Origin of the sequence: Carboxylicivirga sediminis (assembly GCF_018156225.1) — a bacterium.
GTDB lineage: Bacteria > Bacteroidota > Bacteroidia > Bacteroidales > Marinilabiliaceae > Carboxylicivirga > Carboxylicivirga sediminis.
In genome coordinates this window covers 1-57,671 of the sequence record NZ_JAGTAR010000007.1, presented here as the reverse complement: position 1 = coordinate 57,671, position 57,671 = coordinate 1, and the positions used below count along the sequence as shown (strand labels likewise).

Genomic DNA, 57,671 nt, shown 5'->3' with positions numbered 1-57,671 from the left:
TTTTTAAGATTTAGAATGTCAGATTTAAGCCCATAGAGAAATTGCGCATAAATGGGTATGCTCCATTGGCACTTTGATCCGGATCCATTCCCTTAGGCAGATGATCAAATGTGTAAATATTATCGCCTGCCACAAAAACCCTTAGGTTATTAATCCCGATTTTATTCACTATACCTTTAGGAATAGTATAACCAAGCGTAATATTTTGAATTCTTAAGTAGCTACCATCAGATAAATATTTCGTTTGTGTATAACGATTACGGCCATAATTACTATTGGTATTACCTTCTGGATTTCCATATATTCTTGGATAAAAAGCATCCTGATTATCAGGTGTCCAATAATCGAGCTGATGTGCATAAATATGATCAAACTGGCTTGGATAAGGCCAAATCAGATCTGAATTCAAGTTCAAATCACGTTTACCAACGCCGCTTAATACAAATGAGAAATCAAAACCTTTATATTCGGCAAATCCATTGACACCAAACTGGTATTTACGAGTGTTGTTGCCAATTACTTTACGATCGCCAGGTCCGGTATGAGGTATTAAATTGCCTTCCTCATCGAATTCAGGATAGATGGTTCCATTTCCAGTATTAATAACACCATCACCATTTAAATCTTTGTATTTTACATCACCTGGCAATGGTGTTGGGGCATTCTCAATATATACTACACCCTCTTTCAACTCACGGTTATCACCATAAAGATGTGCATCCAATGTACCTTCAATAAAATCGTCTGCTGTATAATAGCCATCTGTCACATAGCCCCAAATTTCACCTATTTTCTGTCCCACATAATACTGGTTAATCAAGCCTCCTTCATTTAGAAACTTCGTAATTTTACCATCAGAATTAGAAAGGTTGACATTGATACCATACCGCAGTTGGCCAATGCGATCATTCCATTTCAATTCTACTTCCCATCCTCGCACCTCTAAATCCGCGATGTTTTGTTTAGGAGCATCGGTACCCAACACAGCTGGCAATTGTACACCGGCATTGAGCATTCCTAAAGTTTTACGTGAATATAAATCCACATTGGCTCCCAGACGATTATCGAAGAAGCTTACATCTAAACCAACATTGGTCGTCTGTACTTTTTCCCAGGTAAAACCGCCGCTCACCAATTGAGCAGGATTAAAGGAGGTATAACGCATGTTTAAGCTACGGTCAATCCAATATGGATTATACTGCTCATAGCCGGCAATGTATGGGTAATAATCGCGTGCGCCATTGGTCCGAACCAATTGGTTACCAATCTCCCCCCAGGAGGCACGCAGCTTAAACATTGACAGGGCATTGAATGAGGACATAAAACCTTCTTTGGCTATATTCCATCCTCCAGATACAGAAGGTAGTAAGACAAAACGATCATCTTCGGCAAAACTCGATGAACCATCGTAACGACCGTTAACTTCGATGAAGTACTTATCGTTGTAGTTGTAATTAATTCGTCCGAAATATCCTAAAACAGCCCAATCGTAATAGTTATCGCCTCCATCAAACTCCCCGAGCCCAAGGTTAAGCGAAGGCTGATCAACTGTTATTAATGTATTTCTATTTACATTAAAGGCATTATAAGTCTTCTTCTCACGGTTATAACCTGCTAAAAAGTTTAGGGAGTGACTATTGAAGTTCACTTTATACTTTGCGTAAATATTTAATCCATGGTACACATTGTCGGAAGTACTGCGAAAGAGCTTAGTATTATCGTAGCGCTGCTGAGGGGTACTGTTTTCAACAAACTTAAACGAACTGGCAAATCCAGCTTGTTCCTCTACCCTGCTATATTTATAATACCCTTTTTCAAAGGTATATTCGCCTGTTAATGTTAGGTTCTTTATCACATCCAACTCCAGTTTCTGAAAAATTCGAATATTATCATTATTAGTAATACCTGGTTCTGAATAACGAACCACATTTCCCGGCGTATCAAAAGGCAGCACATTACTTGTTGAAAGCCCCAAAACTCCAGTAGGATCAAGTAAATCTATGTGACCAATTGGATCAAACATTCTTAATTGGATCGCATTGCTATACTGAGCTTGTGGCTGCGATCGCAGACTACTCCTAAAGATAATATTTGTTGATGATCTCAAACGCGCTGTTAAATCAGCATTCAGCAAGGCATTAACATTAAAGTTCTCGTACGAATCTTTATCTGTTACCATAACTCCGTCCTCATAGCTATATCCGGCATTAACACGATAACTAATTTTTTCAGCACCACCACTCATAGTGAAGTTATGGATAGTGGAATAACCAAAATCATTCAAAAAATCACCAATCACATCAGTGTCTGCCAATGGGTAATACTGACCAGATTCGTCAACAACAATGGCATAATCCTTTCCGCTAACCGGGTCTTTTACATAGGTGAGTTGTTCAGGATTATTTTCATATGTATCCAAATATGATGACCAGGTATCTACATCCTGTCCGGCAAAATACTCATATACCCCAAAATCCTGAAGCGCATCCACAAACTGTCGTGTTGTAGCCTTCTCAGGAAGTTCCATTGGCGAGCTTAAGCTGGTTGTAGTAGCGTATTGAAACTTCATTGGTTGATTCTTTTCCGCACTTTTTGTGGTAATCAATATAACACCGAATGCAGCTCTAGCACCATAGATGGATGATGCTGCAGCGTCTTTGAGTACTGACACTGACTCAATATCACGCGGATTAATATCATTCAAGTCATCAATTGGCACGTTATTAACCAATACTAATGGCGAGCCACCATTGATAGACGTCATTCCCCTGATATTAAGACTGGTTGATGTACTACCTGGCTGTCCAGAGCTTGATACAACTTGTAAACCTGCTGATACACCCTGTAATGCCTGGGCTGAATTTGTTATTGGACGATCTTTGACAATCTGATCCATTTTCACAAAAGAAGTTGCACCAGTAATATTCTCCTTTTTGGCAGAACCAAATCCTACTACAACAACCTCGTCTAATCCTCTTATATTTTCAAGTAACACAATATCAATTGTGCTGCGGGCTGCCACCTGCACAGTTTGCTTCTCAAAGCCGATATAAGAAAAAGTAATCTGAGCTTCTTCTGAACTAACTGTTATTGCGTACTTTCCATCAATACCGGTAATAACCCCATTGGTAGGATTTCCCTCTTCAAACACATTTACACCTGGTAGTGGTTCGCCTGTGTTATCAGTAACAATACCTACAATTGTTAACATCTTTTGCTGCTGGTTACTCTGAATTTGAGGTAAAGCGGCATGCAAGATAATTTTGTTATCTACAATTTTGTACACAATATTCGTTCCTTCCAGCAGTCCATCGAGTAACTCCACAATACTCTGATTCTTACCTTGTAACGCAACAACTTGGTTTACATCAATGGTGGCATCATTGTATACAAAGGAATAGTCACTTACTTCTTCTATTTGACGTAGCACATCCTTAATAGAAGACCTCATGGTTTTAATATTGATTTCGTTCTCTTGTGAATAAACACTTGCGGATATTGGCATGAGGCCAATTAAAAGTATACAGGTTATTAATTTCATAATCCGAAACCATCTCAACAAGGTATAATTCTCCCTGCTGACGTTAAACATCAGTTTTTTTTTCATAGATTTGAATTGTTATTGTTAATAATACCTCGTGTTGTAGCACGAGTGTTAAACATTGGGAAGTGTTGTAGCACTTCCCTTTTCTTTACTTCATTACTGTTTGGTTATTCGTACATTTCGTTCATTGATAGTATATTGTATTGGTGCAACCACTTTAATTAGTTCCATTACTTCGGTAAGACTTTCGTGCGTTATGGTTAGGGTAAATCGCTCAGAAGTAAATAATTCTTCATCCAGTTCTATGTGAACACCATACCACCTCTCCAGCTTTCTTACTACCTCAATAAAGGTATTGTCATCAAATATGAGCTTATTGTTGGTCCAGGCAGTATAGAAACTAACGTTTGTCTCTTCCATTTTCACTGCCTGCAATTCTTTATTATAAATACATTGTTGTCCTGGCTTCATTAACCATTCTTTGCCACTGGCATGCACTTTTACACCAACACTTCCCTCCTCAAGCGTTGTTTCAATGATCCTTTCATCCTTATAGGAATACACATTAAAACGGGTTCCATAAACGACTAAATCAATACCATATGTCTGTACAATAAAAGGTCGCTCTTTATCCTTGGCCACATCAAAAAAAGCTTCACCATCCAGCGTCACAATTCTTTTATTGTCGTCTACATCATATTTATAAGTTAGTTCAGTGCCTGAGTTTAGCCAAACCCTGGTGCCATCCTGCAATACCACCTGGCTTTTCTGTCCCGGGGGTGCAATTACACTAAGCTTTTGATTATTGAACTCAGTTTGTGACTGATTCATCAGTAAACGAGCCATTGATCCCACCATTAATAACAAGGTGATAATAGCTGCTACACTCAGCCAGTTGTACTGGCGGCTTGTTAGCATCCTTATTTTACCTGACTTTTGTTTAGACTGAATGCGGTTCTTTAATTGCTTCCAGTTAGCATCTGTATCATATATCCAACCTTTAACACTAATGTCGGCAAACTGATAGCTTTCGTTAAACTCATTAAAGAGCTGCTTATTTTCATCCGACTCTTTCAACCACTCCGATAATTTTTGTAATTCATCATCCGTGGCAGTTTTGTCAAAAAACCGAACCATAAGGTTTCTGTAGTCTATATCTTCCTTCATTTTTTGCCTTTCTTACAGGTAGTACAATGAAGAAGAGTTTTACCCCTACATGAAAATTAAAAAAATGTAAATAAAGATTAAATAAAGGTCAACAATACTGTAGTAAGGTATTCCTTCAACTCTTTACGGAATACTTTTAAGGCACGCCCTATCTGCGTTTCAACTGTTTTCACCGAGATATTAAGTTCCTCAGCAATTTCTTTGTGTTTTTTCCCTTCATGCCGACTCATCAGAAAGATTTTACGACATTGTGCGGGCAGAGAATCAATGACCTCCTGTGTTTTAATGTCTATTTCTTTGGCCAGTAAAGAATCATGAGAGTCCACAAAATCACCCTGCAGATAGGCTGATTTAATCACATTTAAGTACTTATCCTCAACCTGAGAGTGTTTAATAATATTTAAACTCTTGTTCTTGGCCAGCTGAAAAAGGTAAGCAGTTATTGATTTATGAGCATTAAGTTCGGCCCTGTTTTTCCAGATGCTATAAAAAACTTCCTGAACCACCTCTTGTGTTGCTTCATAGTCATTGAGGTATTTATTGGTGAATGCACACAACTTCCTGAAATATCTGTGATAGAGTAATTCAAATGCCTGATCATCACCTTTTTTTAATCGCCTGATAGTATCTTCTTCGTGTATGCCCACTCGCCATTTACCTTTTAGAGAGTGCGCAATTTAACGATTTTTAAGAAAACATCTTAACACGATCCGAAATTCAGGGGTGATATGCTAACCACTACAAACATACGCCTTCGCAATGAACACGCTGGTAAATAGGGGTTTCACTAAATTGCTGATGCCACTCTTCTTTCGAATAAGTATATAAAGAAAGTGATTGGCCGGATTGTATTTCCACCTTATAGCGTGCATCCATGTATTGCTGTTCCAGACTAAAATCCACCTTCTCATTGGTGAATACATATACTTGTATTTCTTCATGCAAACCTGTTCCCTGAGGAAACAATATAATGACCTCAGCATAGGGATCCAAAGCCTGAATATGCGCCTTTATTAATTCGGAAATATCACCTGATGTCTTATTCATGGTGGCAAAAATAATATTTAAGTCCATCAATAAGACAATTAACGGAGCTAATACGCGTACCCCAAAGCCGCATTATTCTTACGTTTGCGCATAAGTAACACTATTCCATTACATAAACACGCTTCACTCTCCGGCTAATACTGGTTAAAATTTCGTAGGGAATCGTGTCTAGTTTTTCAGCCACTTCGCTGATGCTGATGCCTGCTCCAAAAATTTCTACTTCGTCACCTTCCTGAACATGTATTTGTGTTACATCAGCCATACACATATCCATACAGATATTGCCGATAACGGGTGCTCTATGCCCATTAATCAATACCTGTCCCACACCGTTACTCAAACGGCGATTATATCCATCAGCATAACCAATGGGAATGACTGCAATGCGCCTAGCTGATTCTGCCTGTCCTTTGCGGCTGTAGCCAACTGTTTCACCGGCCGTTACCTCTTTTATCTGCGACACATACGATTTTAAGGTATTCACCTGCTTCAGTGCTTCATCATGGATAGCTGACACTCCATACATACCAATACCCAGACGCACCATATCAAACTGCGCATCGGCGAACCGTTCAATACCGGCTGAATTAAGCAGGTGACGTATAAATCCACGTCCTAAGCCATTTTGCATGGTTTCGCATGCCTGCTTAAAACGGTCTATCTGCTTTTGAGTAAACCCATCATGAAGGGCTTCATCACTGCCTGCCAGATGCGAAAATACACTGCTCACCATCAGCTGATGGGTGCTTCTTAGTTGTTCTATCAGCTGAGGTATTTCAGAAGGCACAAAACCCAGGCGGTTCATACCGGTATCTATCTTAATATGGACAGGCACATTGGTTAATCCTTGCCGCTGCACGGCAGTTAAATAGGCATCCAATACCTGAAAACTATAAATCTCCGGTTCCAGCTCATATTCGAGCATCATAGGGAAACTGCTCAGTTCCGGATTCATCACAATGATGGGCAATGTTATGCCTGCTTTGCGCAGTTCAATGCCTTCGTCGGCGAAGGCCACTCCCAGGTAATCAACTTTTTGATGCTGCAACAGGTTGGCTATTTCAAAGGCGCCTGTTCCGTATGAGAAAGCTTTGACCATGGCCAACAACCGGGTTTCTTTCTTCAGTTTCGACCTGAAATACTGAACATTATAAGCCAATGCATTGAGATTAATCTCCAATACTGTTTTGTGCCGACGCTGCTCCAATAAAGCCGAGATCTGTTCAAAAGCAAACTGACGCGATCCTTTCAGTAATATGGCCTCATTTTTATAACTATTCACATCCACTTTCGCCAAAAAATCGGCTGTTGTGCGGTAGGCATTAACACCATCCATGGCGGTATAGAGATGCTCGCCAATGCCAATCAGCTTCTCAACACCTTTTTCGTTAGCCAACTTTTGAATCTGTGCATAAAGTTCCTGATGGTGCATGCCACTCTGATAAATATCTGATAGGATCAGTGTTTTGGATAAACCACGCTTGGCACCCATCTGGTTCAGAAAATCGAGCCCCAACTCCAAAGCAGTCAGGTCGGCATTATATCCATCATCAATCAGCAGGCAATTGTTAATGCCTTCCTTCTGCTCCAGTCGCATGGCAATGGCCTGCAGTTTGGGCACTTCGTTAATAACATTCTGCAGCGGAAGCTCCAACTCTAATGCCACCAGTACAACCAACAGCAGGTTATCAATGGCTATCACATCCTGGTAAGGAAAATGCAGAGTAAAAGGCTGTCCATTCCAGCTAAGCTGAAGTACCGCACCTTCGGAACCTGAATCCTGCAACAGTAGTTGCAATGCATTACCATCACCTTTACCACAGCTAAGCAATTTCTTTTCAGGATAACGACTTAATAATGCTTCACCAATCAGCGCATCATCACCGTGAAAAAAAATGGTGTGAGCCGATTCAAAAAGCTTTAATTTCTCTTCCAGCTTCTCATCAATAGAAGCAAAATTCTCCTGATGAGCGCGACCAATATTGGTGAAAATGCCAAAATCGGGGGCAATGCAATCGGCCAAAGCTTTCATCTCTCCTGGTTGAGAGATACCCGCTTCAATAATAGCCATTTCTATATCCTGCTCCATCATCCAGATGGATAGAGGCACACCTAGCTGGCTATTAAAACTACGAGGAGAACGCCCTACTCTGTAATGACTTTCGAGTAAACGTGCCAGCCACTCTTTCACAATGGTTTTGCCGTTGCTACCAGTAATACCAATAAAAGGTATAGTCAATGATTGCCTGACAGCCGCTGCAATGGCCTGCAGGCCAGCAACCGTATTATTACAGATAATAAAGCCGGCATCGGGGTATACGGAATAGTTTACCTGCGCCTGTTCTTCAACCAGAAAAGCTCTCATCCCTTTTTCGTATAATTCCGGGATGTAAACATGGCCATCATTATTGACACTTTTAATAGCCACAAACAATGTTTGGTCAGCAACGAATGTCTTACGACTGTCATAGGCAATTTTCTGAATCATTAAATCAGTATTGCCAATAACTTTTGCCGAAGACCATTTAGCCAGTTGACTGAGTGAATGAAACATATCAGGTATTTGCTTTCATGAAACAACAACGACACAAGGGCTCGTACTCGTTTTTCTCACCAAGTACCACCAGTTTTTCCTCCTTAGACAAACGATGCGAAAATTGCGCCAAATCGCCACATCGCATACAGATGGCATGCACTTTAGTAACATATTCAGCCGTTGCTAACAACGAGGGAATTGGCCCAAAAGGTTTGCCTTTGAAATCCATATCCAATCCCGCCACAATGACGCGAATGCCCTGATTGGCCAGCTGATGACAAACATTGGTGAGTCCGCTATCGAAAAACTGTGCTTCGTCAATCCCTACCACATTCACATTACTGCTCAGCAGCATAATATTGCCTGAGGACTCAACCGGTGTGGAACGAATTGCATTGGCATCGTGCGACACCACCTCTTCTTCACTATAACGCACATCCACCAATGGTTTAAATATTTCCACCTTCTGACGTGCTATTTTTGCGCGTTTCAGCCGACGTAATAACTCTTCGGTTTTACCCGAAAACATCGACCCTACAATGACTTCGATCCATCCTTTCTGTGAATCCCTATTGGCCTTATTTTCAAGAAACATTTAGCGTATCCTAATTTTTTAATTGCAATCGTTAACTTTGTCAGGTATGTAAAAACTGCTGTACTGCTATGGAAAAAGAAGCACTCATTGATATAATCCTGAATGACATTAAAGAAGTTCACGCATTGGTTAACACCTTTAAAGGTAAAAATGAGATCAATGCAGCTTTTATCAACTTAACCCGCACTAAAATAGCAAACATTAGTGAGGAGTTAAGCCTGTTGGAGCAACTTAATACTGAAAAAAAACAACTACTCAATACTGAATCATCGCTAACATCTGAAGCCCTTATGACTTCAAATGGCAATGATAGTGTGGCTTATGCCGAATCATCAAGCCGTTTTGCCGAGGGCGAATCATATAGTGCAATCGAGGCTGTTGACATTGATAATGATGATGCCGGCACAGCAACTAAAACTGACGAAGAAACAATAGCTGCTGCAGGTCAAACAAGCGCTGCTGACACACAAACAAAGGCAAGTGAACCTCAAGCATTGAAGGCTGACAAGCAAACAATCGCTCCCGCAAGTGAAGCAAAGGCATCTGACACTGAAACAATGGCAGCTGTTAATACAACAATGTCAGATGAACACGTAACATTGGAGAATGACAGTCAAACAAATCATCCTGAAAGTGAATCAAATACCACTGACAAGCCTACAGAGATGAATGTAAATACTCCAACAACCTCAAGCAATGCTATGAAAGGGGCTAAACCAGCCTCCAAAGCATCGGTATTGGGTGAAGTGATTCGAAAAGAAGGCGCATCAGTCAATGAGGCCATTGCCAGCCGCAAAGAATCAGTAGAAGATATCAAGCAAATTGGCAAACCCGTTGATGATGTCAGAAAAGCTTTTGGTTTAAATGATCGCTTCTACTATCAGCGCGAGCTATTCAGCAACAATGCCGACTTGTTTAACCAAACACTGGAACAAATAAACCATCTGGACTCATACGATTCGGCTATCAGTTTTTTACGTTCGAACTATAACTGGCCAGCAGATAATGAAGCCAGTGAATCCTTTTACAAAAGTATAAAAAGACGTTTTATTTAATGGTAATCTGTTAATGCCTTTACCTGCTAATTTGAATTGAGATTTCGGGGCAATTGTACAGATGAACAAATGAGCAACTCAACAATCTGATAAATGAGCAAACTATATATAGTTCCAACACCTATTGGCAATCTGGAAGACATAACCTTAAGAGCCATTCGCATATTGAAAGAAGCGGATTTTATATTGGCTGAGGACACACGCACCACAGGCTTTCTGTTAAAGCACCTGGATATTTCTACACGCATGTTTTCGCATCATAAATTTAACGAGCACTCGTCTGTTGATAAGGTGGCAGAACGACTAAAAGCTGGTGAAACAGGCGCTTTGGTTTCTGATGCCGGTACACCGGCCATATCAGATCCGGGATACCTGATGGTCAAAAAATGTGTTGAAGAAGGCATTGAGGTAGAATGTTTGCCTGGTCCAACAGCCTTTGTACCGGCATTGGTCAATTCAGGCTTACCAAATGACCGCTTTTGTTTTGAAGGATTTCTACCACAAAAAAAGGGCAGAAAAACAAGACTGGAACTATTGGCAGAAGAAACACGCACTTTGGTGTTTTATGAATCGCCATTCAGGTTGGTAAAAACCCTTGGCCAATTTATTGAACATTTCGGCGCAGATCGAAAAGCCTCGGTATCCAGGGAGCTAAGTAAGCTTCACGAAGAAAACAAGCAAGGAACGCTCGATGAACTTATGCAATATTTTTCATCAAAGACCGTTAAAGGAGAGATAGTTGTGATTGTTGAGGGGAAAAGTGAAGAGAAAAAGAAGAAGGAACATAAACAAGTAAAAACCAATTCACATTAAGTCATCATAAAAACACTTAAACACTTTGCAAATGAGATATTTACTTACCCTTTCGCTGCTACTGGCACTGTTTGGCTGTCAGCAAAAAAATGGCTCATCTGATTCTGATAAAGAAATGGATTCACTAAGAATGCTTTCAATGGAAAAAGATCGCCAGATGAACAACTTAGTAGCTGCCTTAATTGAAATAGATGATAACCTGCAGGCTATAAAAGAAAAAGAAAACCTGATAACACTGAATGTAGCCAGTAACGAAACAGGCGGTGAAGCGCTTGAAGAGCGAATCAACCGCGATATACAGGTAATATATGACCTGATGCTTCAAAATAAAGAACAGATAAGCAAGCTGGAAAAACAGCTGCAGCAATCAGGTGCTAACAATACCAATCTGAATAAGCTGGTGAAGCGACTTAATTCACAACTTAAAGATAAGACGGTTGAAATCATCAGGCTGCAACAAAAACTCGAAAGTCAGAGTTTACAGATTGATGATTTAAATTTCACCATCGAAGGCTTACAAATTGTTCTTGACTCTCTGGAAGGGGTAAAATACGCCACGCAACAAGCGCTTGACGAAACAACAGAAAAGCTGTACCGCGCCTATTATGTGTTTGGTACAAAAAAAGAATTGAAAGAGCAGGAAATATTATCGAATGATGGCTTCTTGAGCAAGGCAAAACTTCTGGCAGAAGGTTACTCGCAAGACTATTTCACAACCATCGACTATCGTGAGCTGGACTCATTGAATGTGTATATGGCAAAGGCTAAAATTCTTTCGAACCATCCTGAATCGTCATATACACTTGAAGCGAGTGAAGAAGGCGCAATGGTGCTTAAGATATCAGACAAGGAGAGTTTTTGGAGCATGAGTCGTCATTTAGTAATCCAGGTAAGTAAGTAATTTGATAACAAACGGGCTTCTCCACTCAACTAGAGCCTGTTAATTCGACTAATCAGATATGAAACAATACAAACATCTCTTTTTTGATCTGGACCATACACTTTGGGATTTCGAAGCTAATTCTGAAGCCACTTTAAAGGAGATGTTTGTATCCTATAAGCTATCGCGCTTTTTTAAAGATTACGAAGATTTTCATCAGCGCTACGAGGTACATAACCTCTATCTTTGGGCGCAGTACCGCAGAAACAAGGTGGATAAGAAAACGTTGAATACACAACGTTTCTACCTCCCCTTTGCCGAAGTGGGCTTTGATGATTTAACCGTAGCCAGGCAATTTGCCAGCGATTATCTTTCCATCAGCGCCACTAAAACACTTTTGTTTCCCAACACCCTGGAAGTACTGGAACAGCTACAAAAGGACTATCAACTGCACATCATCACCAATGGCTTTAAGGAGGTGCAGACACAAAAACTGAATAACAGCGGGTTACGCCAGTTCTTTACCAATATCTACATATCTGAGCTGATTGGTGTTCAAAAGCCCAACCGTTATTTCTTTGATTACACAGTTAAAAGCTGCCACGCCAAACGCAAAGAGTGTTTAGTTATTGGTGACAGTCTGGAAGCTGATATTATGGGTGCCAAAAAAGCAGGTATTGACCAGGTATTTTTTAACACCAAACAGGTTGCCTGTAAAGAAGACATCACCTATGAGATTAGTGATTTGAAAGAATTACTGGAGTTTTTGTAAAGACATACCGGGCCTTCAGCCCTCATATTCTCATTATACATCATAAAACAGGCCTTTGGCCTGTTCTGATACATTCCGCTCTTTCAGAGCTATTATATTAACTGTAACATTTTGCCTGAAAGGCAATAGTGTATCAAGACTGGTCGACAGACCTGTTCTAAACAGCCATAACTCTATGAGTGCTGAAGTCACGATATATTTAATCCCACACATATCGCTCATCAAACTCAACATTATATCTTTTGAGAAACTCGCGCAACTCATCTTTAAAATAGGTCCTCTGATGATGTTGCTTCTGCTTGAGGATATACTGTTTTACCGTTTCAACCTTAGAAGCACTTACTGAGAAAATAGCATAGCCATCCTGCCAAAAGAAATCCTGAATGCCCTTGCCCTTCATCCATTTAGAGGATGATGATTTAACCTTTGACACCAAAGAGGCAATGCTGAGTATTCGAGGTAGTGTAGCTAAAACATGGACATGTTCAGGATTGGCATATATCGCCTCAACATAAGAGCTTAATTGAGAAAATGTAGCAACCATATAGGCCTGAAGTTCTTTTCTTACTCCTTCATTTATCAATTCTTGACGCTGTTTTGTTGAAAAAACGATGTGAACATACACCTTGGATAATGATTGTGACATAATAAATTGGTTTGGTTGGATCCAATTTACATAAATATTTCTCAAATGACACATCGGGCCTTCAGCCCTCCAATTCACATTATGCAAAGTCAAACAGGCCTTTGGCCTATTCTGATACATTCCGCTCTTACAGAGCTGATTAATTAACGGTAATATCTTGCCAAAAGGCAAACAGCTAACAAAAGAGATTCAAGACGGCCTAAGGTAATATTGATACCTTAAGCCCTTTCAGGGCAACATCTTAATATTATCAAATTGCCTGAAAGGCAATAGCGTATCAAGACAGGTCGACAGACCTGTACTAACCAGCCATAACTCTATGAGTGGTGAAGGCACGACATGTTTTGCTTTACCGGCGCAATATCCAATTCCTCCAAAAGCTGCTCCCTGGCAAACACTTCTCTGACTGAACCATCGGCTTTCAATTGTCCATTTTGCATTATCAAAGCTCTGTCGGCCCATTCATGAGCAAACTGTGAATCGTGCGTACTTACAATAACTGTTTTTCCACTTTCGCTTAACTGGCTTAAAACAGCCAGTAAACGTTGCGATTGACGATAATCCAACCAGGCAAAGGGCTCGTCAAGCATCACAATCTCCGGCTCCATGGCCAACACACCAGCCAGCGCCACCTGTTTCTTTTGTCCATAACTTAAGGTATGAACAGCCTTCTTTCTCAGCTCACTTATGCCGGTTAACTCCAAATACTCGGTGATGCGCTGCTGCACTTCCTCTTCTTTCAATCCTATATTTCGTAAGCCAAAAGCCACATCCTCATCAACATGTGTTGCCACCACCTGCACATCCGGATCCTGAAACACATAGCCAATGCTGCGACACAGCTGCTGACGATGCTTTCGGCAATAGCGGAAGCGTTGACCCTTAATTAAATAATCGCCCTCATCCGGCTTGATAACACCAGCCAGCAACAGGCATAAGCTTGATTTACCGGAACCGTTACTACCCATTAAAACCACCTTCTCACCTTGCTTGATGGACAACGAAATTGCCTTTAAAGCTGTGATTCCTGATGGATACGTATATGCAATATTACAAAGTTGAATGACAGACATATCAAAACTGAATAAAAGATAACCCTACAAAACACATTACTACTCCCACAATCAGACAAATTCCAGCGTGCGAACTCTTTTCCCATTGCTCCGGACAATAGGTTCGCCCGTGATAAGCCCGCACCTGCATGGCCTGGTAGTTCTGAAGTGACAAACGCAAGCTTTTAATAAACACCGCCGACAGCATGCCGGCAAAGGACTGGAGGCCATTTCTGATTCCGGAATACCCTAAACGCTGACGCTGTGCCAACAACACTTCAGTGGCGCATTTCTTTACACCAAACAGATAGCGATACGACAAGATTAACAGCTCTATAAACACCTCAGGTATGCCGATACGACGGGCCAGGGTTATACCTTCAGCAAACGACAGGGAACAGATGGCTATTTGTATAGCAAACAGACCATTCAGAGCTTTCAAAGCAGTCATAGTGGCATGCATTAAGCTCTGAGAAGTGATATTCCACCAAACCTCCAATAACTCAAACTGCACAAATGCCTTAGGTGCCCTTTCTCCCGTTTCAGATATCAAACCTATTGTTCCGCCCAGGATGAAGGCAGCACCAAATAAAAGAAATCGCCATTTTTTGCTCCGGTTCCTTCTCCGCAAATGAATTAACAGCAAACCTGCCAATAACAGAAGTATCTGTGTGAGCCAGTGATGTATGCCAACAGCTAGCGCCAGCCAGGATACCACTAGCAACACTTTTTCGGTAGTTCCTTTTAACCAGGCATAAGCAATGGCGCTTCTATTTGTCATTGGCCGTTGCTTTCTTACCTCTTATATACCCAATGAAATAACACAATATGCCAGCTCCCAATGCTGCCTGTAGTGCAAAAAGCAAGCTCTCCGTTTCACCTCCTGGTGGCGCCCAGACAGATTCAAACCAGGGCGTATAACCTTCAGATTTATCAATAAGTTCAGACGCCATGGTGTCAGCACCACCAAACTCAGAATTACCTCCCATCCATAAAGCCAGTGTTGGAATAAGCAATATGCCTATCAGCAGCAAGTAATTTTGTCTTTTCAGGCTGTTAGCGTTTTTCATGAGCCAGTCCCTTCTTTTTAAATGATTTAACACTATTCATCGAAAAAATGGATGATGCTTTAATAAAGTCGTTCTGCACCAATATATTGATTACCATGACTGTTAAAAGCCCTTCCACAATAGCCACAGGCACCTGCGTTAAGCCAAAGATGCCAATAAACTTCAGAAACGCTCCCCATACACCGCTGGATGCATCGGGATGAGCCAAAGCCAACTGTACGGATGTTACCATGTAGGTGGCCAGGTTTCCGATGACCGTGGCGAAAAACAAAGCCACTCTCAACGAGCACCTGCTCTTTTTTAGAATTTTAAAAACCAGGACGGTAATGATTGGTCCCACACAAGCCATGGCAAAAGCATTAGCGCCAAGTGTAGTAATGCCACCATGTGCCAGTAAAAACACCTGGAAGAGCAATACGATGCATCCGACTACCGACATAGCCATAGGTCCAACCAGAGCGGCACCAAAACCCATTCCCGTAGCGTGTGAGCTACTTCCGGTTACTGATGGCAGTTTAAGCGAAGACAACACAAATGCGAAAGCCACCACCATCGCCAGTATCATTCTTCGCTCCGGTGACTGCGCCAGTTGTTGCCTGACGCTTTTGATGCCCAATAACAAAAAAGGTATAAACACCACACTCCAGGCAAGTGACCACTGAGCAGGTAAATAACCTTCCATAATATGCATGCCAAAGGCTTGCAATGGCATCAAAACCATCAGCAATACTAACCAATTAGCTTTAGTTATCATTAATTGTCTATTTCTCTTGTTCATCATTAAGTAACATCTCTCCTTCATTATTAATCAGAATCAGGCGCAATTGATAGCCCTCAACAACATTACTGGCAGCTGATTCACAGCGTTGGCTCAATAAGCTAAAAAAGGGTTCCTCCAATTTGAACGGGAATATTTGCTCCAGTTCACGGGCAAGGGTGATGCCCCTCACCTGCTCTATTTGCTCTTCAGAGTACCCGGCTTCTGTGGCTAAATCAGCCAAAAAATCTTTATCCATCACCACATTCCGACTATGCGTATCTAAATGCCCGGCTGCCAATTTAACGGCTTTGCCAATCATGATACCCAAATGCGCCACTTTAATATTCCGCTGTGATGCCGCGTTCAAAGCCTCTCCAATGTAATTGCCATATTGCACAAAACAATAAGGAGGTAGATGCTTAAAATGCTCTTTCAGGTAACGCTCGCTTCGGCCACCAGAGTTAAATACGACCTGATCTGCATTGTTTTGCTCAACCACATCAAGCTGCCGGTGAATGGTTGCCACATAGACTTCAGACGAGAATGGCTTGATACGCCCCGTACTGCCAATAATGGATAAACCGCCTTCGATACCCAGCCGTGGATTAAAGGTTTTAAGAGCCAATTGTTGGCCCTGCGGAATAAACACCTCTACGTCAAATCCAGCATTTGGCAAACCATGTTCATCAAGCAAGCGTTCCAGCTCAGACTTTATCATCGCGCGTGGCACCTTATTTACAGCTGGCTCATTAAGCGGCAGGCCCAAACCGGGCAGCTTAACAATACCAACACCTTCGCCCTTAACGAATCGAATACCCGCCGATTGATTCAGATAAACACGACAGCCGATGACCAAACCATCCATTAAATCCGGGTCATCGCCGCTGTTTTTTATAACTGTGGCATAAGCAGAATATGATTCCTTGGCCTTGGTATGTAGTGGCATACTTACCTGCTCACCATCGGGCAAACGAATAGCAATTTTATTGTTACACTCACCTGTGAGCAGCAATGTTGCAGCAGCTTTGGCACAAATGGTCGCACAAGTACCGCTTGTATATCCATGTGCTAAGTCTGGCTTTGTCAGGCTATAGTTCGCCTCCATGTACTGACGTAACTCGGCCCGGCATTTAAACACTTTGGTGAATTCAGGCAATGTAGGTTGTTCGAGCACAAGCAGTGGCAACTGATACTTTTGCGCTAAAGCCACTTTCTGTTCAAACAAACCATTATGTCCACTATCTTTTGTAAGTAACACTTGTATCTTTTGCTGCTCAATCAGGTCTTCAGCATCTGTGAAGTTATCAAATGCCAATGAACCCATGATTTTATCCTGGCTCACTCCACAAGCCAAAGCCTTATCCCACGACAAGGGACGATCCAATATGCGATACCACACCTGAGCATCATCCAGACTACCGTGCAGCTTCGCTACACTTTTAACACCCATCAGTGACAAAATCCTATTGTAGCCCGTCGCTTTACAAGCCTGAATCATTGCATCCAACGACTCATGATAATGCACATTATCAGCTTGCTTTTTGTCGGTAAATGAGCGCTCAATACGGATGTGTGCCAAATCCAGCTTCGCACAGCAAGCATGTATATTCCAATGCAAGTCCCTGGCATACGGATGCGCTGCATCAACGATCAGAGTGATCTCCTTTTCTTTACAGAAATCAGTCATCTTATCCACCAGCAAGGCCTGCTCCAGCTTAATGCAACCATCATACACTTCGAAAGAGGTTGCTGTTTTAGTCGAATAATAATAGGTAAAACCCATATCATTTAACCAGTTAGCCGCCGCCTTACCTTCGGTAGTGCCACCAAATAATAATATGAAAGGCGTATTATTCATCCTTGCCCTGACGAAATAAATGGGTGAATTTACGATCGTACAACTTGGAACGGTTATCGCGATTATCGATGGCTTCGCCAACTACAATCATAACGGTTAGCGTTAGGTTATTCTCCTTAACAATCTTAGCCAAATCCTTCAACTGACCGCGCCATATCTTTTCTTCTTTCCAGGTTAGTTTATAACAAACCGCAACAGGTGTCTCGGGTGGATAACCTTCCAGCAACTGGCGCTGCATCTCGTCAATCAGACTAACACTCAAGAACAGACAGATCGTACTTTGGAACTTGGCCAGCTCCGAAAGCTTTTCGCGCGGCGGCATTGGCGTACGGCCTTCTCCACGAGTGAGTATTATTGTTTGAATACGCTCCGGAATCGTAAACTGCGATTGAAGTCGGGCAGCGGCAGCCTGAAACGATGAAATACCCGGTACAATCTCGTATGGCATATTGTGTTGATCGAAGAAATTCATTTGCTCCTGAATCGCCCCATAAATACATGGATCACCTGTATGCAAACGTACCACCAAACCTCCTTTATCGTAGGTCTCTTTCATGGTGTCGAACTGCTCTTCTAAATCCATTTGTGCCGAATTGCACACCACACAACCTTCCTTGGCATAATGCGTCAATTGCTCAGGCACCAAACTGCCCGCATAAAGAATCAGATCAGCAGCCTGTAACAAGCGTTTTCCCTTCACCGAAACTAATTCAGGGTCACCAGGACCAGCACCCACAATCACCACTTGTCCGCGTCGTTCCTGTGCCAAATCCATAGCAATCGCCAATGTAAAATGCTTCCCTGCTTCATCGCAACCTTTAGTTTTTTCGAGCAACAGATTAAGATTACCAGAACCCAATAAAGCAGCAGCTTCTGACACATTACTTGCACCGGTTGCGTTAAGTGCCGCTTCTGATATCTCCAGTTTATCAGCCACACGGTTTAAATCGCTTGCCGAATGAGTTACCAGACTAATATTTCTCAGCTGTGCTACATCAATAAACGCCTGCTCTTCCTTTTTAATATCTATGGTATGCAGCTTCTTTACCGATGCACAACTTAATCCTTCTTCCTCTAGCAGAACACACACGGCCTTATTGAAATATTCAGAGCACAAACCCTTTTGCGAACCAGCTCCCAGCACCAAACATTTTGGCCGGAAGAACAAACTGGGGATTTCCGTTTCGCTTATAAATGGCGATACAGCAATAATCAAATCAAACTGCGCTTGCCTTACTTCACTAAAATGATAAAACAAGGTTACATGTTCGGGCAAAGTATTTTCGAGATGCAGCGTTCCCGCATCTTTTGTTTCAAGTACCAATGCCGTTGGAGCCCCATTCACAAAGCGAGCAATAAACTCATTTTCGCTTATTCCCTGATACTCATTAACCCAGCCAAAGTTATTACCGATAATATCCAAAGGCCATAAGTCAAGGGAATCACTCGCTGTAGTCACAATAGCCTGACCGCCTGTAATACGTGCCACTCGTTTAGCCAGCTCATTGGCACCGCCTTTATGACCAGATACCACAGGCTGAATGAACCGTCCGTGTATATCAATATTAAGTACAGCAGGATCAGTTTGTTTGCTTCCCAAAACTGGTGCAATTGATCGAACCGTAATTCCTAATGCTCCTATGAAAATCAGGCTATCCAACTGATTAAAATGTGCTACTATGAAACCAGATAAGGACTCAATCGCCTGCGTACCATCATAGCCACTTGTTGAATAAATGACTGCATCAAGCTCTTGTTGAAGCGTATTGGCCAAAGGCAAGGCATGGCGATTATTTATAATGATTGCTGTTTTGTTCATATTAAAAAACTTGTGCTAGCTATTATTTTTTATTGCCTGATAAAGGGTAACAGGATTATGGTCATCCTGCTGTATAGGCATCTTATCGCTTATGGTCATCGATACAGCTTCGATGGCTTCCTTAAACGCAGTAGCAGTTTCATCACTCACTGCATTAAAAACCATGATGCCTCCCGGTTGTAAGTAAGTTTCCAGACGGGCAACCATTTCTTTCAAACGTCCGCCATGTCCGCCAATAAAAATCCTGTCGGGTACTTTCCATTTCGATAGATCGAAAGTGTAAAAATCATCGATGCAATATTTAATGCCCGGAATACGGAATTTCTGTTGATTCTTCTGTATTAAGGCTCTCGATTCCTTACGCTTCTCGATGGAAAAAACCTCCATTTGCGGCGCCATCTGTTTGGCTTCGATGGAAACCGAACCTGTACAAAAACCGATATCCCACAATACTTTGGCCGTATCCAATTTAAGCATGGATAAAGTCATCAGACGAATGCTGCGCTTGGTTATCATCTTAGGTCTTCCCTCAAGATGGTGAAAACCCTCTTCGGGAATGCCAAAAGTACGCTCAAAATGAACTGTTTTTTCAAGAATTAAACAATTGGGCATGATGCTTTCAACAGATGCCAGTTCATCAACCGACAACTCACGAACCACTTGCAGCTCACCTCCCATACGCTCACCAAGATACACCTTGTAATTGAGCAAACCAGCCTCTTTCATTCTCTGACCAATTGCAGCAGGTGTTTTATTTTTATCCGTCAATACACCGATAAAATCAGAGCCTTGCACCAATTCTTTATCGAGGTTAGGCCATGGTCGACCGGTTAATGTTGCCACCTTCATCAAGCCATAGGGCAGATGACAATGATGCGCCAGCATCTGCAGGCTGTTAAATGTAGGATACACCTTCAGTGATGCATCCGGGAAATCGCGTTTCAGTGTGTTGGCAATTCCGAAAAAGAGCGGATCGCCCGAAGCAAATACCACTATCTCTTCATTCAGCGCACGATATTGCTCAAACGTAAGCTGCAATGGCACCACTACTTCCATCCATTGATGATTAGCCGGCAATAAGTGCTTCACAAGATCATAATGACGTGCAGCACCGGAGAAGTAATGAGCAGATGCAATGATGCCATTCACTTCATCACTAAAGACAGGCCTTGCTTCGTCGCTGATGCCAACTACACGAAAACTACACATCACGACCAGGTTTAAGTGTAACAGCTTCATCGCGACTCAGTACCGCATTAACGATTGTAGCTGCCAGATTAGAGCCGCCTTTGCGCCCTTCAATACTAATGTATGGCAGATTATTAAATGTCATCAAGCGATGCTTGGATTCCTCCACATTAACAAAACCTACAGGCGCACCAATGATACCAGCCGGCTGAAAGTCTTTTCTGCGCATTAGCTCTGTCAATTCAATCAATGCCGTTGGCGCATTGCCAAACACATATAAAGCATCGGGATGTTCCTCAACCGCCAGGCGAATACCTGCCTGGGTGCGCGTAATGTTTTTTTCCTGCGCCAAAGCTGTCGTACGCTCATCGTGCAGATAGCATTTAACAGTAATGCCATAACGCTCACACGCTTTTTTGCGGATGCCACTCTGCACCATGGTAACATCGGTAATAATGGTTCCGCCCTTTAGCAGGTACTCATTCATACGTGCCACCGCATCATTTTTAACGCGTAAGAGCTGTTTAATCTCAAAATCAGCCGTTGTGTGAATGCAGTGCATCATCACCCATTTCTCCTCGTGAGAAATATCCAAATCGGCCAATTGCCCGGCAATGGTTCGAAAGCTCTCCTGCATAATTAACGGACCCGGAGCGCCTTCCTGCTCATATTTGGAGTAATAACCGCGCGGCGTGATAAACTTGTTATTGGACACATAGCTTTGTGAATTTCCAATCACAACGATGGAAAACATATCCACAATCTCTGGATCAAACTCACACAAAGTAGTTAATGTAATATGCTCCTCTTCACGTTCAACCTGTCGCAACACAGCTACCGGAGTAGAGGGTGAACGCTCTTCGAGAAACAGCTCTTGTAAGCGATACAGCTGCCAATAGCGTTTCTTACTGCGTGGATTATACAAAACTGTGACAAAATCGCCCATTGCAGCGGCTTTCATCCGTTTTTCAATCAGTTTCCACGGCGTTAATAAGTCCGAAAGCGATAAAATCACAAAATCGTGACTCAAGGGAGCTCCCAGTTTGGCTGCAGCGGCCTGAAACGCAGAAATACCAGGCACTACTTCTACAGGAATTGTCGTTTGGCGCTTATCGGCCATCTCCAAAATAAGCGAAGCCATGCCATAAATACCGGCATCACCCGAACTGATAACAGCGACTCTCTGACCCGCTTCAGCTTTTTCAAAGGCGATTTTTGCACGTTCCACCTCCTGACGCATACCAGTATCAATGCAATCAGTCCCTTCGGCCAGGTAACATTGAATAAACTGGAAATAATATTTGTAGCCTATCACCACATCTGCCTCTTTAATGGCATCAATGGCCGGTTTTAAAAACAACTCTGGATTCCCTGGCCCTAAACCTATTACTTTTATATTGCTCATGAGTAATTACTTATTTTTGCTCAGCTATTAGTTAGCTTAATTAGCTCCTCGTTACGGATAATGATGATTGAAAAATAGGGTATCCTTCGCTCGGTTAAGACAGATACATCTCTGGTTGTAAACTGCTTATCTGTGCCCATGTATTCGCCATAGAAGAAGTCAAGCTGATGCTTCTGCAAAAATCCAGCAATCCAGTCTTTTAACTTTGACACCTTCATAATCACCACCGTTTCATTAGCACTGACATACTCACCAAGTTGAATTTCACTCTTCACTTCGGGAACAACCAGTACTTTATCTGTTTGCTTACAAATTGGCTCTAGCCCTAATGATCCTCCTAAAATAAATGCCGGCACACCCGGAATCATTTCGTAATTCACACCGGCCTTTTTAAAATCATCAATCAAGTAGGCAAATGTGCTGTAAAAAGCAATATCTCCTTCACTGACAACGGCCACCATCTCTCCTGCCTCGGCATGTTGAATGCACTTAGCGGCCAACTGACTATACGTTTCATTCACCTCTGAACGATCGTATTTCATCGCCACTGAAACCGGACGAAACTTTGTCTCATCAATCTCCAACGAGCCAAGTACACGCATTGCCATCGAACTCTTCATCCCTTTTTCATTGGTTGTTTCAGGATAATAAATGACATCCGCCTGCTGTAATGATTTAAGTGCCTTAATGGTGATTAACTCGGGATCGCCGGGACCAAGTGCCACACCGTATATTGTTTGTTTCATGTCTATTAATTAGTGATGATGCCCACAACAATCGTGTCCGTGATGATGGTGATGACCGTGAGCATGCCCATGATGGTGATGTGGCTCATAATTCTCCAACGTTTCCTTATCTACGGACGAAATCATATCCATTTCACCACGTTCAGCACTCTCCAAACGCTTAATTAATATTTGCGCAAGATGATCCGATTCACTTAACAATGGTGCCATAAATACCTTACGATCAGGATGCTGTTTTGAAAATTCGTCCAGTAAATCCTGTGCTTTATCCATGTAAACGCCAGGAAAAAACACATAAGGAACGACTATTATATTTTTATATGGTAACTTTTCGCAAATAGACAATGCCTCAGCCACTGATGGATAAGTCATCCGGCTACAGTAACCATTTATGCTAAAAGCGTACTTATTCGTCTCCTGAACCATACGTGTTAATCGTGCCAAATCGCCATTAGCTGCAATTTTTGAAGCACCAACGCCCAAGCCAAACAGTAATGTATCATTCGCCTCCACTTCAGCTCCGTTCAGCGCTTTACTAATCAAATCATTTGACAGGTGCAGCATCTCATCGCAATCGCCAATGTAGTGCGCCATCTTAATAGATAAGTTGTACTTAGCCTGCAACTGATAGAGCATGCAAGGAATATCCTTTTGAATATGCACCCCGGTAAACAAAAACACAGGAACAGCAACAATCTCTGTTACACCGCGCTGAACCAAACGTTTTACTCCCTCCTCAAAACCAGGTTCCGATAACTCGAGAAAACCAGCTTCTACTTCATAATCGGGTAATAAAGCCTCTATTTGTTTTGTGTATTTTAAAAAGGCCTCTTCGCCTCTTTTCACACGGGTACCATGACCACAGATTAAAACTCCTTTTTTAGACATGTATTAATTCTTGAGGTTTAACAGATTGAATAACCGGTTTGAGTTGTTCGGAAAAGTTGACTACTTCGCCAATCACCATTAAAGCAGGAGGCTGAAATCCGTTGTCCTCCATAACGTCGCCAATGGTTTTAAGCGTAGCTGTCAGCATTTCTTGTTGCGGGTAAGTTCCCCAGCGAATCAGGGCCACCGGAGTCTCCTGCTTTTTACCGCCAATAATCAATTCATTGGCGATGCGTTGCGCATTACTCACGCCCATATACACTACCAATGTATCTGATGCTTTTGCCAAGGCTTGCCAATCAACAGAATTGTTTCCTTTTGCTGGGTGCCCGGTTACGAATGTTACTGACGATGCCACATGACGCGCTGTTACAGGAATTCCCATGTATGCAGGTACGGCTACACCCGAAGTAATACCGGGAACCACCTCATAATCAATTCCATATTCGATAAGGGTCATTATTTCCTCCACTCCTCGTCCAAATACAAAAGGATCACCACCTTTTAAACGCACAATATTCTGACCTTTCGAAGCATAATGGGCGATTAACTCATTTAGTTCTTCCTGTGGAAAAGTGTGCTTATCCTTCTTCTTCCCCACGTAAACCATTTCGCAAGAATCAGGGCAATAGTCAAGTAATTCTTTATTAACCAGGTAGTCGTATAAAACGATATCTGCCTGTTTGAGCAACTTCACAGCTTTTACGCTGATTAAATCGGCATCGCCGGGACCGGCACCAACCAACCATACTTTACCGTAGTTGGGATTCATTTATATTGAGTTAAGGTTTACATTGTAATTTTCTATCTGACTGATTAACTCATCAATCAAAGCATTCATTTCATCCTGACAGGCCAGGTTACCGGTTTCAAGATATTGCTTCCGTTTTGCACCAATCTGCTCTATCGCTTCAGGCGAAACTGCTGTCAATTTGGCCATTAAGTACTTACGCAAACGAGCAGATAATGCAGGAGAAGTTCCTTCGGTTGTAATTCCCACATTCAGATGCCCAACCTGACAACTGGCAGGGATTATAAAATTGCCCTTATCGGCCCCATCCACACTATTTGCCAGTACACCATTCTTTTGTGCCTCTGAGATGATTTGCTGATTGATTGTTTTGTTATTGGTAGCGGCAAATACCAGGAAAAAGCCAACTACGTCGTTGTTGTTATAACAACGGTTGATATGCTTCATCCTGTTATCACCAAGCAACTCCTGCAAAGCCGGTGTTAATTCTTTGGAAATGACAGTTACGGCAGCACCGGCAGACAGCAATTTATTCACTTTTCGTTGTGCAACTTTACCGCCACCAACAACTAAACAAGCTTTATCTTTTATATTGATATGAATCGGATAGAACTGCATATTAAGCCTGTTTGGTATTTAAAACACCTGTTCTGTCCTCTTGATTCATCAAGCCCTTAAAATGTTTATTCATAGCGCACTTTAACGCCCCGGAATGAAAGTGAAATGCATAAAAAGCACACAACATCCTGCAACCATCCGTTTCAGTCAAATTGGTTAATAACCCATCTGAAACGGCCTGTCGCCATTACTATCTGCACCTGTTAAGCGCCGTAACTATTGAAATGCTTTTTATTCATGTATCAAACTTTTAAACCCGAAAGCTTTGATTAATAATTATTTATTACATGGCAGGTTTTCTGACTTACTCCCTCCTGATTGCGCCTTCCCACCCGCTAAAAGCGGACAGTGACCTTATGCAATGGAGTTAACAGAGCTTACAGCTGCGGGTACAGCTCCGGATTCACACCGGATTCCCTCTTTCCGCCAAAGTCCGAATAGGTTGACTTTGACTCACCATTTATGGTCGCAAATGTAATACAATTTTGCTATCGCCAAACCGATGAGGACATTTTTCTTTAATGAATGCTATAAGAGCTCAATTGCGTATATTTGCACCATTATTAAAGATTCTAACGCATAACCAGCGCCTCTGCACTGGTTTGAAAGACCAAAAAGATGCTAAGCGAAAAAGATACCATTTGCGCCATATCAACTGCCCAGGGGATGGGTGCCATTGCTGTTATCCGACTATCTGGTGACCAATCAATTGCTATTTGCGAAAGAATATTCAGACCAGCTAAAACCGGTAAGAAATTAGCTGAACAAAAGGCTAACACCATTCATTTTGGCAGTATTACTGATGGCGACAAAGACATAGACGAAGTATTGGTAAGCATCTTTAAAACACCACATTCGTTTACAGGCGAGGATATTATTGAAATAGCTTGCCATGGTGCGCCCTATATTCAGCAGCAGATATTACAACTTATCACGAGAAATGGTGCCCGACTGGCTACAGCTGGTGAGTTTACCCAACGTGCGTTTATCAATGGCAAAATGGACCTGTCGCAAGCTGAAGCTGTGGCAGATTTAATCGCCTCACGAAGCGAAGCAGCCCGACGTGTTGCACTGCAACAAATGCGTGGCGGTTTTTCAAGTGAATTGATTAATCTTCGCATGCAACTACTCAACTTCATTTCGCTTATTGAACTGGAACTGGATTTTAGCGAAGAGGATGTGGAGTTTGCCAATCGCAATGAACTTACTAAACTGGTTGCTGAAATTGAATCGGTACTGAAAAAGCTGGTTAACTCATTCTCTTTGGGAAATGCCATTAAAAATGGAATACCAGTTGCTATTGTCGGACATACCAACGCCGGCAAATCAACACTTCTGAATACCTTATTGCAGGAAGAGCGTGCCATTGTATCGGACATCCACGGCACCACTCGCGATGTAATTGAGGATACCATAAACATTGAAGGCATCAGCTTCCGTTTTATTGATACCGCAGGCATACGTGCTACTCAAGATGAGATCGAAAATCTTGGTATTGAACGCACTTATGCTAAAATCAGTAAGGCAACCATTATCTTACTCATGCTTGATGTTAACGATCCGGATAATAAGATACATGATGCCATTACTGATGTAAAAAAACGCATGGACGAGCATCAGCAGCTGATTGTGGTGATTAATAAGACCGATTTGGCCAATGAAGGTGTTCAGGAGCGCTTCCAGAAGAGCAGCTTCAAAGAGTTATCCGGCACCGATGCCATAGTGCCCATCTCAGCTAAGCAACAATTGAATATCGATGCTTTAACAGCCGCTCTGCTCAAAACCGTTAATCTCTCAGCTATAGACAATGACGAGGTGATTGTTACTAACGTACGCCATTACGAGGCGCTGCAAAAATCACACGAAGCCATCCAACGGGTGGTTGATGGCCTGCAATCAGGTATTACAGGTGATTTTCTTGCTCAGGACATTCGCGAAGTGCTTCACTTTCTGGGCGAGATAACCGGGCAAATCAACACAGATGAAGTGTTAGGTAATATCTTTAAGAATTTCTGTATCGGAAAGTAGATAGCCAATTTTTTATTAACATTTTATTTACACAATCCTTTACTATAAGGAACTTAAGAGGTTTTTACAAATTTCCCTTAACACTCTATTATACCAATTTTTCACTTATATTTGTCCCTAGAATGTCCCCCAAATCGTCACGGGGGACACGGGGGACAAAATTGATGGAAAAAGAGACAAATAAAGTGTAAATAGAAACCAAACCATTACTATGGCAAAAATCTCAATCCGCGAAAAGAAACTGGCTGATGGCAGAAAAAGTTTATATCTGGATATCGTAACAGATGGCAAGCGTTCAAAAGAATACCTTAAACTTTACCTGGAACCAAAAAGCAAAGCCCAAAACAAAGCAACATTGGCATTGGCTGAAGATATTAAAGCAAAACGTTTATTGGGCATCCGGGAAAACAAGTTCGACCTTCCAAAAACAATTGATTTAGATGCATCGTATCTTGATTTTTTCAAAAAACTCGTCGAGCAAAGAATAAAGGCTGATACCAATGGTAATGCTGGTAATTGGGATAGTGTGTACAAACACCTGATTAAGTACAAAGGAGACAATATTTCATTTAAAGATATTGACACTAATTTCTGCGAAGGCTTTAAACATTACCTGATCAAGCAAGCCCGGACAAAATCAGACAAGCCTCTCTCCCAAAATAGCCAAAGCTCATACCTGAATAAGTTCAAAGCTTCAATAAAAGAAGCACACCGATTGAAACTCATCCATGAAAATTACGCAGAATACGTAAAAGCCATCAAACCGGATGAAGTTGAAAAGCAACACTTGACAATTGAAGAACTAAAAATCCTAAAGGATACTGAATGTACTATCCCTGTTTTAAAACAAGCTTTTCTATTTTCTTGCTTGACTGGCATACGATGGAGCGACCTTGAAAAACTTACCTGGGGTGAAATACACCAGGATGAGCACGGTTATAAAATCATTTTCAAGCAAAAGAAAGTAAAGCGACAGGAATACCTTCCTGTTAAAGCAAGTGCATTAGGCTATCTGGGTAAACGTGGAGCAGGCAGAGAAAAAGTCTTTGTTGGTCTTAAATATTCTGGTTGGCACAATGCAGCGTTATTAAGCTGGGTAGTCAGCGCAGGCATACCTAAAAAAATAACCTTCCACTGTGCCAGACATACACATGCTATTCTCCTGTTGAATGCTGGCGTGGATATATTTACTGTTTCAGAACTACTTGGTCATAGTGAAATTAAAACGACTATGGTGTATGCCAAAATTGTTGACCAAAAGAAAAGAGAAGCTGTAAACTTATTGCCTGACATTAGCATTTAAACAATATGAGCGACACAATTAACTACTCAGAATTTATAAAGGTCATATTACTTAAAATCATAAAGATTAATAATACACAAAAAGACCAAATAGCCTTGACTGATCAGTCAGCAATTCTACGGACAATTCGAGAGAAGGGAATTGGAAATCTTACTGCATCATCATTTACAGAAGTCCTAAAAGACAACTTGTACTCTAAGTTATATCCATACCTGTACAATACATTCGAGCACTTAGGTACAACAAGCGGTGAATTCTTTTATATTTCTGTATTCCTGACTGGACTTGTTAAACACATAAAACCTCAAAATTTAAAGAAACATATAAGAACAATAACAGAAGCGCTAAATAATCCTTATGTCCAAAATAGTGAAAGCATTAGACCCGAAATGCAAAGCCTTTATGAATCGCTTAAATTACTTGACCTTTCAAACTCTATAGCACATATAATATGCGTAATGAGGTATTGTATTAGAACTGATGAAGAAAAAGACAAAGCAGTTATTATTAGTGAAGTATTGAATACGCTTTGTATCCATGATAAACATCCTTTTATGACTCTTGAAGAAGCAAACAGGGAAGCAGACAGGATTCATCGTAAGAAAACAAGTGAAGGTGAAAAAATAGAGCGGTTTAAGGATGGACGTACTATTATTTATGAAAGAATTAAATATTATTACGCAGCGGAAAAGAAATCTTTTAAAGAAATTATGAAATTTCATGCTAATTCTGAGTATTTCCAAGAATTCATAAAAGAATAGTAAAATATCTCAAAAGTAGTGTTTACATAGGAAGGAGTTGGTTTGAAAAAACAACTCCTTTTTTTACACCTTCCATTACAATATTTTACCCTTCCACTTACTCTATGTTTGCACTGTTGAAAGTCAACAACTGTGCGCACAGTCATTTTCATTAATTCTTAAACAGTAAAAAAATGACTGATTTAGAGAGAAAAGAACTTAGGGACATTATAAAAGAAGAAATACTCCCTTTTACTAAAAAAGCATTAACAATAAAGGAAGCATCTGTCTTCACAGATTTAACAGAGCGAACTATCTACAAAAAAACCTCTCTTGGGGAGATACCGCACTACAAACAAGCTGGCAAGCTTTTCTTTGACCGTTTAGAGCTTGAAGACTGGCTTCTGGCAAACCGCGGCTTTTCAAAAGCTGATATCAGCCGGGCAGCCGCTACCTATAATATGAACGCTTCATTAAATAGGTAAGGTATGGCAAGTCAAACTAAATTGAATATCGCAAATGGATGGGTGAGCATTTATCGCTCACTTGCCAATTCCCCACTATGGTTAGCTGAAACATTTACCAGAGGACAAGCATGGGTTGATATGTTATTGCTTACCAACCATGCTGACGGTTACTTACGTGTAAGAGGAAATCGAGTTGATATTAAAAGAGGTCAACTTGGTTGGTCAAAAACAGAACTAGCCAGGCGGTGGAACTGGTCTACAGGTAAGGTTAGACGTTTTTTTAACGAACTCGAAAAAGATAAACAGATAGTTCAACAAAAGAACCATCTAACTTCCATTATTACAGTCGTTAATTATTCACTTTATCAAAACGTGAACCAACAGGCAACCGGCAACCGTTTGTCGAACGACCGCCAAACGTCACCTAACAATAAGAAGAAAAAAGAAAATAAGGTTAATAATGAAAATGGAGAGTTTACCCCTCCCACACTTGAAACCATTATTTCTTTCTTCATAGAAAATGAAAGTTTACAAGAAGAAGCTGAAAAATTCATGAACCATTATACAGGGAATGGCTGGATGATAGGAAATAGCAAAATGCAGAATTGGAAATCTGCAGCAAAAAACTGGATGATACGTTCTTCTTCTTTCAACCAAATTAAAGCAACAAACTATGAAACAAATAAAATTAGAGGTCAAAAATCAGTTAATACAACTCAAGAACCAAAGCTTACCCGCACAGAGCAAGCAAAACGAAACCTCCTTGCCAGCGTGGCGGCAATGGATGATAGACTTTTATAAGCAGAAATTCCCAACGATTACAGAATTTTTTATGGCTGCCAACTATAGTCACATAATTGAGCATAAAGGTCACTTACCACAAGAAGAGTTAATATATTCTTCCGCCATTAGATTATGCGAAATTGACAAAATATATGGGAAAGGTGTCGCAAAAAACTTTGTAATTGCCTATCTAATTAACTTTTGCGATTTACTAAACATTAAAGAAGATGCAAAATTAAATAATATACAACTAAGTACTTGCGCTTTAAATATTCTAATGCGATGTAATGGAATAACAATTTCCGAACTTGCTGATATGATTAGAAAATTTAGCTCTGGTAAATATGGCCAATTCTATGGTCAAATGGATATTATGACGATTGGTGAATGGGCAAGACTCTATATGAAAGAAAGAGGTGACATTATTTATAAGAATGAAAAAATATCTCGCTTCATTAGAAAGCGAGATAATCAATGTATTACGAATTAAAAGCAAAGCCAGGCGTTTGCCTGGCTTTGCCATCAACTCAGTATTTTAAAGATGACAAGAACATGCATTTTATGCGCATCTGAGTTCGAAGCGAAACGTTCGGATGCACAATATTGCTCTGAAAAATGTCGGGCAAAAGCTAATTATCAAATGAGAAAAAGGAAGGATAATTTCACCGTTTCACCAGATACTGGACTGGATAATTCAACGAATAATCTCACAGATAAGAGTGTTGAAAATGCGCAAATTCTCATAGAAGGAACCATTTCTGTCGATGATATTCTTGAAATTATCAAGAAATGCGAACATCAACTTGAACAACTACACTCTGCAACAAGCACTATAAATGCGCAAAACCAGCACAAAATTGAGGAAATAAACGAACTAAAAGCGCAAATTCTCGATATTGATGTAAAAAGGATGGGTAAGCTAAGGTTTATGTTACAGCAAACCGACACTAACCTATACAATCAGTTTTTAAACGGTGAATATTTATCCGCTAAAAAACAGAACGACAAATTTGCCAAAACCAAATTGCTCTCTGAGGATGTCCTCTCCTTTCCTTCTAATGCAAATATTCGTGCTCTGATTGCAGAATACCGGAGCAAATTAAACAATCAGATTATTGTTTATGACGGTCAAGTGAATACTATAAAGCAAGCGATAGAAAATATGGAACTATCGATTAAGCGCAATAATGACAAATTAAAGGAAATACAACAGCAAATTGCATTTTATCAAACCCGAATCCTGCGCTTGGAACGGGTTTTAGTTTCATAGAGTCTTGACAAATCCCGGTAGTAATACTGGGATTTTTTGCATCAAAAGTTTAAGTCTAATGACTTTTCAAATATACTCCAATGCAACGAATCCCATAAATACAAGATATGCACATTAGGGTTACAATTATCATGTTAAACTTAGTTTAAGCATATGATTTACCTTTTAGTTACTGTTTAATGAGATATTTTTCTAAATTTGACATTACTTGACAATGCGACATTCTACCTTTGTCAAAAAATGACAAATTATATGGAAATTATTGCAATCATTATTTCAGCTCTATGCCTGGTTTTATTGGCCATATTAGTGTTTAGAAAGAAGGAAAACAACGTTAATCCTGTTATTGAGGCGGTACAACAATTATTGCAAAGAGAATTAAAAGATAACCGTTCGGAATTATCGGTTTCTTTAAAAGAAAACAGAGAGGAATTATCGAATGGTTTGGATAAGCTTACACAAAAGCTTGAAGAAAAACTTACTGTAATAAGCGATGGTCTAAATAAGAACGGTAAAGAAAATCGTGAAGAACTTACACGTTCGTTAAAAGACTTTAGTGATACATTCTCCAAAAATGTGAAGGATTTCAACGACCTCCAAAAGCAGAAATTCGATGCAATGGCAACCAAGCAAGATGAATTGGTTAAGACAACTGAATTGAAGTTGGAGAAAGTGCGCGAGACTGTTGATGAGAAACTACACAAAACTCTTGAAGAACGCCTTGGTCAGTCCTTTAAAATTGTAAGTGAGCGTTTAGAAGCCGTACAGAAAGGACTTGGCGAGATGCAGAACCTGGCTAACGGTGTTGGTGATTTGAAAAAGGTTTTAAGCAATGTTAAAACTCGTGGTGTTTTAGGTGAAATACAACTTGGAAATATCTTGGAGCAAATTATGGCTCCAGAGCAATATGAGGCAAATGTAAAAACAAAGCAGGGCTCAAATGACCATGTGGAATTTGCAATCAAACTTCCGGGTAAAGATGATTTTGGTAAAGAAGTATTCCTACCTATTGATGCCAAATTCCCACAAGAGGATTACATTCGTTTACAGACTGCTTATGATGAAGGTGACATTGATGGCATTGACAAAGCCAACAAAGCTTTAATCCAATCTATTAAGAAGTTTGCCAAAGATATAAGCGACAAATACCTTGACCCACCTCATACAACTGATTTTGGCATCATGTTTTTACCAATTGAAGGTTTATATGCAGAGATAGTTCGCCAGCCTGATTTAGTGGCATTATTACAACGTGAATTTAAAATCATTATAACTGGTCCTACCACATTGGCAGCAATGTTGAACAGCCTTCAAATGGGATTCAAAACCCTGGCTATTCAGAAAAGAAGTAGCGAAGTATGGCAAATTCTTGGTGCGGTTAAAAAGCAATTTGGTGAGTTTGGAACTGTATTGAAAAAAGCACAGGAAAAAATCAGACAGGCAGACGGTGAAATTGAAAAATTAGTGACTACCCGAACTAATGTAATGTTATCAAAATTAAAAACGGTTGAAGAACTGCCATCAGCAGAAGCAACCGCAGTATTGGGTGAAGCAATTGAATTAGAAACAGAAGATTAAAGACTTTAAATATTTATATGGCTAAAAAGAACGGAAACGGCAAAGAGAAAAGCATCGAAGAGTCGTTATGGGATTCGGCAAACAAGCTCAGAGGTAGTGTTGAGCCAGCCGAGTACAAACATGTAGTATTAGGATTGATATTCCTAAAATTTGCAAGCGATAAGTTTGAGGAACACCGTAAAAAGCTGATAGACGAAGGAAAAGAAAAATATATAGACATGCCCGATTTTTATGGCATGTCTAACGTGTTTTATCTGGACGAGGTTTCCCGATGGTCATATATCATTAAAAACTCAAAGCAAAACGATATTGCTTTAAAGATTGATACAGCTCTACACAATATCGAGAAGAACAACAAAGCCCTAAAAGGTGCTTTGCCTGACAATTACTTCTCTCGATTAGGCTTGGATATTACAAAGCTTAGTTCCCTGCTTGATACCATTAACGATATTGACACCTTAAAGGACAAACAGCAGGATATTGTAGGACGTGTGTATGAATACTTCCTTTCAAAATTTGCTTTGGCAGAAGGAAAAGGAAAAGGAGAATTCTACACTCCAAAGAGTATTGTAAACCTGATTGCAGAAATGATTGAGCCATACAGAGGAATAATCTACGACCCTGCTTGTGGTTCAGGTGGTATGTTTGTTCAATCCATTAAGTTTATTGAGAGCCATCATGGAAACAAAAAGGAGATTTCCATTTATGGGCAGGAATACACCAACACCACCTACAAACTAGCCAAAATGAACCTGGCTATTCGTGGTATTTCCGGTAATTTGGGAGAACGTGCTGCCGATACTTTCCACAACGACCAACACCCCGACCTGAAAGCCGATTATATCATGGCTAATCCTCCTTTCAACCAAAAAGATTGGAGAGCGGAAAATGAATTAAACGATGACCCTCGTTGGCGTGGTTACGATGTTCCGCCTAAAAGCAATGCCAATTATGGTTGGATTTTAAATATGGCTTCTAAACTTTCAGAAGATGGAACTGCCGGATTTGTTTTGGCAAATGGAGCATTAAGCGGTGGCGGTGATGAGCATAAAATTAGGCGAAAACTAATTGAGAACAATTTAGTGGAAGCAATTTTAATACTTCCCCAGGATATGTTCTATACAACTAACATTAGTGTAACTGTTTGGATTCTTAATAAGAACAAAAAAGAACAAACCAAGCAAGTAGGTGATGAAACAAGGCACTACCGTAATCGAGAAAAGGAAGTCTTGTTTTTAGATTTACGACAAATGGGTGAACCCTTTGAAAAGAAGTTCACTCAATTCAATGCTGACCATATTGCAGAAATAGCAAACACATACCACAAGTGGCAACAGACTGATAAAGGATATGAAAATACTCCTGAATATTGCTATTCTGCCTCATTTGAAGAAATTCAAAAGAAAGACTTCTCTCTTGTTCCAAGTAAATATATAGAGTTTGTAAACAGAGATGAGAACATCGACTTTAATGATAAAATGAAAGCTTTGCAGTCTGAGTTTACTGACTTATTGAAAGCTGAAGAACAATCAAAAAAGGATTTATTAAATGTTTTTAAAGAGTTAGGGTATGCAATCGAACTATAAACCTATTGGAGATTACATACGACTTGTCGATGAGCGTAACAAAGATTTAGCAATTGATACCCTTTTAGGGCTAACCATCAATAAACAGTTTATCCCATCGGTTGCCAACACGGTTGGAACAGATATGCGTAACTATAAAATAATACGCAAAAATCAGTTTGCATGTAGCACAATGCAAGTAAGGCGAGACAAGAAAATGCCAGTAGCTTTATTGCAAGATTATGAAGAAGCTATTATTTCACAAGCCTATCCGCTATTTGAGGTTAAAAATGAAAAAGAGCTTTTACCAGACTATTTGATGATGTGGTTTTCTCGTGCAGAGTTTGACCGTGAAGCTTGTTTTCATGCTGTAGGTGGAGTTCGCGGTAGTTTAGAATGGGAAGATTTCTGCAATATGAAATTCCCATTACCCTCTCCTGACAAGCAAAACGAAATTGTAAAAGAATACAACACAATAAAGAACCGAATTGCATTAAACAATCAGCTTATTCAAAAATTAGAAGAAACTGCACAAGCTATTTACAAGCAATGGTTTGTTGATTTTGAGTTTCCAAATGAGAAAGGAAAGCCTTATAAGAGTTCAGGCGGTAAAATGGTTTGGAATGAGGAGTTGGAGAAGGAGATTCCGGAGGGGTGTGGAATTAGTGCTTTAGATGAAGTTATTGAATGTTTCATTTCAAAACGAGGAAAAAGTAAATCACTTATGGATTTGCAGCAATTTAGTAAGGAATATAAGTATCCAGTTATTTCAGCAATGAACATTAGTAATGGAAAGATAGTAAAGTATGATACAATTCCATACGTAAACAATATAGATTTTGATGAATGGATGAACCCAAAACTTGAAGTTGATGATGTATTATTGACATCTGAAGCACCATTAGGGGAAACATATTATTTAGCAATTAATTCGGAATATGCATTAAGTCAAAGGCTCTTTGCATTGAGAACAAAAAAAGAAAAAATCTCAGGTTGGTTTTTGTATTTGTGGCTTAATACACCTCTAGCCAAAAGAGATTTGGAAGGACGCTCATCAGGAACAACTGTTTCAGGAATAAAGCTGTCTGAACTAAAAAAAATATGCATTCTAATTCCGCCAAGAGGATGGGAATCAATATTTAATAAGACTACAATGGGAATTTCAAAACTAATTGAATATAAGAACCAAGAAAATCAAAATCTATCACAACTGAAAAATTTGCTTCTTTCCAAAATAGCAACCATAGAAAACTAAAGCCTATTCGATATGATTGAAAGAATTACTTCCATAAAGAACCTAGCTGTATTTAAAAATTTTGATTGGAACACCGCAGTTGTCGATGCAGAAAGTAATGTTTTTGACTTCAAAAAGGTAAATATCATTTATGGACGTAATTACTCTGGAAAAACAACTCTGTCAAGGGTTGTACGAGCATTGGAAACAGGTGGTATTTCTGACAAATATGAAAATCCTGAACTAAATATTAAAGTAAAAGATAATGCTGATGTTACTCATAGTGACTTTAGTAGCCATGATAAAACTATTCGTGTATTTAATGAAGACTTTATAAAGGATAATCTGAAATTTATTGTTAATCCTGATGAGAGTATCCAACCATTTGCAATACTTGGCGGTGATAATAATATAATAGAACAAGAAATAAACGATTTAAAAGATAAGCTTGGTTCGAACGAGGAAGGTGGTGAGACTAAGCTATATCAAGAACTAAAAAGTTTAAATGACCTTTGCCAAGGAGCAAAAACAAATCATAAAACTGCCACCGACACTCTTAATAATCAAATAAAAACAAAGGCATTAGATAGGCAATCGGGAATAAAATACAAATCTGAAAAGTTTGGAGACCAAAACTATTCGGTTAGAAAGCTTGAAAAGGAAATACAACTAGTTCTTAAAGATGATTTTAAACCTTTAACAGATACAGAAAAGAAAGAAACTGAAGAAATACTTACGGAGAAAAAGAAAGACCCCATTAAAGGATTGCCCCAACTTCAGTTAAACTTTAAGGCTTATTCTGATTTAACTAAAGAAATAGTAACTCGAAAAATTGGCAAGTCTGATAAAATTGAGGAACTGGTTAAAAATGCGGTTTTAAATCGTTGGGTAAGTGAGGGTAAAAAACTACATCAAGCAGAACGTAAAATATGTGCCTTTTGTAATAATGAGATTACAGCCGAAAGATGGAGTGAATTAGATAGACACTTCGATGAAGAATCAAATATTTTGGAAAAGGATATTAATAACCTATTGTCTAAACTAACAAGCGAAAAACAGCAAATTAGTAGTGCATCTGGATTAAAGAAAGATGACTTTTATATTGAGTTTCATAAGGATTTGGAACAGCTGTCAGAAGAATATAAAACGACAAAGGAAGATTACATAAGTTCTATTGATTTGCTTGAAGAACAGTTAAATAACAGGAAGAGTGATTTACTGAATGAAAAAATATTCGATGAAGTTAAGAATCATATAGAGGATTTAGAAAAACTAAGAACAAGCTTTGACGAACTGAGGAAAAAATCAGATGACTATTCAGACCAATTAGCAACTAAACAGGAAGATGCGAAGAAAAATCTTCGACTAAAAGAAGTATATGACTTTGTGTTAAATATAAATTACAACGACCAAATATCTAATATAGCAACGCTCAAAACAAAAGAAGAAACTGAGGAAAACAAGAAAAAGTCAAAGCAATCTGAAATAGACGATATTTTAGCACAAATCACTGAAAAACAAAAGGAACTTAAAGATGAAAGCAAAGGTGCTGATAAGGTGAATGAATATTTGAATGACTTTTTCGGACATGACTTCCTAACACTCAAAGCAGTTGAATATAACGATAGTGAATCAGGCGATAAAAAGTATCGTTTTGAAATTCACAGGGAGGATAAAAAAGCTCATCATCTTAGTGAAGGAGAGTGTAGCCTTATTGCTTTCTGCTATTTTATGGCAAAGCTTCAAGATGTTGATACAAAAACTAAGAAACCTATAATTTGGATTGACGACCCTATTTCTAGTCTTGATAGCAATCATATATTTTTCATATACACACTAATTAACACACAAATATTTGGTGAAGAAGATTTTGAGCAATTATTTATATCAACTCATAATTTGGAGTTTCTTAAGTTCTTAAAAAGACTACCGGGAGCTGAAACTAAAAAAGAAACAAAAACTAAATATCGCTATTTGCTTGTAGAACGTATTGACAATGAGTCAACGCTTAAATTAATGCCTGAATTCTTACGTGAATATGTTACAGAATTTAATTACTTGTTTAGCCAAATATATAAATGCTCACAAATAGATAACGTAACCGATAGCAATTATACCGTTTTTTACAACTTCGGAAATAATGCTCGAAAATTTTTAGAAATCTTCTTGTATTACAAATACCCTGATTCATCTGGACAATCTGATAAAATGAAAACGTTCTTTGGTGATGAGAATATTCCAGCTGTTCTAACCGACAGGATAAACAATGAATACTCACACCTGAGTGGTGTTTTTGAGCGTGGAGGTACTGTAGTCGAAGTTCCTGAGATGAAGAAAGCTGCTGAAAAAATAATTAATAGCCTTAAATCAGATAGAAAACAATATGAAGCTTTATTGAGAAGCATTGGAAAAACAGAAGAGGCAGATGATTTTGCACAGCAATCAACTAATGGTGATAGTGCCGTAGTAAATACAATTACAAATCACGAAAAAGAGTTGGTTAAAGTGTTTAATGGTAATCGTGTTATTCTTGAGCTTAAAAATGTTGTAGGTGTTCGTAATCATAAGATATTTCAGAATGAATACTTGACTCCTGCTATTGGGAATGGGCTTGTCAAAGAGACTCGAAAACGAGGAAAAAAGAAGCAATATTGTTTGACTGATGCAGGAACTGAGTTAAAAAACCGATTAAATCATGAAGAGGGATTATAGTTTAGAGGAAAGAATAAAGGTTTTAAAACATTTTAAACCTGATTTTAGAGATTGCTCCTGGCATAACGATATAGTTTTAGAATTAGATGATTTTATTCAAGGGAAAGGGTTTGTTAATGCTCAAAACTTTCATTTTGAGTATGATTTTAATCCCGATAAAATAATAGGCTCTACCCATTGCGATTACTATGGAGGGAGTTGGATAAAAATGTTTGAAAACTTAAAAAGATTTTATCGCTTACCTCAATTTTATTCAAATTCTGCAAACGAATATATCAATAAGCAAGACAATATTCTTTTGATTAAATGTGGCGACAGCTATTTTATCGCTGAGGGTAATCACCGCCTTTGCATTGCAAAACTTCTCGAAACAAATATTGATAAAATAGAAGTAAATGAATTCTTACAATATGGAAGTAAGGAGTTTAAGAAACAGATGCAAAGTATAAATACAGACATAGATATTTCATTTAAAGATAATTAGTAAAATGAAGTTCACAGAAGAAAAATTAGAATACGCTTATATAGAGTTGCTGAAACAAGAAGGTCGTTTTCGTAATTTAGAAAGTGTTTTATTTGACTCTGAGAAATGTATAAGACAAAACGAATTAATAAAATTATGAGCAACGGTTTTAAATTAATAGCGATAAGACCTTTAGTTGGGTGTGCGGAAAAATTTTCTAAAGTTTTACGACTTGGACATATATATAAGTTTTACGACTATACTTTTATTCGTGATAATGAAAATGATATACATTCATCAGTTATTAATGTTGTTCCAAATAATATAGAAGGAGAAGACTTATATAATATTGATGGAACATCAATAAATATATCCGCTCTTGTTGGCAAAAATGGAGTTGGGAAGAGTTCATTAATTGAGTTACTCTTTATTGCTACGTATCTTATTGGAGTAAAAACCAATAAACTAGACAATTTAGATGATTGTATATCAAAAAGGCAAGCTCTTAAATTACAGTATGATGATTGGAAACAAGAAATAACTGAAAAAGGATTAGAGCTTGATGTAAAGAAAGAGCAAAAGCAATTAAATGAAATAGAAAGATTTACACGACTAATTGCGGATATTGAAGATTTTGAGAAAAACTTTAAGATTGAACTTTTTTATTCTATTGATGATTCAATATTTTGTTTAGTAATTGACAATAATCGATTGGATAATATACCAATCGTTTCAAAAGATATTTCTCAAGATAGGTATTATAAAATACTTCATCTATTCGCAAATATTGAAGGAAAAGAGGATGTACTTAAATTAAATGACTTCTTTTATAATATCGCATTAAACTATTCTGCTTATGGTTTAAACTCTGAAACAATAGGAGTTTGGATAGAAGAATTGTTTCACAAGAATGATGGCTATCAAACACCAATGGTCATAAATCCAATGAGAACATCAGGTGGATTTGATATTAACATAGAGACACACCTTTGCCAAACTAGAATTCTATTGAATTTACTTGACCAGTCAATGAAAGTAAAAAGACTTTTAAAAGCAAAAGAGGTTAAAGCAATTATTTTTACATGTGATGAGAATAAGGTTAAAGATGTTGACCGTTCTTATGATAATAAGTTAGTTAGTTTATATAATGCTGATTTAAAAGAAAAAGTTTTTAATAAGATTTACAAAAGCATTACAGGCGAAAAGTTCTCAAATGAAAAAATCATACATATTGATTTATTAAAACTATATATTTTCAAAAAGGTTCTGAAAATAACTCGTACCTATGATGATTATAGAGATTATGAGATTTCCCCCAAAGAGGCTTATAGTACCCAAGAAAGTCGAAGATTTATAAAATTGCTATGGAAATTAAAAGATGATAGTAGCCATATAACAACAAAGCTTCGACAGGCGATTAACATAGTTAGATATGATATCTTAAGAGAAGATAAAACTAAAGGTATTAAATGGGAGAATAATAATCTTAAATTAACTTTAAATGAGTTGACCAAACGGCTTAATTCGAATGAGGATAGGGAAAGAATGATGCCTGTAGCATTTTATAATCCTAATATTATTTTTGAAGATTCTGATTTTAAATTTCTAAGTTCTGGCGAACAGCAACTAATTAATGCACTACAAACAGTTTATTATCATTTAATTAATCTGAACTCTGTAACAGAAAAGGACATTGCAGACAGAACCTCCATACAGGATAAGACTGTAACATATAAAAATGTAAATATCGTCTTTGATGAAGTTGAACTTTATTTTCACCCAGAGTTTCAACAAAATTTCGTTAGTGAATTAATCTCTGGTTTAAAACAGTTAGACATACCCAGAATTAGCAATCTCAATATCTTGTTTTCAACACATTCTCCCTTTGTGCTATCTGATATATTAGTAACTCAATGCTTATTTCTTGAAATTGGTAATGATGGTAAAGCTGATTCAAAAAGTTATAAATATTTAGGTGACTTAAAAACATTTGGAGCAAATATCCATGATATGCTTCGCCATGCCTTTTTTATGTCTAGTGGACATATTGGAGAATTTGCAAGAGAAAAAATTGACAAAATTGTTAACCTGTTATATGAGGCAATGTCAGGTAATGAAGAAAAAAAGAAATCGGCTAAAGAAGCAAAAAACGCCATTGAAAATACAATAGAACTGATAGGTGATGAAATGGTTAGGGGGAAGTTATTGAAAATGCTTTATCATATTACGGCAAAGAATCATAAAGAAGCTTTAAGAAAGTACTACGCAAATAAACTTAGAGAATTAGATGATTAGTTTATCAAATATCAACCATAAAAATACGGCACAGGATTTTTATGATTTAGTTAAAAATGAAGTGTTGGATAGACTTGCTTGTGAGGAAGCAAATTTAAATATACAAAAAACGACCAATGGATATGATTTAACAAAATATCTAGAGAAACACCTTAAGGAGTTTCTTATTGGAGATGTTGAGAAGTGTGTAAAATCACATGAAAACAACCTTAGACCAATTCTAAAGAATCACTTTGTTAATACAAAGCCTAAGACTCCTTCCCCATTTAAGGTTGCATTTCAATACGTGTTCTTTTATGAAAGTTATGACAAATGGAGTGCCTATAAAATCATTAAAAAATTAGATATTCATTGCTGCCCATATTGTAATCGCACTTATATTACAACATTAGGAAATGATAAAAATAAATTTGCTCGTGCTGATTTTGACCATTTTTTACCAAAATCTAGATATCCATATCTAAGATTTAATTTTTACAATCTAATTCCTTCATGTTTAATATGTAATCAAAGGGCAAAAGGTCAAAAACCAACAAATTTGGAGGAATATATTTACCCTTATAAAGAGGGATTTGATAATCATGCTAAGTTTTCATATTTGCCTAAAAGTTATAATTCTTTAAAAGATGGATTTGATAGTGATATAATCATTAAACCCGATTCTCCCCAATCGCAAATCGGTAAAAAAATCCAAAAGAATATAGACTTATTCCGGTTGAATCAACAATATTCAATGCATCACACAGAACTTAACTTTATCCTTGAGAAAAAAAGTAAACATTCTGATGGGTACATAAAAGAATTAATGGATGCATTTCCAAATCTGTTTAAAGATGAAATAGAAGCTTATGAATATATTTTCGGAAAACCTTATGAAGAAAAAGAGTACATAAATTCCCCTCTGGCAAAGTTTTTTAAGGATATACATGAAGATATAAGCTAAATTACTTTAGCACTTAAAGATTTAATAATAATGAATCTATGACAAAATGAAATTTACAGAAGAAAAATTAGAACACGCTTATATAGAGCTACTTGAACAAGAAGGTTATCCACACCGCTTGGGTAATACCCTTACTCGTTCCGATGATGATGTAATAATTGAATATGATTTAATTCAATACCTTTTATCACGGTATGAGAATCAGCAGCTCACAAAAACAGAAGCACAGTCTATTCTTCTTCAATTAAAAACTCTTCCGGCAAGCGACCTTTATGAAAGCAATAAAACCATTATGCGATGGTTGGCTGATGGCTTTATTCTTAAACGAGAAGACCGCAGTAAAAAGGATATTCATATTGAATTGATTGATTATAATGGTTTGGAAGCTCAGTTGTACAGCCAGGACTTGGATAGTATTGTTGCTGAACCTAAAGAGCAATATTCCCCCGATTTTAACAAGTATAAATTCGTCAATCAGCTTGAAATTACTGGTACAGATAATCAAATGCGTATTCCTGATGGAATTTTATATATCAATGGTTTACCGATTGTTGTATTTGAGTTTAAATCGGCTATTCGGGAAGAAGCAACGATACATGATGCTTTCAATCAATTAACAGTTCGTTATCGCAGAGATATTCCGGAACTTTTTAAATACAATGGTTTTTGCGTTATTTCAGACGGTGTAAACAATAAGGCTGGTTCCCTTTTCGCTCCTTATGAGTTTTTCTATGCATGGCGAAGAATTGCAGGACTCGCAAAAGATGTTGATGGAATAGACAGCATGTACACAATGGTACAAGGTATGCTGAATAAAAATCGTTTACGTGACATTATTCGCAATTTCATATTTCTTCCTGACACATCTAAAAAAGATGCCAAGATAGTTTGCCGATACCCGCAGTATTATGCAGCCAATCGACTTTACGAAAATATTAAAGTTGCACAACAACCTAAAGGTGATGGTAAAGGTGGAACTTACTTTGGTGCTACCGGGTGCGGTAAGAGTTACACTATGCTTTTCCTCACTCGCCTATTAATGAAAAGCAAGCACTTTGAAAGTCCTACCATTGTATTGATTACAGACCGTACTGATTTAGATGACCAACTTTCAGACACATTTGGTGAAGCAAAAAAGTTCATTGGCGATAACAATATTATAAGTGTAGAAAGTCGTTCTCATTTAAGGGAATTGCTACAAGGCAGACAAAGCGGTGGCGTATTTCTTACCACCATTCACAAGTTTACCGAAGATACGCAACTTCTAACTGAGCGTACTAATGTTATTTGTATCTCCGATGAAGCACACCGAAGTCAGGTTAACCTTGACCAAAAAGTTCGTGTTACAGAAAAAGGGGTGACTAAAACCTATGGCTTTGCAAAATACCTGCATGATTCCTTACCAAATGCTACCTATGTTGGTTTTACAGGCACACCAATAGATGCAACTCTGGATGTTTTTGGTAAAGTGGTAGATGCCTATACCATGACAGAATCTGTTAAAGACGAAATTACAGTTCGTATTGTTTATGAAGGTAGAGCTGCAAAAATTGCATTACATAACAGCGAGCTAGAGAAGATTGAGCAATACTACGAAGAAGCTGCCGAATTAGGTGCTAATGATTATCAGATAGAGGAAAGTAAAAAAGCTGTTGCCAATATGAATGTGATTATTGGCGACCCGGACCGCTTAAAGGCATTAGCGGAGGATTTCGTTACTCATTACGAAAACCGGATTTCAGAAGGTGCTTCAATTAAAGGCAAAGCAATGTTTGTATGCAGCACTCGTGAAATTGCCTATGAGTTTTATAAAAATGTAATTGCTCTACGCCCTGAATGGAATGAAGTAAGAGTAGCCGAAGAAGGTGCTGTTCTTTCTGAAAAAGAGCAGAAAGAAATTAAGCCAATGGAGCGTATTAAAATGATTATGACTCGTGGCAAAGATGATAACGAAACCCTTTATAACCTGCTTGGCACGAAAGAATACCGCAAAGAACTTGACCGTCAGTTTAAAAACTCTAAATCCAATTTTAAAATTGCCATTGTTGTAGATATGTGGCTTACAGGATTTGATGTGCCTTTCCTTGATACCATTTACATTGATAAGCCTATTCAACAACACAACCTTATTCAAACCATTTCTCGTGTAAACCGGAAATTTGAAGGCAAAAACAAGGGTCTGGTTGTCGATTATATCGGTATCAAAAAACAAATGAATCTAGCTCTTGCAAAATATAACAAAGGCGATGAAGATAATTTTGAAGATATTGGAGAATCATTGATTGTTGTTCGCAATCATCTTGATTTATTAGCCAAGCTGTTTCATAAATTCGATAGTTCCAAATACTTTAATGGCAGTCCACTACAACAACTTAACACCCTTAATGAAGGTACTGAATTTGTTATGCACACCAAGGATAAGGAAAAACGCTTTATGGGTTTAGTGAAGCGACTTAAAGCTGCTTACGATATTTGTGCAGGAAGTGAAAAGCTTACACAGGAAGAAAGAGATTACACGCATTTTTATTTAGCTATTCGTTCTATTGTATTTAAACTAACCAAAGGTGATGCTCCGGACACAGCTCAAATGAATGCTCGTGTTCGTGAGATGATTAAAGATGCTTTGGCTAGTGATGGTGTTGAAGAAATATTCAAAATGGGCGAAGAAAAAGATAATACTCAGGATATTTTCGATGAAGATTATATTGATAGGATTAATAAAATAAAACTCCCCAACACCAAGATAAAGCTACTTCAAAAACTCCTTGCAAAAGCCATTGGAGAAATAAAGAAAGTGAATCAAGTAAGAGGTATTGACTTTACACGAAAGATGCAAGCTTTGGTAGAACGCTACAACGAACGAAGCGAAAACGATGTTTTCAAAAGCGAAGTGTACGAAGAAATGGCAGAACAAATAACCAACCTGATTTGGGAAGTTCAAAAGGAGTTTTCTGCCGGAGAAGAAATGGGAATTGACTTTGAAGAAAAAGCCTTTTTCGATATTCTTTTTCAGCTATGTGTAAAATATGATTTTACATATCCTGATGATAAGATGATAGAACTTGCCAAAGCAGTAAAGGTTTTGGTTGATGAGCAAGCAAACTATCCTGATTGGAACAAGAGAGAAGATATTAAACTTGGGTTAAAGGTTGGTTTAATCATGCTTTTAGATGAACATGGTTATCCTCCGGTTGAGAGAGACGAGGTTTATCAGGATATTTTCCATCAAGCAGAGAATTATAAAAAGAACAGACAATATATTTTATGAGCAAGGTAAAACATATATCAGCAAGGCTTGCCTGGCATGCAGATGGTTGGAATGGCAAAATTTGTCGTAACCCTTTGTCTAACACGTATTGTACAGGTCAATATTCTTTTCCTGGTGGTTTATATGAAAAGAAATCAGAACAGGTTAAAGAGGCTGAAAAATTTGCAGGATGTAGTTGCAATAGCATTCAGAAAGAGTACATTCCACCTTGCTCATGGAGTATTAATGCATTTGGAGATGAAACAGTAAAGGCGGAGACAAAATCGCCTAATTGGTACACTAACCAAGAAACTAAACAATGGGCTTTACCTCCTGCAACCGTTAGCCTTTGGTCATACGAAGAAATGTATCATGATGATGATAAAAATGATGATGGTACGTTTAATTATGAAAAACGAATGTCTAATGCAAAGGCATTTATAAAAGAGATTCAAGAGAATTCGTCATTAATATTTTACTATGCTAATTATAGCAATCCCTTATCTGTAGAGGATGAAAAACGCTATACTATTGTAGGCTTTGGTCGAGTTAAAAAGGTACATGATTTAATTATGTACGATAAAACCACTGTTGAAGAAAAACAAAGATATGCAGGTGCTTATGTTTGGCAAGTTCCAATACAATCAAACTATCCAGAAGAGGGATTTAGAATACCGTATCACAAGTACAAAGACAATCCTGAAATACTTGAAAAAATAGCCTTCTATCCAGAAAATGCAAGAAACTTCAAGTACGCAATGCGTCATGTCTCTGATGATGATGCCTTGGAACTGGTTGAAAGAGCGTTAGAAATTGTCGATGTTTTAGAGTATGAAATTAAAGATACAACTGAAGATTGGAGTTTGAGAAGAAAATGGCTTCAAAGTCTTTTAGCAGAACTTTGGAAAAACAGAGGATGTTACCCTGGGCTACCTGCTGTTTTAAATTATCTTGATTTACCAGAATTGGTTTCACATTACAAAGAGGGGGTTTTAAATAATACAGAGGAAGAAAACTACAAGCAAATACTTGATTTACTACTAAAACAAGAAACAATACCTTCGGTTGTTGTTGATTCGGAAAGGTTAACAGATGTACAGGATAACTTTGCAACAATGGAGGATGAAGAAATTGAATACTTATTACAGATTCTTCCTCGTTTTGCCTTTGAACAAACGAAACGTTTAAAGCAAATTAGTCAACTCTGTTCAGTAAACAGAGCTAATAATGGTTTAGAATTTACATTTAAAGAATTAGTTGATAACCCATATTTAATTTGTGAAAATTATATAGGTAATGATGTTGATGACCATATTTCATTAAGCAAAATAGACCACGGCATGCTTCCTTCACCTGATTTGGGATTGAAGCCAATGACATCAAAGGGTTCAGCCTATCGTTTTCGAGCCTTTTGTATTGACCAATTAAAGCGAATTGCTCCTCACACATTTACTGCTGCCGAGATAATTTTACAAAAGACAAATAAATACATTTCTCATCTAAGTGAATGGCGACAGTTTGAGTTTAAAATGAAGAACTTTACCTCTTATAAAGAAGTTCTTGACAATGCCATATTTCAACGTAAAGACAAGTCTGATAATCTACACCTTTATCAAAAAAATATCTTTGAAGATGAACGGTTGATAGAAGAAAACTGTCGTCTACTAGCGAATCGTGAAATTACTCAATTTAAAAGTCCGGTTACCGAGCGGAATTGGTTTGATTACCTTTATGTATCATCCTCTAACCTATCAAAACTTAACCCTGATGATTACAAAGAGGCTGTTACAGCGCAAGCCAAGGTGTGTCAGAAAATATTTGGTAAAGGGTTGAGTGTAATAAGTGGTGGTGCAGGTACAGGGAAAACAACAGTAGTAAAGTCAATTATATCAGGTATTGAAAAGGCTCATGGAGTTGGAACATCATTTTTGCTTTTAGCTCCTACAGGGAAAGCAGCAGATAGGCTAAGAGAACGTTCTGGTAAATCAGCTCAAACAATTCACTCTTTCTTAGCTGAAAGAGGCTGGATGAACGATAATTTCACTTATAAGCGAAATGGCGGTAAACAAGAAGAAAATGTCAGGATATTTATTATTGACGAATCTTCTATGATTGATCAATCCCTAATGGCAACAATGTTTAGGGCTATAAATTGGAATACTGTTCAAAGAATCATTTTTGTTGGTGACCCAAACCAACTACCTCCTATTGGTTATGCTAAAGTATTTTCTGACCTTATTGATTGGCTACCCGAAGAAAATAAAGGTGAGTTAAAAGAAAACTTACGTCAACGTGAAAATAAACTTGAAGGTAGGGGAACTGGAATATTAGATTTAGCCTCGACTTTTAAACAAAGCGTTTGTGTTGATGAAGATTTAAAAGATACAGCAGAAGTTAAGGCAAAAAGGACTGATTTGCTAAAGAAAATTCAGGAGTTGGAGTTTGATAATGACCTAAAAGATATTGATGTTCACTTTTGGGATAATGAAGAAGAACTCAATGAACTAATATTTTCAACATTAATAAAAAACCTGGAGCTTGAGACAGGTATTGAATACAATGAAGAAAAATATTGGGAACTTTTAAATAAAGTATTTGAAAACTCAGATAGCCCTAATGGTAAAAAGGCAGATAAATTCCAGGTAATATCTCCATATCGCTCAGAATTATTTGGCACAGATGCTCTTAATGTATTTTTACAAAGAAAGTTAAATAGGAATTGTGTTGAAAGGCAATGGTTTGTTGACGGTATAAGTGTATTCGATAAGATTATCCAATTTAGAAACAGAACAAAGTCTGACCCCATACTTGCATATGTAACAAAAGAAAAGGCTACTATCCCAATTCAAATTTACAATGGGGAATTAGGATTTACTCGTTGGCATAATAACGATAAAAAGGCAATAAAAGATGAAGCTACAAATACCTGGTATAATCCAAGGTATAAAGCTCCTTTCTTTAGGTTAGAGCATTTTATTGTTAATCTTGAAGGTCGTGATGCTCATATCCCGTTTGGTAAAAAACTAGGCAAGTATAAAAATACAAAGGGGTATTGGAATGAGCTTAAGGAAGAAAAACCAGAAAACAATTTAGAACTTGCATATGCTATTTCAGTGCATAAATCACAAGGCAGTGAGTTTGACGAGGTATATTTGATATTACCTAAAAACAAAAAAGCCCTTCTATCAAAAGAGTTAATTTATACAGCAATTACTCGTGCAAAAACAAAGCTTACTGTTTTTGCAGAGCAAGATATTGGAGCATTCCTACAACTTACAAGACCAGAAGCAAATAAATTATCAAAGATTAATTCTTCCCTTTTCGAGTTTAATCCATTACCGAAGGAATGGCTAATAATGAATGATTGGTACGAAGTAGGGAAAATTCATGAAACACTTTCGGAATACATGGTTCGCTCAAAGTCAGAGGTAATAATTGCGAATATGCTTACTGAAAGGAATATTCCGTTCTGGTACGAAAAACCTCTTTTTGCCACAGATGGTACTTTTTATTTACCTGATTTTACAGTAATGCTTGCTGGGGAAGAATATTATTTGGAGCATGTAGGTAGATTGGATTTACCTAATTATAAAGCTCATTGGGAAGAAAAAGAGCTTTGGTATAAAAAGCATTTCCCAAACAAATTACTGACAACCTATGAGAGCGGAAGTCTTAGTAATGATATAGACAGAATTATAAAGGAATTACAATAACTTTTGTAGAAATATCTAATGCAGAAAATACTAAAAAAATATTGCCAGCATCAGAATGGTCTTTTCGTTTTTCCATTGCCTACAGGAATTGGAAAAACGTACCACGTATTAGAGTACATTTTAAAGAACTATAAAGAAAACCGTAAGATTTTCTTCATAACTAACTTAAAAAAGAACCTTCCTCTTCCGGAATTGAAAACTAAGTTTGAAGCTGCTGGCAAAGGAAACGACTTTGAAAAGCATGTTATTGCTTTAGATTCCAATGCTGATACAATAATTGGAACATTGCTAAACACATATTGCCCGCACTTTATTACTGATATGCCTGAATATAAAGCTTTGCACAATAGCATTACTTTAGTTCAAGGATTTGACGAGCAAAAAAACAAAGATGCGTTTACCAAGCAATTAATTGAGAAAGCCAAGGATGACATTCGTAAAACTCATGAACCTAAGTTTCGCAGGGCTATAACTGATTGGTTAAATGATGAGTTTAAAAAAGCCATCAAAACCGACTTAACGGAATCGAAGAAAATTACTTACATACAGAAAAACCACCCCTGGCTAATTGAGCTTTACCCTCCGATTTTATCTTCAAAAAAGCGCATTTTTTTCTTGAGTGTAGATAAGTTCTTTTTAAAGAACACTACTATCGTAAGACCTTCATATTATTTTTGGGATGATAAGATTACGGAAGATGCAATTGTATTTATAGATGAATTTGATGCCACAAAATCACATATTCTAAATCAAATCATTGAAAATGGCTATTCCAAAAAGGTTGATTTAATTGGTCTGTTTACCCATCTGTATTCAAGCTTATCAACATTACAAGTTCCAACGGATATTGTCCAAGAATCAAACGACAGGATTAAGCTAAGGGAAGCAAAAAAAAATGTCCCCAAAATATCTGATATATTCAGTTCCTTTACTGAAAAGGTAAATAAAATAAATGACCGCTTTAATATTACTGTACCATTTAAAACGGTTAATCCAGACAGAGTTAGAAGCTTTCTGTTTCAAGATGATGAGTTTCATACAATTTTAAGTGAAGGGAAGAATTATGCACGGCTATCATTCTCTGATGAACGGATGCTTAATGAGATTCATTTTCAGAAAGAACCAATTGAGGAAAATGGAAATGTCTTAGGTTTAATAAATCAATTAAAAGGATTCCTTTACTATTTCCGAAAAGGAATATTTTTTATTGCATCCAACTATCAGCAGTTAAAAAAACAACAAAGCCCGAATAATGACGAATTTCCAATTGAAAGTGCGTTACACACCACGTTAGACTTGTTTAATCTGCCTGTTGAATGGCGAAATTACCTTATTGATTCCATATTAAGTAATGACGGTAATTTCTCTAAAACTGAAAGCCAGGAAGAAATTGCGGACTTAAACTTTTACATGAATGGCTTTAGGTATTACGATTTCTTTGATAGTGACGACCATGATTTAAAGTCTAAAATTTATCAGTACCAATACGAAAACACTCCTGAAAAATTTCTGCTAAACATTGCAAATAAAGCCAATGTAATAGCTATTTCAGCTACTGCCGATAGTCAAACTGTTGTTGGGAATTATGACTTAAACTTCCTGAGAAAACGATTAGGAGTTAAGTATCGTCAATTGGAAAGTGAAGAACTTAAAGACATTGAAAATCAATTCAATTCAAATACTAAAGGATACAGCCAGGTTCAAATTAATGTCGATTTTATTGGTGTGAAGAATCACGAAAAAGAGCTTCTTGATATTTTCGACCAGGAAACAGAATTAGCAAACTACTACTTAAATGAAATAAAGAAAGGCAGCTCCAAAAAACATGTTATAGACAGGTATATTAGGTACTTCAAAGCCTTTAAAGAGTTTGTTGTTAATGAACACATAAAATCCTTCTTAGCACTAGGTATGGCTCTGCCTGATAATAAGAAAAAGGACTTTAGAATAGATTTGTTTGAAGAGTATGCAAAACATATTATTGAACTATTTGGCAATAAAGAAGATTACAAAGAAGGTGATGCCTCAAATGCTATTTTCGTTGTAGATAGTACAGATTTTGATAGCAAAAAGACTCACATACAATCTACCCTAACCAATGGTTTTAAGCTTTTCGTTATTTCTACATATAGAACTGTTGGGGCTGGTCAGAATCTTCAATATCCGGCACCTAAAGGTATTAACCTTGTAAAGATTAATGATTTTGCTAATAAAGAAAACGAAAAGGATTTTGATGCCATTTATGTAGACAAGCCAACTTACCTTATTGTCAATGTGAATAATCAAAAAGTTAAAGAAACAGAGGTAGTTGAACGTATTTTCCAATTGGAATCACTTGCTCAAAAAGGTCAGGTAAGTAACCTGCAATTGAAGCATGAAATAAAAAAGGGATTTACTAAGCTATCAGGAGCAGAATATAAGGCTCATGGTTTTTTCGATAAAGCGGAGAATAACCTATACAGTCTTCCTGATGTATCAAACAATGCAACCCGAATTTTGAATCAGGCTATTGGTAGAATGGCTAGATGTAATCAAAAGAACCCTCTCATTCACATATACAGTAGTGATGAGAATATTCAATATCTGCAAAAAAGCTATTTGCACAATAAGCTTCTAACAAAAGAGTTTGAGGGACTTGTAAAGAAAGCCAGCAATGGGTTAAATGAAACAGATTACACCTCTGAATTAAAAGGAATAGGTGAATACAATAATCAAAGAGCTTATAATCATATCCACCAACAATTAAAATATCTTTTTAATGAGCAACGCAAAGAGCGTTGGGCGCAGCTTAGACGTTTTGTATTAACCCACCCGACATTTAACGAAACGGATGCTGTTCCGGTAAAGTTGAAAGACTATTATGTGGAGTTGCCAAGTGATTATAAGTATATCAACTACACTCAGGAACAGGACTACAAACATGTAGATATTGTATTTACAAATGACGAAAATGCAAATATATCTCCTTTCAATTGCCACCTCCCGTCTTTTTTAGAAAATAAAGCTCTATTTGAGCTGTTTAAACGACAAGGTTTTGCAACTAATTTCAAAGAAGGCCAATATATTCTTACACCAGTGTTATACAACAATATTTACAAAGGAGCCTTGGGAGAAGTCATCGGATGGCATTTAATTAAATGCTACTGTCCAAAAGCTTTGTTACAAGAACTCGATGGAGAGGAATTAGAACAATTTGATGCTAAAACAAAGAATGGCATATACATAGATTTTAAGCTATGGAACGATGCTTTTGAAAGGGAGAACCGAAATGAGATATTAGAGCATATCAATAACAAGATGCAAAAAATAGCGGCTGAGAAAGTTCTTATTATAAATATTGCATCGAGTAAGAAACCAGTATTCAGGCAGTCTATTGACGATAGGATTATTGAGATTCCTGCAATATTTGATTTGGAATCTAGTGAGCCGATTTTAGAGGCGTTTAACTTCATTAACAAGGTAATAAATGCATAAAGTTGATACGAATAAAATAACAGTCAAATTTTATTTTGATGCAATAAATTGTTCATTTAGTTTCATCAAAATAAAATCCAGTGAAAAAAGATATTGGAACGCTCTTTATTTAGATGCCTTGGTCAAACAGCCAGTCGTTAAATCAATAGTTCACGAAAACGAACCTTCGTTTTATACGATGATGAATGTAACTGAGGATGAAGCTGTAAATATTGTGGAGCAGATTATTAGAGAGCATGATTCATTAAGTGCTGAGATTATCTCTCCTGAAAGAATTGAGCCACATTACTTGGTTCAACTTCTAATCAATAGTCTTACAAGTAACAAGTCAAAGTTATTCAGCTTCAACAACCTCTCAGGAAAGTTTTATTATTCTCATCCGAGCTGGTTTAAGAAAAAAGGGAAAACCATTTGGCAAATACCTACACTTCAGTTCAAGGTAACAAAGGACTTTATACTAAAAGATTCTGTTGCGACTTTCACATCTATTACCAATAGGAAATGGATGAATATTAAAGAGAAAGTATATCACGAATTGCCTCGCTATTATTTCAATAGTACAAACTACTCTTTAAAACGGAAACTCCCTGATGAAAATCAAAAGGATGAAGATGTATTTATAATGCGACAAGTTAAAGGAGCTAAAAAAAATACTATTCCATTAATTGATTTTAAATCTTGGGATAAATTTCTTAGTTCAAAAGCCGGTGCATGGCATTACTTATTATCAAAAATCTCAACTGATTTAAAAGATTATATTGATATTAAATTCGATTCATGGACGAATGCTCAATGGCTTGAGTTTAAACAGACTAATTCAGCCTTTAAGGAAGAAAGGATAAGCCAATTATTTAAGGAAAAAAGAATTGTTTTAGTTGATGAAGTTTTAAATAATGATTCCAGCAATTTTAGCAAAAGGTTTAGTGTTTTTCTTAAAGAACAGTTACAAATTACTATAAAAACAAAAGGTAATCCTAAAGACGGTGAATTATGTATTAGGCTGATTAATAATAAAGATAACCAGGATGGGGATGTTGACCAATATTTAGCGGTAGGCAAATTTTTTTCTAAAAAAATTGCAACACATCATATTACACTCCAAGACTTTTCCAATCAATTTGAATTTTATTTACAAAAGGAAATAAATGAGCATGATGAGAAAACCCAAAAAAGGCTGCAAAAAAAGAATAACACGGCTCTTGCAACAATAAAGAATATTCTCAAAGAAATTGTAATTAAGGATGATATTTTAAACAACAGAATTTCAATTACAGATTGGAAGTCTGCTGGCTATAAGAATGATTGGATTTTCGGATGGAAAGATGACACAAAAGATGTTGAGCAGATAGGTTTTCTGAAAATTTCACCTGATGGGAATCTTCAATTCGATGTTTTGGATTTAAGCGACCTTTTCGTTGCGTCTCAATACGAGCAGTATAAAAAGTATTTTGAACCTCCTTACACAAAAGGAAACTTCTCTCCGGAAGGAATAATAAAAACAAAAGATGGATTCATCAACCTTATTGGTTTAACTAACACTAGAGCTATTCCGGCATTCAAAAAGGTAGGTAATGCTTTAGCTAAAGAGACAGAAGATTTTGAGCTTGATAAAAATGAGCTAATTCAAATACTTAACGAGTGGAAGAAAAACGAACCTGAATCGAGTAAAGTACTTGATGATATTATAAATCAATTAAATTTATTAGCTGAACCAATCATTAATCGTGAAGTAGCTCTAGGATTGAAATTTAGCAAACCTAATCTTGCAAAAGAACTTCTAAATGAGGTTTTACTTGAGGAAAAAGGGATTATTCTAAGAAATTTTCTGCGAGGTAAAGAAAAGAAATACGAGCTTTTTAGTTCCAATATTGATATTGTCCATAGAACAAATAGCGAAGGTGTTGAATACTTTGTTGGAGATAAAAGCAAAGGAATAAAAGCATCCTTCAATAATTATTGTAATATCAGAAAAGCTTTGCCTATTGAGGGTTCTCCGGTACTTTTCAATGAGCTAATTGAAACTATGAACGTTGACTTTGTAAAGCATGAGGGTTTAACGGTTCTACCTTTTCCATTTAAATATATCAGAGAATATCTTAAAATCAACAAGGTAATAAATCATCAAGGTAATTAAAAGAACTATATATGGCAGAACAAGCGAAGTTTCAAAAAATGTTGGAGATTCTGTTAATGCTTGATTGTAAGTATGGCAGAACCATTCAGGAAATATCTGAACGCTTTGATGTTTCTCCAAGAACGGTATATCGTTATTTTGATACATTTAAACAAGTTGGTTTTGTGATTGAGAATAGAAATGGCTTTTTCAAAATCAATAAAGAAGAATCCTCTGCAAAAGATATAAGTCAGTTACTTCACTTTACCGAAGAAGAAGCATTTATTTTGGGTAAGGCTATTCATTCTATCGAAGATGGTTCGGAATTAAAGGATAAGCTTGCAAAGAAGCTTTATAGCCTGTATGATTTTGACCGGGTTATTCATGCCATATCAAGAAAAGAAGAAACCGATAATATTTTCAATATAATTCAGGCAATAAAGCAACAAAAGCAAGTTGTTCTTAAAGAATACAAATCAGGTCATAGCAATAATATCCGTGACAGATTGGTTGAGCCTATTGATTTTACTGTGAATTATATGGGCGTTTGGTGTTATGATACAGAAGACCAAAGTAATAAGATTTTTAAAACAGCACGGATAAAAGAAGTGGTTCTAACTGATACTTGTTGGGAGTATAAACCAAAGCATCATAAAGGCATAACCGATATTTTTCGGATGCAAAGCTTTGAGCCAATTGCTATACAATTAAAACTATCTATGTTGGCTTATAACCTACTAATTGAAGAATTTCCTTTAAGCGAAAAGTATATCAAAGAATCTGATGACCACAAATACATTCTTACAACTGATGTAGGTAACTTCATTGGCGTTGGTCGTTTTGTATTGGGATTACCAGATGAAATCGAAGTAATATACCCACAAGCTTTAAAGGATTATTTGAATGAAAAAATTGAACACAGATATTAACCAACAATACCGTGCAATATTAAATTGCTTGTACGAGCAATATTAATTTCCTGAATGGACAAATTTACATTGATGGAGCCAGCAACCTTATTTTACTTTATCACCTAGTTGCAAACAAAGGAAATATGTATGGGTATATTTTTTAAATTTGTTAAAGGCGAAATAACCGGCGAAATTGACACGGATGAAGTTTCTGGTAGTATCTTTTACAACTTTCTTTCAACTTTCCCGTCCCCAATTTGTCCCTCATCCCTCGTAATGCATTAATTATCAATACTGTTTACTTTCTGTATCGGAAAGTAGATCATAAAACACATAAAAGAGGGAATCTGCATTAAGAGATCCACTAGGTATTATTAACACACACCTATCAGCTTCCGCTCTTTAAAGAAAAATTAAAGAAACGCAATGCAAAGGTGAGTATGGCCCCTATGGAAATAAGAATGGATTGAATACCCGTTAAAAACTCTTGCTGTGTCACCACCAGGAATACGATGATGGCCACACCCAACAGCTTAAGTGGCAATCCGTATTATCTTCACTTACAAAAATGACTCAAAGTGGCTGTGGTAGGTTTTAGATATCGGAATAGGTTCCTGAATTCCCTTAAGCATGGCCACCTGCTTTTTTTCAAGTCTTTTAATGATGGTGACCTTACTGGTATTAATCATATAAGAACGATGACATCGCCTGATGGGTAATTGCTGCAAGGGTTCTTCCAGATTTTTAAGTGAATTGCGCAAAAGTTCTTTGCGAACTTGCTCTCCTTCGATCTGATAATATATCTCCACATAATTATCCATTGAAACCAGATAAAGGATATCACTTAACTGTATGGACAACTTTACATTCCCATTTTCATCAGGAAACTGAACCAGCGTATTGGCAACTTTATGATGTTTAGATTTTTACCGGAACTCATTAATTGCTTGTTGTTTTTGATACCACGACAATAGTATTAACAAAAAGCAATATGGCGGAAGCAATGTCAACCCTATGTACTTTAAATTGGAGGTGTATTCAGCAACAAACTGCCAGAAACTTCTTATATCATCATATAGTACTGTGAGTAAAAGAGTCAGCAGAGCAAGCTCAGTTAAAGTCCATAGTGCAAAATGCCACACTTTGCTAACTCTGAACTTTATTAATTTGGGTAATAAAAGCTGCGAAAAACAGAAATATAATCCCCCAATAAGCCCTAATAATCCGAATTCAAATACCTGCTTGTTATTCGAAAAGACATACCACGTTTCAAGGTTATAGGGTTTATAAATATTGAGAAACAGCACCAGGTAGATAATAATAAATGCTACAAAAAATAATCTGGACCTGACGGACATTAACAGGTTAAATGGTCTGTTTAGCAAATGTGTATTGGGCATGGACTATAATCTATGCTTAAGTTGATTCGTATAAACCTGAGTTCGATTAGAATTACAGAGCTCAAAGTTTCTTAAATAACTGATTTACAATGCGAATTTCAGAAGCGTAGCGAGCTACGGTGATGAGATTTAAAGCAGTAAATCGATTATTTAAGGAAAAGCTTAGAGTTTCACTTATAAATATTCATTTTCATCGTCATATCTGTTCACCATAGCTCGCTA

The 57,671-nt window shown here is 37.7% G+C and carries 44 protein-coding genes and 1 riboswitch; of the genes, 23 read left to right on the top strand and 21 right to left on the bottom strand.

Annotated features, from left to right (window positions below; genetic code table 11):
- Positions 1–10 precede the first annotated feature (10 nt).
- From KDU71_RS06245 to KDU71_RS06220, 6 genes are all read right to left on the bottom strand, one after another.
- The gene (locus KDU71_RS06245) at positions 11–3,451 is read right to left on the bottom strand and encodes a TonB-dependent receptor (RefSeq protein WP_212189059.1); all 3,441 of its coding nucleotides are present in this window, start codon (positions 3,449–3,451) and stop codon (positions 11–13) included.
- 249 nt (positions 3,452–3,700) lie between these two features.
- Positions 3,701–4,711 (bottom strand): FecR family protein, encoded by a 1,011-nt coding sequence (locus KDU71_RS06240; RefSeq protein WP_212189058.1) that lies wholly within the window; start codon positions 4,709–4,711, stop codon positions 3,701–3,703.
- A 77-nt stretch (positions 4,712–4,788) separates the two neighbouring features.
- Positions 4,789–5,358, bottom strand: coding sequence for an RNA polymerase sigma-70 factor (locus KDU71_RS06235; RefSeq protein ID WP_212189057.1), 570 nt, complete (start codon positions 5,356–5,358; stop codon positions 4,789–4,791).
- A 91-nt stretch (positions 5,359–5,449) separates the two neighbouring features.
- On the bottom strand, positions 5,450–5,785 hold the full coding sequence (locus tag KDU71_RS06230) for a hypothetical protein (protein WP_212189056.1): 336 nt from the start codon (positions 5,783–5,785) through the stop codon (positions 5,450–5,452).
- A gap of 73 nt (positions 5,786–5,858) precedes the next feature.
- Entirely contained in the window at positions 5,859–8,312 is a 2,454-nt protein-coding gene (locus KDU71_RS06225; RefSeq protein WP_212189055.1) for a bifunctional UDP-N-acetylmuramoyl-tripeptide:D-alanyl-D-alanine ligase/alanine racemase, read from the bottom strand.
- Between the two features lies 1 nt (position 8,313).
- Positions 8,314–8,889, bottom strand: a complete 576-nt coding sequence (locus KDU71_RS06220; protein ID WP_212189054.1) for a thymidine kinase — start codon at positions 8,887–8,889, stop codon at positions 8,314–8,316.
- Between the two features lie 68 nt (positions 8,890–8,957).
- Between KDU71_RS06220 and KDU71_RS06215 the strand changes: the two genes are divergently transcribed.
- The 4 genes from KDU71_RS06215 to KDU71_RS06200 all read left to right on the top strand — a co-directional run bounded on the left by KDU71_RS06215 (position 8,958) and on the right by KDU71_RS06200 (position 12,409).
- Entirely contained in the window at positions 8,958–9,944 is a 987-nt protein-coding gene (locus tag KDU71_RS06215) for a hypothetical protein (protein ID WP_212189053.1), read from the top strand.
- 93 nt (positions 9,945–10,037) lie between these two features.
- Positions 10,038–10,757, top strand: a complete 720-nt coding sequence (gene rsmI, locus KDU71_RS06210; RefSeq protein WP_212189052.1) for a 16S rRNA (cytidine(1402)-2'-O)-methyltransferase — start codon at positions 10,038–10,040, stop codon at positions 10,755–10,757.
- 31 nt (positions 10,758–10,788) lie between these two features.
- Positions 10,789–11,658: a Cbp1 family collagen-binding glycoprotein adhesin gene (locus KDU71_RS06205; protein ID WP_212189051.1), complete on the top strand. Its 870-nt coding sequence runs from the start codon at positions 10,789–10,791 to the stop codon at positions 11,656–11,658.
- A gap of 58 nt (positions 11,659–11,716) precedes the next feature.
- Positions 11,717–12,409 carry a YjjG family noncanonical pyrimidine nucleotidase gene (locus KDU71_RS06200; RefSeq protein WP_212189050.1) on the top strand — a complete coding sequence of 231 codons (693 nt, stop codon included), beginning with the start codon at positions 11,717–11,719 and terminating at the stop codon, positions 12,407–12,409.
- A 33-nt stretch (positions 12,410–12,442) separates the two neighbouring features.
- Here the strand turns inward: KDU71_RS06200 and KDU71_RS06195 are convergent, their stop codons facing one another.
- The 14 genes from KDU71_RS06195 to KDU71_RS06130 form a co-directional block, all read right to left on the bottom strand.
- Positions 12,443–12,631, bottom strand: a complete 189-nt coding sequence (locus KDU71_RS06195) for a hypothetical protein (protein WP_212189049.1) — start codon at positions 12,629–12,631, stop codon at positions 12,443–12,445.
- Complete coding sequence (gene tnpA, locus KDU71_RS06190; RefSeq protein ID WP_212189048.1) at positions 12,609–13,055, bottom strand: IS200/IS605 family transposase; 447 nt, start codon at positions 13,053–13,055, stop codon at positions 12,609–12,611. The genes KDU71_RS06195 and tnpA overlap by 23 nt, the downstream gene beginning before the upstream one ends.
- A 317-nt stretch (positions 13,056–13,372) precedes the next feature.
- Positions 13,373–14,128, bottom strand: coding sequence for an energy-coupling factor ABC transporter ATP-binding protein (locus KDU71_RS06185; protein ID WP_212189047.1), 756 nt, complete (start codon positions 14,126–14,128; stop codon positions 13,373–13,375).
- Between the two features lies 1 nt (position 14,129).
- On the bottom strand, positions 14,130–14,888 hold the full coding sequence (locus KDU71_RS06180) for a CbiQ family ECF transporter T component (protein WP_212189046.1): 759 nt from the start codon (positions 14,886–14,888) through the stop codon (positions 14,130–14,132).
- Entirely contained in the window at positions 14,878–15,177 is a 300-nt protein-coding gene (locus tag KDU71_RS06175) for an energy-coupling factor ABC transporter substrate-binding protein (RefSeq protein ID WP_212189045.1), read from the bottom strand. The genes KDU71_RS06180 and KDU71_RS06175 overlap by 11 nt, the downstream gene beginning before the upstream one ends.
- Complete coding sequence (locus tag KDU71_RS06170) at positions 15,164–15,931, bottom strand: energy-coupling factor ABC transporter permease (protein ID WP_212189044.1); 768 nt, start codon at positions 15,929–15,931, stop codon at positions 15,164–15,166. Before KDU71_RS06170 ends, KDU71_RS06175 begins: the two co-directional genes overlap by 14 nt.
- A 7-nt stretch (positions 15,932–15,938) precedes the next feature.
- Entirely contained in the window at positions 15,939–17,795 is a 1,857-nt protein-coding gene (cbiD, locus tag KDU71_RS06165) for a cobalt-precorrin-5B (C(1))-methyltransferase CbiD (protein ID WP_212189043.1), read from the bottom strand.
- Complete coding sequence (cobM, locus tag KDU71_RS06160) at positions 17,788–19,614, bottom strand: precorrin-4 C(11)-methyltransferase (protein WP_212189042.1); 1,827 nt, start codon at positions 19,612–19,614, stop codon at positions 17,788–17,790. Before cobM ends, cbiD begins: the two co-directional genes overlap by 8 nt.
- 15 nt (positions 19,615–19,629) lie before the next feature.
- On the bottom strand, positions 19,630–20,823 hold the full coding sequence (cbiE, locus tag KDU71_RS06155; protein ID WP_212189041.1) for a precorrin-6y C5,15-methyltransferase (decarboxylating) subunit CbiE: 1,194 nt from the start codon (positions 20,821–20,823) through the stop codon (positions 19,630–19,632).
- Positions 20,816–22,207 (bottom strand): precorrin-3B C(17)-methyltransferase, encoded by a 1,392-nt coding sequence (cobJ, locus tag KDU71_RS06150; protein ID WP_212189040.1) that lies wholly within the window; start codon positions 22,205–22,207, stop codon positions 20,816–20,818. The genes cbiE and cobJ overlap by 8 nt, the downstream gene beginning before the upstream one ends.
- A 20-nt stretch (positions 22,208–22,227) precedes the next feature.
- Positions 22,228–22,953, bottom strand: a complete 726-nt coding sequence (gene cobI / locus KDU71_RS06145; RefSeq protein WP_212189039.1) for a precorrin-2 C(20)-methyltransferase — start codon at positions 22,951–22,953, stop codon at positions 22,228–22,230.
- A 9-nt stretch (positions 22,954–22,962) separates the two neighbouring features.
- Positions 22,963–23,841: a sirohydrochlorin chelatase gene (locus KDU71_RS06140; RefSeq protein ID WP_212189038.1), complete on the bottom strand. Its 879-nt coding sequence runs from the start codon at positions 23,839–23,841 to the stop codon at positions 22,963–22,965.
- Positions 23,834–24,613: a uroporphyrinogen-III C-methyltransferase gene (cobA, locus tag KDU71_RS06135; RefSeq protein ID WP_212189037.1), complete on the bottom strand. Its 780-nt coding sequence runs from the start codon at positions 24,611–24,613 to the stop codon at positions 23,834–23,836. The genes KDU71_RS06140 and cobA overlap by 8 nt, the downstream gene beginning before the upstream one ends.
- The gene (locus KDU71_RS06130) at positions 24,614–25,210 is read right to left on the bottom strand and encodes a precorrin-2 dehydrogenase/sirohydrochlorin ferrochelatase family protein (protein ID WP_212189036.1); all 597 of its coding nucleotides are present in this window, start codon (positions 25,208–25,210) and stop codon (positions 24,614–24,616) included.
- A 272-nt stretch (positions 25,211–25,482) separates the two neighbouring features.
- Positions 25,483–25,686, bottom strand: a riboswitch (cobalamin riboswitch).
- Positions 25,687–25,828: 142 nt separating this feature from the next.
- Here KDU71_RS06130 and mnmE point away from each other — a divergent pair.
- From mnmE to KDU71_RS06035, 19 genes are all read left to right on the top strand, one after another.
- A complete protein-coding gene (mnmE, locus tag KDU71_RS06125) occupies positions 25,829–27,238 on the top strand; it encodes a tRNA uridine-5-carboxymethylaminomethyl(34) synthesis GTPase MnmE (RefSeq protein WP_212189035.1) in 1,410 nt (469 codons plus the stop codon).
- Positions 27,239–27,449: 211 nt separating this feature from the next.
- Positions 27,450–28,541, top strand: coding sequence for a site-specific integrase (locus tag KDU71_RS06120; RefSeq protein ID WP_212189034.1), 1,092 nt, complete (start codon positions 27,450–27,452; stop codon positions 28,539–28,541).
- 5 nt (positions 28,542–28,546) lie between these two features.
- On the top strand, positions 28,547–29,302 hold the full coding sequence (locus KDU71_RS06115; protein ID WP_212189033.1) for a hypothetical protein: 756 nt from the start codon (positions 28,547–28,549) through the stop codon (positions 29,300–29,302).
- A 173-nt stretch (positions 29,303–29,475) separates the two neighbouring features.
- Positions 29,476–29,766 carry a helix-turn-helix domain-containing protein gene (locus KDU71_RS06110; protein WP_212189032.1) on the top strand — a complete coding sequence of 97 codons (291 nt, stop codon included), beginning with the start codon at positions 29,476–29,478 and terminating at the stop codon, positions 29,764–29,766.
- Positions 29,767–29,769: 3 nt separating this feature from the next.
- A complete protein-coding gene (locus tag KDU71_RS06105; protein ID WP_212189031.1) occupies positions 29,770–30,549 on the top strand; it encodes a hypothetical protein in 780 nt (259 codons plus the stop codon).
- Between the two features lie 31 nt (positions 30,550–30,580).
- Complete coding sequence (locus KDU71_RS06100) at positions 30,581–31,021, top strand: hypothetical protein (RefSeq protein WP_212189030.1); 441 nt, start codon at positions 30,581–30,583, stop codon at positions 31,019–31,021.
- A 150-nt stretch (positions 31,022–31,171) separates the two neighbouring features.
- Positions 31,172–31,801, top strand: coding sequence for a hypothetical protein (locus tag KDU71_RS06095; RefSeq protein WP_212189029.1), 630 nt, complete (start codon positions 31,172–31,174; stop codon positions 31,799–31,801).
- A gap of 252 nt (positions 31,802–32,053) precedes the next feature.
- On the top strand, positions 32,054–33,379 hold the full coding sequence (locus KDU71_RS06090; RefSeq protein WP_212189028.1) for a DNA recombination protein RmuC: 1,326 nt from the start codon (positions 32,054–32,056) through the stop codon (positions 33,377–33,379).
- Between the two features lie 17 nt (positions 33,380–33,396).
- The gene (locus KDU71_RS06085; RefSeq protein ID WP_212189027.1) at positions 33,397–34,965 is read left to right on the top strand and encodes a type I restriction-modification system subunit M; all 1,569 of its coding nucleotides are present in this window, start codon (positions 33,397–33,399) and stop codon (positions 34,963–34,965) included.
- Positions 34,949–36,199: a restriction endonuclease subunit S gene (locus KDU71_RS06080; RefSeq protein WP_212189026.1), complete on the top strand. Its 1,251-nt coding sequence runs from the start codon at positions 34,949–34,951 to the stop codon at positions 36,197–36,199. The genes KDU71_RS06085 and KDU71_RS06080 overlap by 17 nt, the downstream gene beginning before the upstream one ends.
- 12 nt (positions 36,200–36,211) lie before the next feature.
- On the top strand, positions 36,212–38,890 hold the full coding sequence (locus KDU71_RS06075) for an AAA family ATPase (RefSeq protein ID WP_212189025.1): 2,679 nt from the start codon (positions 36,212–36,214) through the stop codon (positions 38,888–38,890).
- Positions 38,874–39,374 carry a hypothetical protein gene (locus tag KDU71_RS06070; protein WP_212189024.1) on the top strand — a complete coding sequence of 167 codons (501 nt, stop codon included), beginning with the start codon at positions 38,874–38,876 and terminating at the stop codon, positions 39,372–39,374. The genes KDU71_RS06075 and KDU71_RS06070 overlap by 17 nt, the downstream gene beginning before the upstream one ends.
- Before the next feature lie 135 nt (positions 39,375–39,509).
- The gene (locus tag KDU71_RS06065; RefSeq protein WP_212189023.1) at positions 39,510–41,648 is read left to right on the top strand and encodes an AAA family ATPase; all 2,139 of its coding nucleotides are present in this window, start codon (positions 39,510–39,512) and stop codon (positions 41,646–41,648) included.
- On the top strand, positions 41,641–42,591 hold the full coding sequence (locus KDU71_RS06060; RefSeq protein ID WP_212189022.1) for an HNH endonuclease family protein: 951 nt from the start codon (positions 41,641–41,643) through the stop codon (positions 42,589–42,591). Before KDU71_RS06065 ends, KDU71_RS06060 begins: the two co-directional genes overlap by 8 nt.
- Before the next feature lie 46 nt (positions 42,592–42,637).
- Positions 42,638–45,859, top strand: coding sequence for a type I restriction endonuclease subunit R (locus tag KDU71_RS06055; protein ID WP_212189021.1), 3,222 nt, complete (start codon positions 42,638–42,640; stop codon positions 45,857–45,859).
- On the top strand, positions 45,856–49,551 hold the full coding sequence (locus KDU71_RS06050; RefSeq protein WP_212189020.1) for an ATP-dependent DNA helicase: 3,696 nt from the start codon (positions 45,856–45,858) through the stop codon (positions 49,549–49,551). Before KDU71_RS06055 ends, KDU71_RS06050 begins: the two co-directional genes overlap by 4 nt.
- Positions 49,552–49,569: 18 nt before the next feature.
- Positions 49,570–53,025, top strand: coding sequence for a hypothetical protein (locus tag KDU71_RS06045; protein WP_212189019.1), 3,456 nt, complete (start codon positions 49,570–49,572; stop codon positions 53,023–53,025).
- Positions 53,018–55,159: a hypothetical protein gene (locus KDU71_RS06040; RefSeq protein ID WP_212189018.1), complete on the top strand. Its 2,142-nt coding sequence runs from the start codon at positions 53,018–53,020 to the stop codon at positions 55,157–55,159. The genes KDU71_RS06045 and KDU71_RS06040 overlap by 8 nt, the downstream gene beginning before the upstream one ends.
- Positions 55,160–55,170: 11 nt before the next feature.
- Entirely contained in the window at positions 55,171–56,067 is an 897-nt protein-coding gene (locus tag KDU71_RS06035; protein ID WP_212189017.1) for a helix-turn-helix transcriptional regulator, read from the top strand.
- A 542-nt stretch (positions 56,068–56,609) separates the two neighbouring features.
- Here the strand turns inward: KDU71_RS06035 and KDU71_RS06030 are convergent.
- Positions 56,610–56,909, bottom strand: coding sequence for a LytTR family transcriptional regulator DNA-binding domain-containing protein (locus KDU71_RS06030; protein WP_262898255.1), 300 nt, complete (start codon positions 56,907–56,909; stop codon positions 56,610–56,612).
- Positions 56,910–57,671 lie beyond the last annotated feature (762 nt).

Coding starts and splice junctions, on each gene's coding strand:
- KDU71_RS06140 (WP_212189038.1), bottom strand. CDS start 23,841: ATGTCTAAAAAAGGAGTTTTAATCTGTGGTCATGGTACCCGTGTGAAA.
- KDU71_RS06070 (WP_212189024.1), top strand. CDS start 38,874: ATGAAGAGGGATTATAGTTTAGAGGAAAGAATAAAGGTTTTAAAACAT.
- KDU71_RS06040 (WP_212189018.1), top strand. CDS start 53,018: ATGCATAAAGTTGATACGAATAAAATAACAGTCAAATTTTATTTTGAT.
- mnmE (WP_212189035.1), top strand. CDS start 25,829: ATGCTAAGCGAAAAAGATACCATTTGCGCCATATCAACTGCCCAGGGG.
- KDU71_RS06080 (WP_212189026.1), top strand. CDS start 34,949: ATGCAATCGAACTATAAACCTATTGGAGATTACATACGACTTGTCGAT.
- KDU71_RS06035 (WP_212189017.1), top strand. CDS start 55,171: ATGGCAGAACAAGCGAAGTTTCAAAAAATGTTGGAGATTCTGTTAATG.
- KDU71_RS06120 (WP_212189034.1), top strand. CDS start 27,450: ATGGCAAAAATCTCAATCCGCGAAAAGAAACTGGCTGATGGCAGAAAA.
- KDU71_RS06075 (WP_212189025.1), top strand. CDS start 36,212: ATGATTGAAAGAATTACTTCCATAAAGAACCTAGCTGTATTTAAAAAT.
- cbiE (WP_212189041.1), bottom strand. CDS start 20,823: ATGTGTAGTTTTCGTGTAGTTGGCATCAGCGACGAAGCAAGGCCTGTC.
- KDU71_RS06170 (WP_212189044.1), bottom strand. CDS start 15,931: ATGATAACTAAAGCTAATTGGTTAGTATTGCTGATGGTTTTGATGCCA.
- KDU71_RS06185 (WP_212189047.1), bottom strand. CDS start 14,128: ATGTCTGTCATTCAACTTTGTAATATTGCATATACGTATCCATCAGGA.
- KDU71_RS06180 (WP_212189046.1), bottom strand. CDS start 14,888: ATGACAAATAGAAGCGCCATTGCTTATGCCTGGTTAAAAGGAACTACC.
- tnpA (WP_212189048.1), bottom strand. CDS start 13,055: ATGTCACAATCATTATCCAAGGTGTATGTTCACATCGTTTTTTCAACA.
- cobJ (WP_212189040.1), bottom strand. CDS start 22,207: ATGAGCAATATAAAAGTAATAGGTTTAGGGCCAGGGAATCCAGAGTTG.
- KDU71_RS06175 (WP_212189045.1), bottom strand. CDS start 15,177: ATGAAAAACGCTAACAGCCTGAAAAGACAAAATTACTTGCTGCTGATA.
- KDU71_RS06245 (WP_212189059.1), bottom strand. CDS start 3,451: ATGAGGTCTTCTATTAAGGATGTGCTACGTCAAATAGAAGAAGTAAGT.
- KDU71_RS06240 (WP_212189058.1), bottom strand. CDS start 4,711: ATGAAGGAAGATATAGACTACAGAAACCTTATGGTTCGGTTTTTTGAC.
- KDU71_RS06060 (WP_212189022.1), top strand. CDS start 41,641: ATGATTAGTTTATCAAATATCAACCATAAAAATACGGCACAGGATTTT.
- KDU71_RS06055 (WP_212189021.1), top strand. CDS start 42,638: ATGAAATTTACAGAAGAAAAATTAGAACACGCTTATATAGAGCTACTT.
- KDU71_RS06090 (WP_212189028.1), top strand. CDS start 32,054: ATGGAAATTATTGCAATCATTATTTCAGCTCTATGCCTGGTTTTATTG.
- KDU71_RS06045 (WP_212189019.1), top strand. CDS start 49,570: ATGCAGAAAATACTAAAAAAATATTGCCAGCATCAGAATGGTCTTTTC.
- rsmI (WP_212189052.1), top strand. CDS start 10,038: ATGAGCAAACTATATATAGTTCCAACACCTATTGGCAATCTGGAAGAC.
- KDU71_RS06230 (WP_212189056.1), bottom strand. CDS start 5,785: ATGGACTTAAATATTATTTTTGCCACCATGAATAAGACATCAGGTGAT.
- cobI (WP_212189039.1), bottom strand. CDS start 22,953: ATGAAACAAACAATATACGGTGTGGCACTTGGTCCCGGCGATCCCGAG.
- KDU71_RS06220 (WP_212189054.1), bottom strand. CDS start 8,889: ATGTTTCTTGAAAATAAGGCCAATAGGGATTCACAGAAAGGATGGATC.
- KDU71_RS06050 (WP_212189020.1), top strand. CDS start 45,856: ATGAGCAAGGTAAAACATATATCAGCAAGGCTTGCCTGGCATGCAGAT.
- KDU71_RS06095 (WP_212189029.1), top strand. CDS start 31,172: ATGAGAAAAAGGAAGGATAATTTCACCGTTTCACCAGATACTGGACTG.
- cobA (WP_212189037.1), bottom strand. CDS start 24,613: ATGAATCCCAACTACGGTAAAGTATGGTTGGTTGGTGCCGGTCCCGGC.
- KDU71_RS06215 (WP_212189053.1), top strand. CDS start 8,958: ATGGAAAAAGAAGCACTCATTGATATAATCCTGAATGACATTAAAGAA.
- cobM (WP_212189042.1), bottom strand. CDS start 19,614: ATGAACAAAACAGCAATCATTATAAATAATCGCCATGCCTTGCCTTTG.
- KDU71_RS06200 (WP_212189050.1), top strand. CDS start 11,717: ATGAAACAATACAAACATCTCTTTTTTGATCTGGACCATACACTTTGG.
- KDU71_RS06085 (WP_212189027.1), top strand. CDS start 33,397: ATGGCTAAAAAGAACGGAAACGGCAAAGAGAAAAGCATCGAAGAGTCG.
- KDU71_RS06115 (WP_212189033.1), top strand. CDS start 28,547: ATGAGCGACACAATTAACTACTCAGAATTTATAAAGGTCATATTACTT.
- KDU71_RS06100 (WP_212189030.1), top strand. CDS start 30,581: ATGGCTGCCAACTATAGTCACATAATTGAGCATAAAGGTCACTTACCA.
- KDU71_RS06130 (WP_212189036.1), bottom strand. CDS start 25,210: ATGCAGTTCTATCCGATTCATATCAATATAAAAGATAAAGCTTGTTTA.
- KDU71_RS06225 (WP_212189055.1), bottom strand. CDS start 8,312: ATGTTTCATTCACTCAGTCAACTGGCTAAATGGTCTTCGGCAAAAGTT.
- KDU71_RS06110 (WP_212189032.1), top strand. CDS start 29,476: ATGACTGATTTAGAGAGAAAAGAACTTAGGGACATTATAAAAGAAGAA.
- KDU71_RS06105 (WP_212189031.1), top strand. CDS start 29,770: ATGGCAAGTCAAACTAAATTGAATATCGCAAATGGATGGGTGAGCATT.
- KDU71_RS06065 (WP_212189023.1), top strand. CDS start 39,510: ATGAGCAACGGTTTTAAATTAATAGCGATAAGACCTTTAGTTGGGTGT.
- KDU71_RS06195 (WP_212189049.1), bottom strand. CDS start 12,631: ATGAGCGATATGTGTGGGATTAAATATATCGTGACTTCAGCACTCATA.
- KDU71_RS06205 (WP_212189051.1), top strand. CDS start 10,789: ATGAGATATTTACTTACCCTTTCGCTGCTACTGGCACTGTTTGGCTGT.
- cbiD (WP_212189043.1), bottom strand. CDS start 17,795: ATGAATAATACGCCTTTCATATTATTATTTGGTGGCACTACCGAAGGT.